The organism is Algoriphagus antarcticus, from assembly GCF_002150685.1.
Taxonomy (GTDB): domain Bacteria; phylum Bacteroidota; class Bacteroidia; order Cytophagales; family Cyclobacteriaceae; genus Algoriphagus; species Algoriphagus antarcticus.
In genome coordinates, this window is the sequence record NZ_MSSW01000040.1 from 1 (window position 1) to 57,671 (window position 57,671).

Here is a 57,671-nt window from a genome sequence, read left to right on the forward strand (position 1 = left end):
GGCAATTAAATCTGTCTCACTTAGAAACTGGGGATTAAAACTCAAGGAATTCAAATCCTTAGAGGAGATTGTCCGCCAGGCTAACAAGTCCGCCACATTTGTACTTCCCCATCTGGCCAGGTAAGTTCCTGAAGTATAGAGATCATTGTAGTCCATTTCCACCAAGCCTGTGGAACTCGTCACATCTACAGAATAGCCTGTGTTGGCCTTGAAAATATTGTTCTTGATCAGGTTGTTCGAGGATGCCGCACCGTTGTAATGTAATCCCACTCCTGTCCCAGTACTGTTGGTGCTGTTGTGATAGACACGTTGATTGGTGTTGTAGTAAAAGTAAAGCGCATAGCTCCCGCTGCTCTGAATGTAATTGTTGGCGATTAGGCCAGGTGTGGTACCCGAACCGTTGCTAAAAGTATATTCTAAGCCTGTAGATTTTGAGCCTGATATTCTATTGCCCACAACTCGAGTTTCACCATCAACATTGGTTAATTCCATTCCAACAGATCCACTGGAAGAAGCAGGAAGAATTACTATCGTGTTGTCTTCAACCTTAGAATCCAAAAATCGACTAAATGAAATCCCCCTGTAATAGGAATCTATTACCGTATTACCCGTAAATAAAAATCCAAATGCTCTTATTGAACTTGAATTAGTTCCTTGGAAGTAAATACCATAAGACCCTCCTAAAAAGGTGTTATCCAAAAATCTAATTTCCGGAGAGTTGACTGCTGTAAAAACAACATTCCCTCGTTCAGAACTTGTAGCATTAGCTATTGGCGATTCAAAAACACATCCCTGAAATAATAAATTATTCAGCGTTAACTGCCCCCGAACTGTACGTGCGTAGGTCGTACCTGAAGCCTTTATTTTTAAATTTTTGAAAATCAAATGTGAGGTTCCCTCAAGGGACACCACATAGTTTCCAGCAACGGTACTTGCCGCAAAGGATAATTGGACCAATTCAGGATTGGCGCTCTGAGATTGAAAAGTAATCGAATTTGTAGCGGAAGAACCGGTTATTGGCCCGATGAGAATTTGCTCATCGTATACTCCATCAAGGACGTTGAAAGTTACAGGCCCTGAAACTCCATTTGAGGTCAAAGATTCCACTGCCTCAGTAAAAGTCGCATAATTTCCTCCCAGACCGATCGTATAGGTTCCGGTGAGTTCCTGACTGTTGGCTTGATGGCCTCCAACCAGGAACTGAAAAAATATACCTGCTAGCACCGGAAGAAAAAATCCCCTTTTGAGTGTGTAAAAATTTCTCATCGTTTTGATTTTTTTGTTTTGAATGACCTTTCTTCATTTTCCCGACTTGGAAAGGAAGAGAGTCCCCGAAGCAAAAATCAAAAACACCAGCCCCTAACTATGTCAGCCTTGTATCAAAGAGTATCACATATGTAACATCTTCAAAAAAATATAGCCTGAAAGATCATTTCAGGCTTTTTGAGATGGAAATTTAATTTGGTAAACTTTTTTTTACTCTTTCACCGCAAACCACATTAAGTCTCCTGGTAGAGTTTCAAGTCTAGTCACTGACAATTTTAAAGGAAAGACTTTTCCTGCAGAGGAAGTAAACACTTCGTCAATTCCATATCGGATTATATTCCAGCCTGCCTGGAGTTCCAAGTCGATACAAGTACTTTCCTCAAAGACTTCTTCTCCAGCTCCGGTGTAAGTTTCCAATAGACATTCCCTTTTAACTGTTGCCGGGCCTTCCAAATAATAGAACTCCAAATAATACCCTGGACTGGCATTTACATCCCGATAGGTGAAAAGCCACCTTGCTATATCTGAACTGCTGACTGCATACAAAATCCCATTGGTAGGATTTCCCATTTCGTCCATGAGCGTTAATTCAGGAAGTCCTGAAACGACTATATCCCCGACTTTAGTTTCCACCTCTTCAAAAGGACAGGCAAAGGACTCTGATACTGTCTTAAAGCTAACTGTAAATCCTTTAGGCGCATTTCCTTGTGCTTCCTCTGCTATTCCCCGTGCTTTTTCACGAAAATTATCTTCGAGAATTATGGAGAAGTCCCCTTCTTCATTGACCTCACCCCATGTTTGGCTGATGGCTGAAAACCGATCAAATGATTCGATTTGTGAAGGTCCATCACTATAATTGGAGATTTTGCCACGAAGCTCTTGTTGGGCATTTGCCAATTGAATTTGAAATAACATAAACAAAAAAGAGCAGAAGAAAATGGATTTGGTTTTCATAGTTTTATGCAGATATATTTTTAAAATAATTGAAATATGAGACGAAAGATTTATGCTGTTTGATTAATAAATAATTCCTGGCTATCGTGATTAACTTCAATCAAGAGCATCTTTAATTCTTTGAGGATTTCAGGAAGAAAGAAGGACTATTTTGCAAAATGCTACTCAACTCATCTCCTTCCTTACTTCCCTTACAAAAGCCCACAACTCCTCCATTAGAATTTGGTGACCTTTGAAAATAAAATGAAATCTCCCTTCTGTGACATATTCGATCTCTACAAACTGATCAGAAAAGTTGAGTTTTTCCCACACTCGAACTCCCTCCCGCTCATAAATTCGAGAATACCCGGTTTCCGTTTGCTCTTCATAGTCTAAGGTTAATTTTTGAGATATCGACTTTAGCATCACCGCGCCGGTTGCTCCTGCCCCATCCAGCACCTCCATAGAAATCTGTCTGCCATCTTGCCCTTTTTCTTGGTAAGTAGCGATGGCTCCACTCATTTTCATTCCCTGCTTATGGCCGATTAGTATTTTCCGTTGTTCCATTTCGCCGACTTTTTCGGGAATCCACTTTTTGAGCTGTTCGTTGCTCATAGGTATTTGCATATCTAAAGCTTCAGCAGTATTCTCACGTGTATTAGCCGAAGAATCTGAAAAACCCGCATTAGCCGGATCCATTCTACTTACTGTACTTGCGTTTCTTCCTTTTCCACAGGAAAATAGTAAGAGGAAACAAATGAAAAAATGGCTGATATTTTTCATTGACTTGTCATATGGACAATTTTCTGGAAGAGTCTTCTTTAACTGAATCTCAATAAATCACCTGCGAAAAACTACACTCTTCTGAAAACCTAGAATGTAATTTTATTCCATCAAAGCTATTTCAATAAATGGGTAAGGAATCAATGCCATGTATCAATAAATAGCACTGAGGTAACTTTTGAAAAATAATTTACCAAAATCCTGCTAGCTCTTGAGGTAGAATACCACCTCGGTTCCACTGTCCTCAGCTTTCCCATGATGATCCAGAATTTCAAAATAGTAGTTGAATTTTTCGCTTTGATTAAAAAAATTGAGTCGGTCTGAGGAAAGCGAAATACCAATGGATTGTTTTTGGAGGGTTTGATTTACTTTCATTTTGGCTGACTCCGCTCTTCCGATTCCATTGTCACGGATAGAAACCACCACTCCCGCATCTGTTTTGAAGACACGAATCAAGATAGATTTCGCCCCTTTTTTCCCCATCAATCCATGCCAGACAGCATTCTCCAAAAATGGTTGAAAAACCAATGGTGGCACTTTGGTATCTCTGAGACTTATCCCTCGCTCTACATCAATAGTGAAATAAATTCCATCTTCAAACCTGATCGCCTCTAAGCTGAGATAAAGCTTGGCAATATCTAGCTCCTCACCCAGCGAAATCTTAAATTCCCTAGAACTTTCCAACACCATTCGAATGAGCTTAGCAAACCTATTCAGGTAAAGGACCGCGTTTTCCTTATCACTTTCTATCAGAAAAACTTTGATAGAATTCAGGGCATTGAAAATGAAATGCGGATTCATCTGACTGCGAAGTGACTGAAGATGAAGCAAGGTAATCTGCTTTTCATAGTCAGCGCTCAGTTTCGCAATGCGTTGCTCTTCTGCATCTGCTTCCAAAAATGAGATCTGACTTTCCTTAAGCTTCAATTCATTTTTGAGGTTATGATTTAACTCTTCACGGAGGTCTTCATTTTCTTGAAGTTTTGCTACCAACAAGGTCTGTATTTGAAATTTTTCTTCATAAACCTCACGCTGCTTGATTGCAAGTGCATAGGTGTACAGGTAGTTTTCGGCTAGAACTGCCAAATAGTAGATGTAATAGTATTTATTGGTAATCGAAACATCTTTTCCAAAAGTCAGAAAAGCAAAAATGAAGGAACTAATGCCAAGAATCAGGTATCCCACGAGAATAAAATATCGAACTTTCTCTCCTGATTTGATGGTGAGAAATATCCCATAAATCAAAAAAATCAAGGTACAAGGCATGAAAACAGTGATATAATACCCTCGCATCATGTCATATCCATCCCAATAATATCTTCCTAAAACCAAGACTACGAAAATAGAGCTGGTAACCAAGGCATAGTAGGTAAAGAAGTTAGTAAACCTTAGAAAATGCTTTCTGAAATTGAGAATCTCTATCAGGAAAAAGGAGAATATCAGGTAGCTGGCAAATTGAATAGGGAAATTCAAATGGATGAAGTAGTCAGAAAATTCAGTATAAACTGCTTCTGCAAAGACACCCTTAACGCGCTGAACCAGGTTGATCGCATTGATAAGAGCATATAAACTGTAAAAAAGATAGAACTTATCTCTGCTTTTGATAAAAAGCACAAAATGGTAGAGGGACAGGTAAAAAAGCACACTTGTCACTGCCCAGCCCAAGCCGTTAAAATTGCTGTTTTCGAGAACTTCGATTAAGGGATACTTTTCAAAAAAATCCATCATCCCTTATTTCAACGATTCAGTAAATCCCGCCTTTTTCAGCCTGGAGACAGGAAGTGAGATTCCATCAATGAGCTTTACTTTCCCAGTAGATTTCTCATAAGATTTAACCTTTTCGAGATTGACCAAAAAGGAATGATGTATCCTATAAAATCGGAACTTGGAAAACAGATTGACCAATAATTTTAATCTTTTAGAAACCAATAATTTCCCACCGTTTATGGTATGGATATAGGAATAACTTCCCTCGCTTTCGCAGTAAATCACCTCATCGGGATCAAGTAAGATCAATTGATCATCCAAATTGATTGCTATTTTTTCTTTTTCAAAAGCTGAATTAATGGAAGGTGAGTTGATCGATTGTTTGATTAAGTTTCCTTGGATTCTATCCAATAAACTTTCCAAATCGGAGCTATCGACCGGTTTGAGCAGGTAATCAAATGCTCTTTCTCGGATTGCTTGAATGGCATGTTCGGCATGGGCAGTTACAAAAATTACCTCAAAATTACGATTGGGAAAATGTTCCAAAAATTTGAATCCGTCTAAACCTGGCATCTGGATATCTAGAAAAATACAATCCGGCTGGAGGCTCTCCACTTCCTTCAGTGCTTTTTCTGCTTCAACAAATCTCCCAACCACTTCTACCGATTTTCCTGACTGTTTTAACTCCCACTCAAGAGAAATGATGGCTTTCGGTTCATCATCTATAATCACAACACGAATCATGAATTTCCCAAAATTTGATTTAACGAATAAGCTCTTTTTGCTACTAACACTACCTTAAAATATTGAATAGATTCCAAATTCTGATAGAAATCAAAATATTAGCCAAAAATAATTGCAGTTTTCAATCGAAAATTTTAAAAATCGAAGTTTTCACACTTCGGAAATTTTTACCAGATATGAAAAATAAGATACATGCATCAGGTTAAGCCTAATTTATAAGTTACTTGAAGAAAGAAAAAAACTTTTTACAATGTTCCTTTTAAATAGATTTTGTTTCATTCGATTTTCATTCGCCTTGGTAATCATTCTTTTTGCGAAGATGAATGCATTTTCTCAAGACAATCTTTCCTTTCGTCAACTTTCAGTCAATGACGGACTTTCCCAAAACAGTGCCGTTTCAGTAACTCAGGATCAGGATGGGTTCCTTTGGATAGCTACTCAGGAAGGACTGAATCGCTATGACGGACGCGATTTTGTAGTTTTTGACAAAAAATTTCTCGACATCACTGAGTCCTCTCGCCTTTTGCTTGGGAAAGTATTTGCCGACAGCAAAAATCGACTTTGGATCATCCCCGAGAGTTCAGTTCCTGAGCTATTTGATAGGGAAAAAGAAGTCTTTTTTCTGATCGAAGGAATAACTTCAGCCACTAGCATAATTGAAGACCGGCAAGGGGAAATCTGGTTTGGAACACTTTCAGGCCAGCTGTTTTTCTGGAATGAAGAAATTAAAAAGGCAGAAATGGCTTGGTCTGACCCAAACAAAGAAATTGTCAATCTCAGTATTTTTGACGAGGAAAACCTCATTTTGACTTTAAGCGATGAAGTGGTTTTATGGAATAAAAGCTCAGGGTTATCACGCCTGATATGGAAACCTGAATTAGGTACAGTTCTCGCCGTCACCATCCTAGATCCCAATGGAAGATTTTGGTTTGGAACGCTTAATCAGGGACTGTGGACGAGTTCAAATCTGGATGAGAAGGCAACTTCATTGGATGCCTATTTGATACAAGAAGATTCTGATCAGGATGCAATGATTTTGGATTTATTGATTGATTCCAAACAACGGCTTTGGGTAGCCACCTATGGAAAAGGAGTCAAACAGATTGACCTAGAAAATAAAACATTAAAGCGTTTTTCTTATACCAAACAGAACCCAAGGTCTATTCACTATAACGACATCCTTTCGGTTTTCGAAGATTATACTGGTACACTTTGGTTTGGTTCAGATGGCGCTGGATTAAGCTTTTACGATGCCTATTTAGAGAAATTCAATTTTTTCCATAATCAAGAAGTTCCCGAAAACATCAATATTGACGTGATCCGGTCCATATATGTGGATAAAAACGAAAATGTATGGCTGGGAACCTCTGGCAAAGGACTGACCCGTTACAATACTAAAACTAAAACTTGGAAAACTTTTATCCATGATCCAAACGACTCAAAAAGTCTGGGAAGCAACCGGGTGATGAGTCTCTTAGGGGATAAAAACGGAGAGCTCTGGGTTGGCTACCAAGATGAGGGCTTGAGCATTTTTAATCTTGACTCCGAGCAGTTTCAACATTTTAACACTGAAAGTACCGTAAAACAGCCTGGAGCTACTGTTTGGAAAATCTTTCAGGATAGTAACAAAAGATTTTGGCTATGTACCCGAAATGATGGTTTGATCTGGTTTGATCCTGAAAGGGGGACTATAAAACAATTTGTTTATGATCCATTAAGCAAGACCAGTATTCCTGACAACAATATTCGTACGATTCTGGAAGAACCCTCAGGTCGATTTTGGATCGGAACGGAAAATCACGGTATCGCCAAAATGGATTTGACTACTGAAAAATTTGAAACAAAAATCAATGAACCTGAAGATCCAAATTCGATCAGTAACAATAGCATCAAATCCCTGCATCTGGAAGACAACCAGCTTTGGATCGGAACGAACGGCGGAGGCCTAAATCGAATGGATCTAAGCACTGGTAAAATCAAAATCCTGAATGTTGAGACCGGACTTTCCAATAATGTCATCTATTCCATTTTGGATGATCAGCGCGGAAATCTATGGCTAAGCTCCAACAAAGGAATCACCAAAGTGGGTCTCAATGAAGATTTGGAAGGGCAATTTGAAATCACCAATTATTCCAATTACGATGGACTTGCCACTGAATTCAATACCGGTGCATATTTCAAAAAAAACGACGGAACACTCTATTTTGGAAGTTTAGAAGGCTTTTATTGGTTCAACCCAGAAGATATTTCCCTGAATGAAATGTCTCCAAAAGTTGCGATTACGCAACTTTCCGTCTTCGGTAAAAAAGTAAGATTTAGTCAAAATCTTGAGTTAAATCACAACCAAAACACACTCACTTTCAACATGGCGGGTTTGGTCTTCTCCTCTCCAGGGAAGAATCAATTTAAATACAAGCTCGAAAACCATGACAAAAATTGGATTTCGAACGGTTATAACTATCAGGCTCGCTACACCAACCTTGCTCCGGGAAAGTATCGGTTTTTGGTTAAAGCAAGTAATTATGATGGTATTTGGGCTGAAGAACCTGTGGCCATGGAATTTACCATTTTGACGCCTTGGTATTTTGGTCCCATCGCCAAAATAGTGTATCTGTTCCTTTTTGGGCTTGCAGTATTGTGGATTTACCAATACCTCAAGTGGAAATGGCATATTCAATTTTCCCTTAAAACAAAGGATCGGGAGACTCAAACTCTAAAGGAGATTGACGACTTCAAAACTCAGCTTTTCACTAATATCTCCCACGAGTTTCGGACTCCACTGACACTCATTTCAGGACCTATTGATCGTGTGATAAGTCAGTCCGACAATCCTGTTATAAAATCTCAACTGAATCTGGTGAAAATCAATTCTCAGCGATTGGTAACCCTTGTTGATCAACTTTTGGAAGTGACAAAGATCAAGGCAGGCAAAAGTCTGTTGACTATCCGAAAAGGAAATTTGGGATTGCTTCTCCAATCCATCGTTGCCAATTATTTCTATCAAGCATCAGAAAAAGGAGTAAGACTTGCAGCCAATATTCCGCTGATGACAGAACTTTGGTTTGATTCAGACAAAGTGGAAAAAATAGTAAAAAACCTGATTCAAAATGCCATTAAATACGCCAAAAGGGACTCGGAAATAAAGTTAGACTGCTTTATTTCTGAAGGAAACTTCCACTTGGATATCCGAAATGAAAGTCTGGAACAGTACAGCAAGGAGGATTTGGTTAGACTATTTCAAAAAATTGAAAAATCCAACGGAAGTAAAAAAGGATTTGGACTAGGCTTATCCCTGATCAAAGAAATGATACATCTCTATCATGGAGAAATTACGGTCAACTTCAAAGACTCCCGATGGTTTGACGTTTCGATTCTTTTGTCTGTCGATAAATATGCCTTTCATCCTGATGAAGTGATTGACGAGGAAAGCGAAGAATTTGATCTGCCTAGGTTGCCGGTAGTCGATATAGAAGTGCGGGAAAAACTCCCCCTAATCCTTATTGTGGAAGACAATATCAAAGTACGGCAATTCATCGTCAGAGAATTAAGCCCGTATTTTCAAACCTGTGAAGCTACCAATGGCAAGGAGGGGCTTTTTGTTGCATTGAAGAAAATTCCAGATTTGATCATTTCTGATGTCATGATGCCGGAAATGGACGGCTTTGAATTTTGCCACAAAGTAAAGAACGACGAATTATCCTCCCATATCCCAGTAATCTTGCTGACTGCAAAAGCTGATGAAGAAAGTCATTTGGAAGGCATTCAGGCTGGTGCTGACGACTTTATTCTTAAACCATTTAAAACTAATCAATTGATAGTAAGGATGGAAAAGTTGATCGAGCTCAGGGCTCAGTTGAGAATAAGATATTCCAACAGAAATTCTATTTCCCCAAAAGACATAGCTATAACATCGACAGACGAACGGTTCTTGGAAAAAATTCAGGAAATCGTCGACAATGACTTATGTGACAGTACTTTTACCGTGGAGGAATTCAGCAAAAAACTAGGAATGAGCAGGATGCAGCTGCATCGGAAATTGACCGCTTTGACAGGACTTTCGACGACTGCCTACATAAGAGACCAAAGGCTGAGAATGGCTCTACAACGGCTGGAAAAATCAGGAGAAAACATTTCTGAAATTGCATACGCCGTTGGATTCAGCTCTCCTTCCTATTTTATCAAAACGTTCAAAGAAACTTACGCTATGACCCCGGCAGAATACCAGGAAAACAAGTCAAAAAAATAAACCATGATGTGAGCATGGTTTACTTTATTTGTTTCCGGACTTAAATGCTTTAACGTTTTCCGTATAATTCAGAATAATACTCCTGATACGCACCAGAGGTGACATGGTCAAGCCATTCTTGATTATTGAGATACCAATCTATGGTTATCTCAATTCCTTCTTCAAATTGCAAACTTGGCTCCCAGCCTAGCTCTTGCTGGATCTTAGTAGCATCAATGGCGTACCGCAAATCATGTCCAGCACGATCTTTCACATAGGTGATAAGCTTCTCAGAAGTCCCTGCTTCTCTTCCCAATTTCCCATCCATTTTGGCACAGAGAAGCTTTACTATATCAATGTTTTTCCACTCGTTGAATCCGCCTATGTTATAGGTTTCTCCTTCTTTTCCATGGTGAAAAACCATGTCAATAGCTCTCGCATGATCTTTCACAAATAGCCAATCACGGACATTCTCCCCTTTCCCATAGACTGGCAGAGGCTTGTTGTTTTTGATATTGTGAATACAAAGCGGAATCAACTTCTCAGGGAAATGATTTGGTCCGTAATTATTGGAACAGTTAGAAACCACCGTTTTCATTTTGTAAGTATTGGCATAAGCCCGCACAAAATGGTCTGAAGAAGCTTTAGAAGCCGAATATGGAGATTGAGGATCGTAGGCTGTAGTTTCCAAAAAGAATCCACCATCATGCAAAGAGCCGTAAACTTCATCCGTAGAAACGTGATAAAACAAATGCTCAGAAAGATTCTCTTTCCAAAATTCCTTTGCAGCGTTTAGCAGGTTCACCGTACCAAAAACATTTGTTTTCACAAAAGACAATGGATCTGTGATCGATCTATCCACGTGAGATTCAGCTGCCAAGTGAATTAGGTCAGTGATGTTATGTTTTTCAAAAATGGCTGTCAGAGCATCTGCATCTTGAATATCTGCTTTCTCGAAGATATAATTCGAAGCTCCTTCTACTGCTTTCAAATTCTCCAGATTCCCAGCATAAGTCAGTGCGTCTAGATTGACAATGGTATATGCTGGATACTTTTCAACGAATAGTTGTATGACGTGGCTACCGATAAATCCGGCTCCGCCTGTGATCAGAATTGATTTATTCATGTGTTAATATTTTTCTTCAAAAGTCACATGGAATCTCGCATAACGCATAACATCCCTCAGTGTATCACCTGCGACATGCTCGATTTCATCTTATTTTTTGTAATAGTCTAGATACCAATCAGTGAAAGATTTAACCCCTTGGTCAATAGATGTTTCTGGTTTATAACCTGTATCCCGAACCAAATCAGTAACGTCAGCATGTGAAGCCGGCACGTCACCAGGCTGCATGGGAAGCATGTTCATTTTAGCTTCTTTTCCTAAGCCTTTTTCCACTGCATGAATATAATCCATCAATAAAACCGGAGCAGAGTTTCCAATATTATAAACTTTGTAAGGTGCATTCGAACTTCCGGGATCAGGGTTCTGCCCATCAAAATCAGCATTTGGACTAGCTGGCCTATCTGCCACTTTGATCACGCCCATTACTATATCATCTACGTAGGTGAAGTCCCGCTTCATATTCCCATAGTTGAACACCTGAATTGGTTCTCCTTTCAAGATGGCTTCTGTAAACAGAAACAATGCCATATCCGGTCTGCCCCATGGGCCATAAACCGTGAAGAATCTCAAACCAGTAGTCGGAATATTAAAAAGATGGCTGTAGGTATGCGCCATCAGCTCATTGGATTTCTTAGAAGCTGCGTACAAACTGATCGGATGATCTACAGAATCTGAAGTGGAAAATGGCATCTTCTCATTTGAACCATAAACTGAACTGGAAGAAGCATAGACCAAATGCTTGACAGGATGAAAACGGCAGGATTCCAGAATGTTCAGAAAGGCTACAATATTACTCTCTATATAAACTTCAGGGTTACTCAAGGAATAACGAACACCTGCTTGAGCTGCAAGATGAATGACTACATCAAATTTCTCCTGATCAAAAAGATCGAGCAGAGGCTCTTTCACAGAAAGATCCAATTGAATGAATCTATAACTTGGAATGCTGGCAGATTGGACGATTTGCCCCTTCTTTACCTGATCTCGCTGAATACCCATATGCGCTAAGCGGGCATATTTCAGATTGATATCGTAGTAATCGTTGATAATATCCAGTCCAACTACTTCATCTCCCCTTTCCAAAAGCTTCATTGCAACGTGAAATCCAATAAATCCAGCTGTTCCGGTAACCAGGTACTTCATAGAAGAAAATTCAAATTTTATTGATGGTCAAATATAAGCTATTCCGAGCTATCAGCCTTCTTCAAAGCGAGTTGGTACTGAGCAAAAATTTCATTCTGAATCTTAGTCCGCTCGTAATTTTCGCAAACTTCCAGAAATAAGTTATTTGCCAGCTCAGCCATTTTATCACGCTTCACAAAGGCAAATTCCATCGCTTCTTTTAATACCTCTACATTTTTGACTGGGAAAATCAATCCTGTTTTTTGCTGAGTAATCACATCTGTGTTCCCTATAATATCAGAGCAAATCACTGGTACTTCCATCGCTCCTGCTTCTAAAAGCACATTTGGAAAACCCTCTCGATGGGAAGGGTGTACAAGCACATCTGCCAATGCAAGATAGTGCGCTACATGGTCTGACCAATCTATCTGCACTATTCTAGGGTGATCAGTAATGATTTTAATAGTCTCGGGATCAAGTGGATTTAGATCTTGCTCGAAGCTTCCAAGTAATACTAACTTGGATTTACCCACAATTTTCGAACTCAGGAAAGCATCCACTAATTCCTGAATTCCTTTGTCCTTCACTAATCTACCGACAGACAATATGATAAAATCATCTTCACCGGGAAGAATTCTCATCGTAGCAGCTACAAGGTGATTTTCTTTCAAGACTCCGCGATTGAATTTCTCTAAGTCCACGCCATTTGAGGAGCCGTTTCCGATCACAGACAATTTCTCCGAAGGACAGAGATGGTTTTCAAGGACAAAATTCTTCAGTCCATTGGAATTTGGCCAAACCTGAGTAGCATAACTATAGGTCAGCTTCTCCATTTTTTCCAAAAGTCCTTTCTTTCCACCTTCGGCAGCCATAAAAGGAATGCCAGCCAGCGTGTGGATTCGCACTTTTACCCCAGCAAATTTTGCGGCAATCATCCCCAAAAGTCCTGCCTTTGGGGTGTGCGTATGCACAATATCAGGTTGCTCCTTTTTGATCAACTGGTACAACTGCCATAGACATTTAAGGTCTTGCAATGGTGTGATCTTACGGGTAAATGGAATGATTTCATGTCTAGCTCCTTCTGCCTTGATCACTTGAGGGAGTTCTCTACCATCAGCACTCACCATCAATACATCCCAGCCTTGCTCCTTCATAAACTTCGTTTGCCCCGCAAGCAATAATTTGAGGGAAATCGGGACTGTGGTGATTCGAATGAGTTTTGGCATCAAAAAGGGCTTCTGCATAAAAGGTCGAAGGTAATACTTTTGAATCTTTTAACTCTGCAAAAACGCAAATGGTATTCCAAAAATGGTTTAAAACGAGAATGCTAAGTTGTAGATAAGGAAGTGAATAAAAGAAATTGAATTCATTAGGTTTAAATTTCATTCTTTAATCCCCGTCTTCCAACTCGAAAATCTCTTCTAGGCCAACTCCAAAAACTTTCGAAATCTTCAGAGAAAGAACCGTAGAAGGCACATACTTCCCTGCTTCTATACTGTTGATTGTCTGTCTGGAGACGCTGACTTTTTCCGCCAAGTCTTGCTGCGTCATATTATGCCGTGCACGCTCGACTTTTATCGTGTTCTTCATAAGATCACAGACAAAGAACTTCGCTGGCGAAACATGATCCAACGGAACCGAACGATAAATAAAACTGGAATAGAAAACATATTAAACATCACGAACGAGAAATATTCCACACCGTAAAATAGGACCGCTCCAATTACATTCAATAGGAAATACCCATAGCAAGAAAATAGGATAGAATCGAGTCTAATTTTCTGAATGTATTCATCTTCAAGTTTTTCCTTTGAGAATGCTATAAAGAACAAACTGAGGAACAAGCTAACAAGTGCTACCTCATTCGTCAGGTTTTCATCAGTACTTTCGAAAAGTCCAGACTCTCTAACCCCATTGATCTGAAGCCACGAAAATTCAAATTCAATAAACATGGTCATAAAGGCCAAGGTAACTGCAGGAAGGAATAGCAACCATCCTATTTTTTGGAATCGATGAGGTAATAATATTTTGGTAAGCATAGTTATAGTGAGTTAGTTATCGTCTTTTGTAGCAACATACTTCTGATACTGAAATGCAGCGTAGATGTAGGCGTTTAGTAAAAAGACAACCAGATAGGCCGTGAATATCTCTGAAGTAATGGTATCAAATCGCACATAGTTAATCAACATCAAAGCTCCCAAACCCCAAATCAGCCAGTATGAACCAGTCTGGAATGCCTGAAGTCTAAACGATTTAATCATTTCATCTTCATATTTCTCTCTAGATAGATTCAACAAGGCAAATCCAATAGCCCAAAACCCATAGATTATCTGGGCGACATCATCCGGATCAATATCCATCCTGACCACAGCCATGCCAATGACCAGGAGTACTGGAAGTGGAAAAAACACAAAAGCTACCTTCTTCCATCCAGGAGAAAGTAGCGGTACGGTTAAAATTGATTTCTCTTTCATAAGACAAGTTATTTTTACCAAATGTAAAACAAACTTTACATTAAGTCAAAATATTTTGTCTATTATTTTTATTGCCACTTTTGAATTAAGTCATTGGACATTCATGAAATTTTATGAATTCACACAAAAACAGCCTATTTGTTTACCTTTAAGCAACAAATCCAATCAATAATTATATTTTCTATGATTTCGAAAGTAAAAATAGCCATCATCGGTTGTGGCAATCTTGGAGCATCGATCGCTAATGGGCTGTTAAAACGGGGTGATTTTGATCCAAAGAATCTCACACTTACCAAAAGACATGTGGAAGGCCTAGGTGATTTTGCTGCATTAGGTGTGAATATCCAAAGTGATAATGTCTCAGCTGCAGCAAATGCTGATATCATTATCCTTGGTGTAAAACCCTATAACATCTCTCCCATTCTCAAAGAAATCAAAGCTTCACTCAACCCAAAAAACCAAATTATCATTTCGCTGGCAACTGGAATTACGCTTGCAGAAATGTATGAAGTAATCGATCCGACCAGTATCACTTTCCGTGCAATGCCAAATATCGCAGCGGATATTCAAGAATCTGTGACCTGCGTATGTTCTCAAAATGCCGATTCAGATCAAATCAAGCTTGTATCCGAATTATTTGACGGTATCGGATTTACTATTCCAATTGACGAAAGTCTGATGGAAGCAGCTACTGTTTTGGGTGCGTGCGGAATTGCCTATGTGCTGAGGTTTATGCGGGCGATGATCCAAGGCGGAATACAAATCGGTTTTGATTCAGTCACTGCCAGTAAGATTGTAAACCAAACAGTGAAGGGAGCTGCTGAATTGATGATTCAGAAAAATATGCATCCAGAGGCTGCAATCGACAAAGTGACAACTCCAAAAGGCTGCACCATAGTAGGCTTGAATGAAATGGAGCACCAGGGCTTCAGTTCTGCAATGGTTAGAGGTGTCATTGCCAGCTACGAGAAAATAGCTAAAAATTGAATTAGTAATGAATTAGTAATTTTCGAGGAATATTAAATCTAATTCGGGAAAAATTAATATTTATTTCTTTAGGAATAACTTTAAGGTTGTTTTTCTTTTGAATCTTTTCAGTAGTTTTGTTGTGGGTGATAAACAACTTTTACTATTCCTTTTTCAATGACTCGATTTTTAAAGGAAGGACTGTTTGGTACTTTTTCCTCCTTCCTTTCATATTTTCTCCCACACGAATTAAAAAAGCCTTCTGAAAAAATTCAGAAGGCTTTTTTAATTCGTGAATGTGAAACTGTTTAGTCAAAAATTTCTTCCAGCTTAGCTCTTAAGCTAGGGCCTCTTAGATCTTTTCCGATTATTTTACCTTCGGGATCGATCAAATAGGTGGCTGGAATAGCATCAATCTGATAAAGCTCAGCCGCTGCAGAATTGAAATATTGTAAGTCAGAAACCTGAGTCCATTCCAACCCATCTTCAGCGATAGCATCCACCCAGTCTTCTTTGGTACGGTCTAGAGACACTCCAAATACTTCAAAGCCTTTCTCCTTATATTCATTGTATAGTTTTACTACGTTGGGATTTTCCTCACGACAAGGCTTACACCAAGCCGCCCAAAAATCTATCATAACATATTTACCACGCAAATCAGAAAGCTTTACAGTTTCACCAGCTGGATTAGGAAGTTCTATTTCAGGAGCTATTTGACCCATAGAAAGCGCTCTCATCTCGTCCAATTGCTGCTTCAATTGCACAATAGACTTGGTCTCAGGATACTTTTCATCAAGCTTGGCAACCAGACTATCCATAAACTGGAATTCGTTCTTTGGATTTAATAAGCCAATAGCTGCCAGGGAAGCAAAACTATCTCCCATGCTGTTGATCACGTTCTTCACCTCAGAGGATTGGTTGCTTTCCAATGCCATAGCATCAGCCTGAATCTGCTTGATGGTTTCGGTATCATTTTCGCTCATTGCCTTATAATAAGCCTCATTGAGAGAATTCACCTTTGCCTGGTAAGCCTCCATCAATTTTTCGATTTTGACCATCTCCTGTGAGTCTTTGGAGCCTTCAATAACTAGACTTGCAGGATTCGAAAAATCATAGTCAACCATTACATCTTCATGGAAAAGAGCTAGCCTCACAGACTTTTGCCCGTAAAGATTCAATTCGTAGAAAGTAGGTATATCCACAGCTACTTCGTAACTAAACTTCCCTTTGCTATCCAACTGAAGTGTATCCAAAACTACTGGACGACTATCAGTGAATTGGGACAGTATAATTGCTCCAGCAGGTGCATTATCTATAGTCCCGGAGATTTCTACCTTTCCATCATTTGTTTGCTTTTCCTCGCAGGAGAAAAAGGATAAAAGGACAACTAATACGATTGCGTTCATTCGATTCAACATGGATTTAATTCTCTAATAATTCTGTCAATAATTTAGTAGCTACTTTAGGGTCGGCTTTACCTTGGGATTTTTTCATCACTTGCCCCATAAACAAACCCATCAAGCCTTTTTTGCCTGATCTATATTCTTTCACTTTCCCGGCATTTGCCGCCAAAACTTCCTCTACTATTGGCCTTAGCGAAGACTCATCACTTTCTTGAATCAAGTTCAGTCGATGAGCTATTTCCATCGGACTTTCTGTTGCACTCTTCAGCATCTCAGGATAGAGATTTTGAGAAGCAGCTGTATAACTCACTTTACCCTCGTCCACCAAAGCTATCAGAGTAGCTAAAGATTCATGGCTGATCGGGAAGTCATCGACGTGAAGTGACAACTCGTTCAAGCTTGATTTCACAGGACCCATCACCCAGTTAGACGCCGCTTTATAGTTTTTGGTTTTGCTACAAAGCTCATTGAACCACAAAGCCACTTCCTTCGATTCTGTCAAGAAGCTTGCATCGTAATCCGGTAAGCCATACACGTCTACAAACTTTTTGTGAAGTTCTCTAGGTAAAACAGGCATGGTTGCTTTCACAGCATTCAGCCACTCGTCAGAAATCACCACAGGGCTCAAGTCTGGTTCTGGGAAATACCGGTAATCGTTCAGATCTTCTTTTGTACGCATACTGGCAGTTAATCCTGTGTTCGCATCAAAAGTTCTTGTTTCGGAAATAACTTCTTCACCAGCTTCGATCAAACCAATCAAACGCTCATGTTCATGCTCGATCGCACGAAATACATTTCGGAATGAGTTCATGTTTTTGACTTCAACCTTTTTGCCTAATTCCGTTGCACCTTTCAACATTACAGATACATTGGCATCACATCGAAGAGATCCTTCTTCCATATTGCCATCGCACACATCAAGGTATTTAACCAATTTTTTCACCTCAGTAAGAAAAGCATATGCTTCTTCTGGGCTCTTCAAATCAGGCTCAGTTACGATTTCGATCAACGGAGTACCTGCTCGGTTGAAATCAACCAATGTATCCGCCTCTCCTGCCAGGTGAATGGATTTACCAGCATCCTCTTCCATGTGCACTCGATTCAGGATCACTTCCTTTTTGGTGCCGTCAGGAAGTTGAATCGGTACTGTGCCTCCTACACAAATCGGTCCTTTATCCTGCGTGAGCTGATAGCCCTTTGGTAGATCTGGGTAAAAGTAATTTTTCCTAGCGAAGACATTATATCGTGTAATCTCAGAATTACAGGCTAATCCCATCTTGATGGCAAATGCTATAGCTTTCCTGTTTACCTTCGGCAAAGTACCTGGATGGCCAAGCGTAATCACTGAAATCTGCGTATTGGGTGATTTGCCATACTCATTGGCATCCGCTGCAAACATTTTACTCTCAGTCAAAAGCTGCGCATGCACCTCTAGTCCGATAATCAACTGGTATTTATTCCTTAATTCTTCGCTTAGCATTAGCGCGTATTTACTGTTTTTTTAAAGGTATAACTCTCTGGCTTTAGCCACTACATTTTCTAGTCCAGCTAGGTCTTTTCCTCCTGCAGTGGCAAAAAACGGTTGTCCTCCGCCTCCACCTTGTATTTCCTTAGCCAAATCCCTTACGATTTGACCAGCATTTAGATTCTTGCTCGTGATCAACTCCTCGTCTATGATTACTGCGATCTGTGGCTTGTCATCAATTTTGGCTGCCAAAATCACAAAAGCATTCGCCGTTTCATTTTTCAACTCATACGCAAGCTTTTTCAGTGAATCGGCATTTGGCAATTCTACCTGAGCGATCAGGGTATTGATACCGTCACCAGACACAAACTGCTTGAGCAACTCCACTTTCACTCCTGAAGCTTTCTCCAGATGTAAGACTTCAAGTTCTTTCTTCAAGTCATTTCTTTCCTGAAGTAATGATTCGATAGACTTCTTTAAATCTTTTGGATGCTTAAGCAATTCCTGAATCTCCTTCACCAAATCTTCCTTTTCACGGTAATATTTCTCAGCTGCCTCAGCAGTAATCGCTTCAATTCTTCGTACTCCAGAAGCGCTCGATGCCTCTGAAATAATCTTAAATAAACCGATTTTACTCGTTTGAGGAACGTGAGTTCCTCCACAAAGTTCTACAGAGAAGCTCTTGTCAAATGTGATTACCCGAACAAAGTCACCATATTTCTCACCAAAAAGAGCTGTTGCCCCTTGATTTTTAGCTTCTTCAATGGGTACATTTCTCTGCTCAGATAACGTGATATTCTCGCGGATTTTTGAATTGACGATATCCTCTACTTCGGAGATTTCCTCATTAGATAATTTGCTGAAATGCGAAAAATCAAAGCGAAGCAAGTTCTGATTTACCAACGAACCACGCTGCTGTATGTGATCGCCAAGCACTTCTTTCAATGCCGATTGAAGCAAGTGTGTAGCAGTGTGATTATTTTCAGTCAAAAAACGCTTATCCGCATCTACTTCAGCACCAAATGTCAATTCTGGGTTCTTGGGTAGATTTTCCACGAAATGAACAATCAGATCATTCTCTTTTTTTGTGTCGATTACCTTAACTTTTTCAGTCTCGGATATCAACCATCCTGTATCTCCAACCTGTCCACCACTTTCCGCATAGAAAGGAGTTTTGTCTAATACCAATTGATATTTGTCACCTTTCTTATCAGATATGACCCGATACTTGATGATCTGACAATGTGCTTTAAGAAAATCGTATCCTACAAACTCAACTCCATTGTCCTCATTTACAATCACCCAATCTCCTGTTTCAGATTCAGAAGCAGCACGGGAACGTGTCTTCTGAGCTTCCATTTCTTCTGCAAAACCTTTTTCATCCAATGAAAGTCCACTTTCACGGGCAATCAAAGAAGTCAGATCAAGTGGGAATCCGAAGGTGTCATATAGTTCAAAAGCAGTTTTTCCAGAAATAACATTATCATTATTGGCCTTCAATTCTGCTTTAATCTGATCGAGTATTTTAAGACCATTGTCCAGCGTGCGAAGGAAAGATGCTTCTTCCTCATAAATCACTTTTGCGATAAACTCCTGCTGCTGTCTGACATCTGGGAAAACATCTCCAAAATTATCAGCAATCAATGAGGTCAACTCATATAAAAATGGCTCATGGAAACCCAAAAAAGTATATCCATAACGAACAGCTCTTCTCAGGATTCTACGAATCACATAACCAGCCTTGTTATTGGAAGGCAATTGGCCATCAGCAATAGTAAAAGAAATCGCTCGAATGTGATCTACAATCACCCGAAACGCGATATCTGTTGCCAAATCTTCACCGTAAACCTTACCGGATTTCTTTGCCAAAGCAACCAAGAATGGGGTAAACAAATCTGTGTCGTAATTGGAAGATTTGTGCTGAATGGCTCTCACCAATCGCTCAAATCCCATCCCAGTATCGACGTGAGTCGATGGAAGAGCTTTCAATGATCCATCTGAAATCCTGTTGAACTGCATAAATACCAGATTCCAAATCTCGATCACTTGTTCGTGGTCATTATTTACCAAGTCTTTACCGGCTACCAGAGCACGGTCAGCATCTGACCTCAGGTCAATATGAATTTCTGAACAAGGACCGCAAGGCCCCACATCACCCATCTCCCAAAAGTTATCTTTTTTGGAACCCAAAATAATGCGATCTTCTGGCACAATGGCTTTCCAAAGATCATAAGCTTCCTGATCCAAGCCTAAGTTATCTCCCTCGTCACCTTGGAATACAGATACGTACAATCTATCCTTTTCCAAGCCATAAACCTCAGTCAACAATTCCCAAGCCCACTCGATCGCTTCTTTTTTGAAATAATCTCCAAAGGACCAGTTGCCCAGCATCTCAAACATCGTATGATGGTAGGTATCCACTCCCACTTCTTCGAGATCATTATGCTTACCGCTTACACGAAGGCATTTCTGTGAATTGGCGACTCGGGAATATTTGGCGATTTCATTACCTAGAAATGCGTCTTTGAATTGATTCATTCCCGCATTGGTAAACATCAGGGTTGGGTCATTTTTGACCACAATCGGTGATGAGGGAACGTAATGATGCTGCTTGGATTGGAAAAACTCAATAAAGGTGCTCCGTATTTTCTTTGCTTCCATGAAGGTTTTGAGGCAATTAAGAATGCTATTTAGGCCGATTCCAGCCGTATATATTGGGGGACAAAATTAATAGAATTGACGGTGATACCTGCATGGCTGTAAGAATTTCTATCGGTTGATAAACTCCCGCAAGGGCGCAAAGACGCCTTTAATGAAAACATTTCTCGCAACGGCGCGGCGGCGCAACTTTTTTTTACTTTGAGTTTTTCGAAACCTAGAAAGCTTTACACGGACAAGATTAATGAAGGATTGGTTCTCTCATAACGGCGCAAAGGCGCAATTTTCACTACTTTACAACTCAAAGATACTTGGCTTTATAAATCAGCTCAACTCTGCGGGAATGCCGTAAATCGTATTTCTTACATGGTAAATCTTTCTTACTTTCAATAAAATTTTTAATAACTCAATAATCACTCATGAGCTACCTCGATCAAATAACCTCCCCTACGCTACTTCTAGACGAAAAAATCTGCCGAGCCAATATCAAACGTATGGCTGATAAGGCTGCCCGACACGACATGAAACTGGTTCCCCACTTCAAAACTGCTCAATCGCACCAAATCGGTGACTGGGCAAAAGAATATAACATCACTGAAGTGACAGTCTCTTCCATCAAAATGGCAGAATATCTTTCGGGTCAAGGTTGGGTAAATATCCACATCGCATTTCCTTTCAATCCCCTTGAAATCCCCAAACTCAATAAAATTGCTGCAAAACAATCAATATCTGTGCAGTTGATCAATGCAGAAACTACTCAAATGCTAGCGGATCAATTAGAGAGTTCAGTTGGTTTTTTTATTGAAATCGACGCGGGCTACGGCCGAACTGGAGTGGAAGTAACTGATTTCGGTTTGATTGAGGAGATCATGCTGATTGCCAAAAAGTCGGATAAGCTGAAGTTCAAAGGCTTTTACCTACATCCTGGACACACATATTACATGCCTGATATCCCTGCTATTTACGAGCAGTCCAGAAATGCACTGGGAATGCTCAAAAACAAATACAGCACCGAGTTTCCAAATTTAGTGTCCAGAATCGGTGATACACCCGGATGTGCAGTGATGGAGGATTTTGAGGATATAGACGAAATGGGTCCTGGTAATTTTGTGTTCTATGACCTGATGCAAGCTGAATTGGGTGGATGTGAGAAAAGAGACATCGCAGTTTGCCTTGCAGTTCCTGTAGTAGATATCAAAAAGAACCGCAAAGAAATCCTAGTCCACGGCGGTGGAGTTCATCTTGCCAAGGATGTTTTGGTAGGAGAAAATGGGTTGAAGAACTTTGGCGAAGTCGTTTATCTAAATGAAAATGGCTGGACGATTCCTGAAAAAAAATCCTTCTTGAAAAGCATTTCCCAAGAGCATGGAATTATCAAGGCTTCGGACGAATTGTTGGCCAAAGTAAAAGTTGGAGATCTTTTGGGAATACTTCCTGTTCATTCTTGCATGACGGCAGATGCTATGGGGGAATACATTACGCTGGATGGTAAGAAAGTTGATCATGCGGAAGGAGCCCGAGTATAAAAAATAATCCATTGGATCAATTTAGTCCGGAGCCAGCATGCGGGGCGGAAATAGTAAAATTTGCAAGATTTGCAAGAAGTAAGTAGTGAAAAGTAAAAGGGTAAACAGTACAAACTATCTACTACACATTATATTTAGAATTTTAAAAACCAATCAAATCCATAGCCAAATCTCTAGGTTTATTTTCAACTACTAGCTATACCCATGTTCAAAGACGTCAACATTTTAAAAACCGAAGTGCTATCCGATAATTGGTACACACTTCGGAAAATCACTTTTGAATACAAAAAGAAAAACGGTGAGGTCATCACCCAAACCCGAGAAGCATACGACCGGGGAAATGGTGCGACCATTCTTTTGTATAACCAGGAAAAGAAAACTGTCATTCTTACGCGTCAGTTTAGACTGCCCACCTACACGAATGGCAATCAATCAGGCATGATGATCGAAGCCTGCGCAGGCCTTTTGGATAAGGACAATGCCGAGGATTGCATTCGCAGAGAAACTGAAGAAGAAACTGGCTACGTGGTCAAGGATGTAAAAAAAATCTTTGAAGCCTATATGTCTCCAGGTTCAGTCACGGAAATTCTCTATTTCTTTATTGCGGCCTATTCCAAAGATATGAAAGTAAGCGAAGGTGGTGGCGTAGATCATGAGGAGGAAAACATAGAAGTACTGGAAATGCTTTTTGATGATGCGCTAGAGATGGTGAACAATGGCGAGATCAAAGATGCCAAAACGATTATGTTGCTTCAATATTTGAGGTTGCAGGGAATTCTTTAAAATCTAGCTCATTGCTGATTTTAAAAGTCACAAATCTTATCTTACACTACGGAAACGATCATAATAACAGTAATTGAGAAGATTCATGGAAAAGTATAATCTCTCCTCCAGCAATTTGACAAAGAAGATCCGTAGGTATTTACAAAAGATAATGATTTCGCTTTTTCTGGCTCAGAATTGAAAGTTGAGTATCAAAAATTACACTCAGGGAAAGTAAAAACTTATTCTTTAGAAGGAGCGGACGAGATTTTAGAAGAAACTATCAAACGCTATGAAAATTGAGTTTCAACTATATTAAAGTCAAATCACCCTAGCCTCCTTAAAGGTGGAATAGCACAATTTAAACATCAACTATTTTTCCCAAGTAAGAACCTTAATATCAACGCTAATGCCAGCCGAACTCGAAATCACCCACTACTTTACAAATTCAAAAAAGGAAGTTTACGATGCTTTTACCACGTCCGAAAGCCTCCAAAAATGGTGGGGTCCAGTGGGACACGAAATGCAAGTAAAAACCTTCGAATTTCATCCAGAAGGAATTTTTCACTTTGTGCTTAGAGATAAGGAAAACAATGCAATGTGGGCAAAATGGGTATTTAAAGAAATCAAAGAATCCTCCAAACTTCAATTTATCAATTGCTTTTCCAATGAAGCCGGCGAAACTGTCAAAGCTCCTGAAGTACCATTTGGTGCGGACTGGCCTATGGAAATGATTGTAGATCTGGAATTTTACGTAGAGGAAGGCAAAGCCAGAATAGATATGGTTTCCTTTCCTCACAATGCCTCTGATACTTCAAAGAAAGTGTTCGCTGATAATATTGGAAATATGGAACAGGGATTTGGTGGAACTTTTGACCAGTTGGAGAAATATCTTTCGAAGTAGTTTCTAATGTCAAGATTCACTCATCAAAACGCCCAATGATCTAAAATCTAGTATCTATGAAACCTGTCTTAAGAAAGATCAGCTGGTGGATAGTTGGAATTCTTGGTACCCTCATTGGCTTGTATCCTGTTCTGTATTTTTTTGTAGACAGAAATTTCGGCTTACTCCAATCCAAATCTGCAGACCTACTCATTTCCAATCTCTGGAATGCTGGATTTTACACCCACATTATCCTTGGGGGATTCGCACTGCTGATTGGCTGGGTTCAATTCCCCAAGGCCTTTCGGGATAGAAACAGAAAGCTTCATAAGAGAATCGGAATGGCATACGTCACAGCTGCATTCTTCAGTAGTCTGGCAGGGATTTATATTGGACTCTATGCTACAGGTGGAACGGTCAGTATAATTGGATTTATATCTTTGGGAATTATCTGGTTACTCACCTCCATGATGGGATGGTTTACTGCCAAAAAGCATAATTACGACGCACATGAGGACTGGATGATCTTTAGCTATGCGGCTTGTTTTGCAGCGGTGACGCTCAGAATCTGGCTTCCTATCTTAATCATTATTCATCAAGGCGACTTTGAACCTGCTTATCGAATCGTCGCTTGGCTTTGCTGGGTTCCAAATATGTTGGTGGCATATTGGATTGTGAGAAGAAGGAAGGATGAAAGGAATTTAAAATTTAAAATGGAGAATAATACTACGGTAAATGATACTTACTTAAAATGAACCCAATGATCGAAATTCTCCTAAAAAATAAAAAGTCCTTTAAAGCTCAACGTGTGAGTGAACTGACGGTTTCAGAACTTGACTTTCATGTCATGCAGTTTATGGATTATACCAATTCTGAGTTGAGCTGGCTGGAGGAGAATTATGGGCTGGATTTCACCATAATGAAGCATTTTGAGGATATAGAAATCAGTTCACACTTTTTGGAAAATGAAAATCAAGCAGCATTTCACTTCTCCATCCCGTATTACAACACTGAGAGAACGATGGTTGAAGAGCCCTTGTTCATTATAATCACCGAAGTGGGGCTTTTCCTTTTTACCAGTTTAAATCTTGATGCGTATTTCAATGAGAAGTATCCAGCCAAAATAAATTCCTTGCAGCGGATCCCAGATTTGCAGGGTATTTTCAAATTTCAGTTTGAGTTTGTCTCTGACTATTTCGCAGATATCACGGAAAGCCTGAGTAGAAAAGTCAAACTGCTCGCTAACGACATTCTGATAGAAAAGGAATTTTCCAGCAATGTCATGGATATCATCACACGATATAATTTCAACAACTTACTTATCAAAGAATCACTGCTTGAGACAACACGGGTTTTGAGATTATATATCAAGAGTAACTGGGAACAAAAAGCGGAGTTAAAGGAAAGTATAAGAACTGAGCTGAATGACCTGACCGTAATTTCCGATTACATCGAGTTCAATTTTGACCGTTTAGACGATTTAAGAGAGAACGTTTCGAATAAGATTGACTTGGAACAAAATCACATTTTTAAGATGCTCACGGTAGTTACCGTCTGTATTTCTCTTCCTACACTCATTGCCGGCGTTTATGGGATGAACTTTGAAACGATGCCGGAACTTAAATTCGCTTTTGGATATCCGATCGTATTGATTGCTATGATTTGCTCGGCAATCTTGCCCTTCATTTACTTCAAGAGAAAAAAGTGGCTGTAGTTTAAAAAACCTTTCAATTATCGCAGATCTTCGCTGACAAACTTGCTAATACACGTAGGTCTTTTCAAGATCAGCCTTCATACGGGTCACAATATTTGGGGAAATCCTAGAGAAACCAGGCGGTATCCAAATAAACTATATAATTGAGACCTCTGCGAAAATCTTTGTGTCCATTGCGGTTAAAATAATTCACCCAAAAAAAGCCCTGATTCGGAAATCAGGGCTTGTGGTAATAGTTGGCTTAATCCTTACAAGAACAATGTTTTTCTTCTTCCTTTTACATCTTTTACTTCCATGTAGATATCTGTAGCTTTCAAACCGTTGAATGAAAAGTTCTTGATGAATCCTTCGGCTTGGTTGATTTTCTCTTCATAAATAAGCTTGCCGCTTTCTGAAGAATAAACTTTCACATCTACTCCTGGCTCAAGCAAGCCCACAACTGCCAGTCTCACGGTATTGTCATCCAATACTTTACCATAAGCCATCAAAGGCAAATCATTTGAAGAAATAGGTTGCTCTTTAGTTTCTACAGTGTAGACAATTTCTTCATTATTGGTTACAATTTTCACTTGATACTCACCCGCTGGTAAATTTTTCAAGTCATAAGGAACCAGCAAATTCTCATCTTTCACGCGTACGTTTCTGCTATTAAGGCTTTTTCCATCTGCATCCAAAATAGAAATTTTAGCGTTGCCAAGACCTTCGTTGAGCGTGACACTGATTTTTTTGTAGTTTGAATTGACAGAGGAAAGTGCTCTCAGATCTTCACTTGCGTTTGCTACCAATGAGCTAAAAGATAATGCGCTTGCTAATGCTACTGTGAATAAGGTTTTCATAATATTTGGTTTAGTATTGTGCTTTCCCTAATGCTAAGCGCATACCAATCCAAAAACAATCTTTGCTGGAAGACTGATAATTTTTCACTTCTTTAAATTTTTAAGAAGAATTCAGAATTAAATTTTGAAAGGATCACGATTTTTTAACAAAACCTGTACAATAAGTGATCACATCCCCGACCGAGTGCATTGCTATCGTACACTTTTTAGGTATTTCAATGTTTATGATGTCGCGCCAAACATTGCCTGTTAAGGGAAATTAATTTTGAAAAAATTTAAAAACCGTGAAGTTGATTTTTATCCCAATTAATCTCCTGTACGCTTCCGAACACACTTCGTTCGATAGTATTCAACTAACCGATCAATTTTTGTAAAATCACCATAACATCCTTTGATTTTCTGAACTTAAGCTGAATAATGAAGAACAAACCTTCATTCATCATATATTCTAATCGCAAAACAATACAGAGAGTTGACTGATCCTTCTTTGGAAATCCCCAAGTTTTTATTGTAATTTTCAATAGGACACAATAGAAGATTTGGAAAATCAAATACCTACTAGTAATCCTACTAGTAAATCCTGAAAAAAAACTGGAGCGTGCTTATGACTCCGTATGCTCCTCAGGATTTCGAATAACCTTAAACCAATCATTATGAACCTTACTAATCTAAAAGCCTGGACTCTGGCTTTACTATTACTTGATACTGGCACAATCGCTCTGGCTCAGGAGAGGAGTGCCATGCAGGCTCCAAAAGTGGTCTCTCCGGAAATCGCTTCTGACAACTCAGTCACTTTTCGTGTATTATCCACTGACGCAAATGCTGTCACTGTAAACGGTAGCTGGATGGCAAATGGAGAAAGCCTTCCATTAAAAAAAGATGAACGGGGCGTTTGGTCTGTATCAACAGCTCCACTGGCATCATCCATGTACCACTACAATTTCCTTGTCGACGGGGTAGCAGCCATTGACCCTACCAATCCTCATGCACTTCGGGATGGAGTTCGCTATGCCAGCATGCTTATCATTCCGGGAGAGGGAGCAGAACTATTTGAATTGAATGAGACTCCTCATGGATCAATTTCCAAAGTTTGGTACCAGTCGCCCTCCTTGGATATATACAGAAGAATGTATGTGTAAACCCCTCCAGGATATGATTCCAGCAATGAGAACTATCCAGTATTGTATTTACTTCATGGAGCAGGAGGAGATGAAGATGCTTGGTCATCTCTAGGCCGTGCAAATTATATCTTGGATAATTTGATAGCCGAAGGCAAAGCAAAACCAATGCTTGTCGTCATGACCAATGGAAATGCTTGGCAAACTAGCACGCTAAGAAATGTTTCAGAAGTGGGACAAATGACGAGAGAAAGTCGAGCGCAGTTCCAAGGCAAGTTCGAAAAAAGTCTCGTAGAAGATGTGGTGCCTTATATTGAGAAGAATTACCGTGTAAAAGATGCCAAAGAAAGTCGAGCACTTGCAGGACTATCAATGGGCGGCGCACATACGATCACGGCTTCTATTGAATATCCTGGAACATTTGGCTATATCGGAGTTTTCAGCAGCGGGATTTTCGATGCCAACGCCGATAGGATTGAGCTGGAGAAAAAATTCACAGCTTTGAAAGAAAGCGGAGTAACTACCTATTGGGTTGGCTGCGGTAAAGATGATTTTCTGATGGAAGCAAACAAAAGACTGTTGTCCGTGTTAAACAAAGCAGGTTTTGAACACGAGTATCACGAAAGTGAAGGTGGACATACATGGGCGAACTGGAGGGATTATCTCGCAATTTTTACACCGCAGCTTTTCAAATAAATCAAATGTCAACCATATAATTGAAGCGTAGTCAAAAGCTGCGCTTCTTTTTTTGAATGCCTAATATATACAGTCCGCAAAGTAGTTCGGCAATCCTGTCCTGCGCTATTCGCCTCACTAAATAAGGTTATCGAGGAGAAACCAATCATTAATTTATTCTTCCAGGAAAAGGAGCTGAAATCTGCAAATATCCCATTCTGCTTGGACTAGGTACTTATATAATGATCGCGATTTAAAAAAGGCCAAAGACCTCCATTTTCGTATAGCAGATGATTATTTTTGTTTATAGATAGACTGCACACGTGTGAAAACCCTTTTCGCCTTACTACGTTTTCCAAATCATGAAAATCTTGCTCTTGGTTATTATCGGTCTTTCCCTTTCTGTGGGTATTTCCATAGGTCAAGATTTGACATTGAAGCTTAACCCAGTCGGAAAATCTGCCCAAGAAAAAAATTACCTATTCGATAAAGTCATAGATTCCCGTGTGCAACAATCTATTGGACAGGTCTATGATTCCCAGCGAAATAAACACCCTGCTAACTTCGGAGGAAAATTAGCTCAACAAGCCCTGGCCTTTTACAATGCCAGAATAATTACCACCCAAAATCCTTCTTATAAGCTTCAGGTGAAAGTTTACAATCTGGACCTCAAGGAAGCTTATCAACCTGATCTCAGAGGATATAAAGGTGAGATCCAACTGAGCCTCGGTTTCTTTCTACTTGGAGAAAATGAGGCAGTTCATTTAGTTGACTTCAATAGCAAGGCTAAATATGGAAGACCTGCAAACCAAATGAATAATGTAGAAACCTCAATACAAAGATTATTTGAAAATAGCTGGGAATATTTCGATGCTTGGCTTAGCACTCAATATCAAAGCAACAGATCACTGGCGAAGAAAGTCCGTCTGAATATTCTCGACCCAAAAAGACCAAGCAGTAAAGACACCGTATTTTATGATCGTGAAAGACCTTTGACTTGGGATGATTTTACCGACTCCCCCAATCGAATAAGTTCATACAATGCTACAATTTTCAGTAGTCTATCCATCGAAGGAAATGCATCAATTGAAGCTGGAGAAATCGTGCAAACCATTGAAGTAAAAGTATATATGCTTCCTGGCCAATCTTGGGTTAAAGATGCTGATGACTATGCTAATAATCATGAGCAGCGGCATTTTGACCTTACCAGAATTGCCGCTAATCGGATGATCGAAAGACTCAATAGTATGGAATTAGAACCAAATCTATTCGAGGCAAAGCTCAACGATGTCTATCTGGATGCTTACAGGGAGATGAATCTGTTGCAGGAAGTATACGATAGCCAAACCAAAAATGGAATAAATAAGGAGAAACAGTCTAACTGGAACAAAGCTATCAGCAAGGCTTTAAGCGGTGATATGGATAGTCTGGAGAAACTCTTAGATCAATAAATCATCCTGATTAGGTGTGATAAGTCCCAGTTTACAGGCTCAGAAGTACCCATTGGCACGAGTCTTCATACTTGTGATTTGGCTTACTTACAGTTTTCAAACTGCTCTTGTAAAATTCTCCAACAGTTATTGAGCAGTCTGAACACTTCACTGAATGGAGACCAAGTCTGAAGAACTTGAACTAACTAAGAGCTGCGACCTTTGCGAAACCTTCGTATTCTTTTGGTTAAAAAAGACTTTCAAAATAACACCTCTCAATTTGCATTTTCTCCATCGAACCCTATCTTTGCCAACGATAATGGAAAACAGCAATAGAAATATTGATTTTTTAGCAACAGCACATCAAGGCAACTTGATGCATCATTTCCATCATTCCTCCTGAGGAATATTTTTACACACCCGGTGAAGCCGATGATAGGGATTCCGCTTTTCGCCAACATTTACTATATCATTTTATTTCTTAGCGTAACTTGCCAACATGGAAAAAATAATCCGTATTGCCGTGCAGAAAAGCGGCAGACTATCTGACGACTCTCTCAGCCTCATCAAAGAATGTGGCATCAAGTTTTATAATGGAACGGGCAAACTCAAGTCCACTTCCACCAATTTCCCAATTGAATTCCTATTTCTCCGCGATGACGATATCCCTGGCTATGTAGCCGATGGAGTCGCTGATCTTGGGATTGTCGGTCTAAATGAAGTCGTAGAGAAAGACAAGAATGTCACTACTATGAAGGCTCTTGGTTTTTCCAAATGCAGACTTTCTCTAGCGATAGCAAAAGGTCAGGAATATAATGGAGTGGAGTTTTTCGAAGGAAAAAACATCGCCACCTCCTACCCTAAAATTCTTGGTGATTATCTCAAAAGCCAAAATATCAATGCCGATATCCACGAAATCTCTGGTTCCGTAGAGATCGCACCAAGCATTGGTCTGGCAGAAGGAATCTGTGATATCGTAAGCTCTGGCTCTACCTTGATGATGAATGGCTTGAAGGAAGTAGAAGAAATCTTCAAATCCGAAGCTGTTTTGATCGCCCATAATAATCTGCCCGATTGGAAAAAGGAAATTGCAGAAAAGCTTCTCTTTAGAATCAATGCCGTTCAGAAAGGGAAAAGCAGCAAGTACGTCTTGCTCAATGCGCCAAATCATTCCATTGAGAAAATCACCAGCTTGATTCCCGGAATGCGTAGCCCTACTATTCTGCCACTTGCTCAAGAAGGTTGGTCATCCGTTCACTCAGTACTGAACGAGGATCAATTCTGGGAAAATATCGAGGAACTCAGAGCTGCCGGAGCAGAAGGCATCTTGGTCGTTCCTATAGAAAAGATGATTCTTTAATCCTGCATAATTATTTGCACAACTCAAGACCAGAAATCAAATGAAATCGAGCTTGACTAAACCGTTACACAGAGGGATGATTATTTTCCATGCGAGATACAATGTGTCCTATCGAAATCAAATTACATACACATGAAAGTCCTGGACAATCCTAGTAAGGAAACTTGGAAAAAGCAGTTGGCTCGGCCAACATTTAAAACCAAGCAGATAAATAAGATCGTTAAGCCAATCCTGCGGAAAGTGAAAAGAAACGGCGACAAAGCCCTTTTCAAATTCGCAATGGAATACGATCACGTTGAATTGGAGTCACTTTTTCCATCGGAAGTAGAAATCCAATCAGCAGCAGCTGCTATTTCTCCAGCCTTGAAAGAAGCTATTAATGTTGCCAAGGCAAATATTGAGCGCTTCCACATGGCTCAGGCCACTCCTGAGTTGGTAGATGAAGTAATGCCAGGAGTGGTTTGCAGTAGGAAAAGCATCCCAATCCAAAAGGTTGGCTTATACATTCCTGGAGGTACGGCTCCGCTTTTCAGCACCGTATTAATGCTTGGAATTCCCGCTGTATTGGCTGGATGCAAAGAAATTGTGCTTTGCTCTCCTCCAAATAAAGAAGGGAAAATCCACCCGGCCATTCTTTATACTGCTGGATTGGTAGGCATCACCAAAATCGTAAAAGCCGGCGGAGCACAGGCTATTGCTGCTATGACTTTTGGAACTGAGAGCGTACCAAAAGTGGATAAGATCTTTGGCCCTGGAAACCAATTTGTGACAGCAGCAAAGCAGATCGCTACTAAATACGGAGTGGCCATTGACATGCCCGCAGGTCCTTCCGAAGTGTTGGTTTATGCGGATGATTCTGCCAATCCAGCTTTTGTAGCGGCAGATTTACTTTCTCAGGCAGAGCATGGCGTGGATAGCCAAGTCATTTTGGTGACAGACACAGAGAAATTTGCGCAGCGTGTAATCAAAGAGATCGATGAGCAGCTAGAAAAACTTCCACGAAAAGACATTGCGAAAAAAGCTCTTGCCAATTCAATAGCTGTACTAATGGACAGCGCTGAGGAAGCTATGGAATTGATTAACTTCTATGCACCTGAGCATCTGATCATCAGCGTGGTGGAAGAAGAGGCAGCTGTGAGTGCCGTTTACAATGCAGGATCGGTCTTCATAGGCAACTTCACGCCAGAATCAGCGGGTGACTATGCCTCAGGCACCAATCACACTTTGCCAACCTATGGCTACGCAAGAAATTACAGCGGTGTGTCGCTTGACAGCTTTGTGAAGAAAATAACCTATCAAAAAATCAGTCCTGAGGGATTGAAAAACTTAGGTCCGACCATAGAAATCATGGCAGAAAACGAACTGCTGGATGCACACAAAAATGCCGTTTCAATCAGACTCAAACATCTCAAAAAACAGAAGAAATGAAGTTTGACCTAACCCCATTACTTAGACCTCACATCGCAAACCTACAGCCATACACATCCGCCCGAGATGAATACACCGGCAAGGAAGGCATATTTCTGGATGCAAATGAAAATCCCTACGGTTCTGTTACCGATGAGGATCACAATCGCTATCCTGACCCCTATCAGCTTGATTTGAAGCAGGAAATTGCGAAGATCAAAGAAGTGAAATCCTCTCAAATATTCTTGGGAAATGGTTCTGATGAAGCAATTGACTTGCTTTTCAGAGCATTTTGCAATCCTGGAAAAGACAACGTGATCCTCCTGCCGCCTACCTATGGAATGTATGAGGTAAGCGCCGGCATCAATGATGTAGAAACCAGAAAAATTCCTTTGACTGCCGATTTCCAACTTCAGCCAGATCTGATTTTAAATGCGGTAGATGAAAACACAAAGATCATATTTGTCTGCTCGCCAAATAACCCAAGCGGAAATAAGGTAAATCGTGAGGATATTCTAAAACTGCTTCGGGAATTCAATGGCCTGGTGGTCGTGGATGAAGCATATATTGATTTTAGTGATGAGCCAAGCTTTACCACTCTTTTGAGTGAATATGGTAATCTTCTGGTCATGCAGACATTTTCAAAAGCTTGGGGACTTGCTTCTCTTAGACTTGGGATGGCTTTTGCCAGCAAGAAAATGATTAAGATTCTGAACCGAATCAAACCTCCTTATAATATTTCTGGACTGACTCAACAGACTGTTTTGGCAGCGATCAGGAATGTAGATAAAGTAAATGTGATGATCGCGGACATTCTCCAGGAACGTGAATACTTAAAGAAGGAAATGAGTCAGCTTGATTTTGTCGAGAAAATCCATCCTTCTCATGCGAATTTCCTTCTAGTGAAAATCCCAAATGCAGGCCATGTGTACGACGACCTGATCGAAGAAAAGATCATTGTGAGAAACAGATCCAAAGTTCAGCTTTGTGAAGAATGCCTTAGAATCTCTGTAGGAACTAGAGCTGAAAATGATGCATTTATTCAAGCCTTGAAAAAAATCTACACAGAAAGCTTTAACCAATAGTCCATGAAAAAGAGAGTACTTTTTATAGATCGAGATGGCACAATCATCAAAGAACCACCAACTGACTTTCAGGTAGATAGCTTAGAGAAGTTAGAGTTTTTGCCGAAGGCTATTTCCAATCTTAGAAAAATCGCCGAGGAGACTGATTTTGAGTTGGTGATGGTGACAAATCAGGATGGTTTGGGTACGGATTCTTTTCCCGAAAGCACCTTCTGGCCCGCACAATTCAAAATGCTCAAAACGCTGGAGCAGGAGAATATTTTCTTCAAGGAAATCCATGTGGATAAAACATTTGAAAGCGAAAATGCTCCTACCAGAAAACCAGAAACAGGTCTTCTTACAGCTTACTTTTCAGAAGAATATGACTTGGCAAATTCTTTTGTAATCGGAGATCGATTGACAGACGTGAAGCTTGCTGAGAATTTAGGAGCAAAAGCTATCTTTATTGGAGAACCTACTGAAAGTGCAGCATTGAGCACCAGAGATTGGGATGAGATTTACGTGTTTTTGAAAATGCCTCCCCGATCAGCAGAAGTAAGCCGTAAGACTTCAGAGACAGACATTTATATTAAGCTAAATCTGGACGGAAACGGGCATTGCGACATCAAAACAGGTTTGCATTTCTTCGACCACATGCTGGAGCAACTCGGCAAACATGGAAGTACGGATCTAGAAATCAAAGTAAATGGTGACTTGCACATAGACGAGCACCATACGATTGAGGATACAGCACTGGCTCTTGGAGAGGCTTATTTGAAGGCTTTGGGAGATAAAAAAGGCATCTATCGCTATGGTTTTCTTTTGCCTATGGATGATGTGTTGGCGCAGGTTGCGATAGATTTTGGTGGAAGACCTTGGATCGTCTGGGAGGCTGAATTCAAGCGGGAGAAAGTTGGTGATATGCCAACCGAGATGTTCTATCATTTCTTTAAGTCCTTCTCAGATACCGCTAAGTGTAACCTGAATATCAAAGCCGAAGGCGATAATGAGCATCATAAAATCGAAGCAATGTTCAAAGCATTGGCAAGAGCTATAAAAATGGCTGTAATGCGTGATCCAAGAAACATTAATCAGCTTCCAAGTACCAAAGGAGTGCTTTAAGGCTCAGCAGATTAGGATCATTCTATACTTGAACATGGATTTATAAAAGGATTAGGAAAATTTCATAAGAAATATTTTTCCTAATCCTTATTTTTTTGTTCATTTAGTAATGAAACGACTTTTACGTATCCTGACTATACTTTTATTAGTATATACAAGTAGCTCTTGCTCAAGTAGCCTTCAAAACATAGAGCAGCTTTTCAATAACAATAAATACGATGATGCTATTGAAAACCTGAATCAATACCTCTTTTTCCACGTGACCGACGTGAAAGCGCTACATATGCGGGCGAGATGCTATGAAGAGATTGGAGAACTACAGAAATCAAAAGCCGATTACGAACGTATTATCTCCATAGACAATCAATATGCTCAGGCTTATGCAGGATTGGGAAAGTTATTGTTCGAAAAAAAGGACTACGATAATGCAGAATTGAGCCTTCTTCGTGCGGCAACACTTGATGCAACTGATTTCGACATCATTTATCTTCTAGGTCGCACTATGCTTATGACTGAGAAATTCCAAAAGGCAGAAGAATTCCTGAGACTAGCTAGTCAATTAAATCCTGACCATCCCAAAGTTTACTTTTATACAGGCATGGCTCTCGCGTATCAAGGAGATGCATTGGGATGTGCTGCTTCATTCAATTCCTATGTCAAACGTGAACCAGACAACATTGTAGGGCGATATAACCGTGGATTTGCCTTAATGAATGCTGGATATTTAGAATGGGCCATGGAGGATTTTGATGCTGTACTAAAGAAAAACCCAAACCATATTGAAGCAATGGCGCACAAAGGAATTTGTATGACTGCCATGGGGGATTCTGAAGGATGTCAATTTATTCAAACCGCTGCCAACAAGGGTAGTGAATACGCTAAAGCACAACTGGAAATCTGTGGTGCTTAAGCCATACGGGTGGCGATTGCCTTCTTATAATTGGACAATGCTCCACTTGAAATATCAAGAAATAAGTAAGGTTCAATCATTTCCAATTCCATAAGATAGAATTGACCATCACACGCTACACCATCTACCCGTGCATAAAGTGTGTCTGCACCAAACTTATCCATCAAATTTTGACAGGAGTCAAGCATTTTCATTGAGGGTTGGATGTGTTTTATCGTTCCACCAAAGTAGTGCTGAACTCTAAAATCGTGATTTGCCGGGGTCTTGAGTACAGCATGGGAGAATTTGCCATTGAAAAAAATAAGAGAGTATTCGCCTACATCTTGCACTTCTTTGACAAAAGGCTGAACTAGATAGGCCTCGTCATCCACCAATGCTTGCACCTGAGACTCATAGTTGCCCCATTCCTTTTTATCAATTTTCAAGGTGTTTTTGGCACCTCCGCTTACTAATGGTTTAATCACTAGTACATCGGAAGAGATTTTAGCAAAAATATCTGAGGAGGAAACTTTCAATCCTTTTTTCAAAATATGTCCAGAAATAACTGGAAAACCCTTTGCCTCTATTTCTAATAAATATCGCTTGGATGAATTCCACTCTAGCGTATCCAAGCTATTTAGAACTGGAATTCCCAGTTTTCGCATTTCCCCTATCCAAACCTTAAACTCTTCATAATAGTCAAAATAGTCCCAGGTGGATTTGATAAGTAAACAGCTAAAGCTTGACCAATCTACCGCTGGGTCAGACCAGGCTACGATTTGATGTGAAATACTCAGCTCTTCCAGAATAGTAGAAAGTATTAGATTTTCATCAGTGGTATTTGTGTCGTAGGCTCCGGTAGAAAAGTAACTTACGACAGCGATATGTTGATTCATGCTTTTTTTTTTTTGCAAAGCTATACTTTAACCAAAATTTACATAGACCGTTCTTCTAAAATCGGTCTTTAAGGTTACTTTTGGCTTTTGATCAAAATATGAACCATCGAAAACTCGTCCTAATCCCTACTTTCAATGAGAAAGAAAACATCGTGGAGATGATCCATGCTGTGATGAATCTCTCAGGAGGGTTTGAGCTTTTGGTGATTGACGATGGAAGTCCAGATGGCACAGGAAATCTCGTAAAAAGCCAGCAAATAGCCTTTCCTGAGCGACTTCATTTGATAGAGCGAGTGGGCAAATTAGGCTTGGGAACAGCTTACATTACTGGCTTCAAATGGGCTTTGGCGAAAGATTATGACTTCATCTTCGAAATGGATGCAGATTTTTCCCACAATCCGAATGACCTTATCCGTCTTTATGAAGTTTGCGCTGATAGGAGTTTTGACTTGGCTATCGGTTCCCGTTACATTACTGGAGTAAATGTGGTGAACTGGCCGATGGGGAGGGTTTTGATGTCTTACTTCGCCAGCGTGTATGTAAAATTCATCACTGGTTTGCCTGTAAAAGACGCCACAGCTGGATTCAAATGTTACCACAAATCAGTACTTGCCGGGATCAAACTTGATGAGGTTCGATTTGTAGGTTATGCTTTTCAGATAGAGATGAAATTCACCACTTGGAAGCTGGGATTTAAGCTGGTGGAAGTACCGATTATCTTCACAGACCGAACCAAAGGGACTTCAAAAATGAGTCCCGGGATTTTTAAAGAAGCGGGGTTTGGGGTGATTTTAATGAAAATCAAAAGTATTTTCAATCCTTATCAGCCTAATCAAAACGGATTGACCGAATAGGATCTACCCTGGAAATCACCATGACAGGTATCCACAAAACAGCTGCCGTCAGCACAGTGATTCCTATATTTATCAGGATAAACGCAGGCCAGTTCCAATCAATCGGCACATAACTCATGTAATAACTCGCTGCATCAAGAGGAATCAGTTTGAATTGATCTTGCAAAAAGCCGATTCCCAGGCCTAGCGCATTTCCTATTACCATTCCACGCAGAAGAATATTGATTCCATTCCAGAAGAAGATTCTCCGGATTTGTTGATTCGTAGAACCAAGTGCTTTAAGCAAACCGATCATTTGAGTGCGCTCCATGATCAAAATAAAGAGTATCGCTCCCATATTGAAGATCGCCACAAAACCGATCAATCCTATGAATACATAGACATTATTATCCAAAAGCTTCAGCCAATCGAAGATCTCCAAGAACTTATCCTGGCTACTGATCAACTTCAGGTCATAATCCATAAGCTCCTCTATTTTTGGAGTATATGAATCTATTTTGTTAAAGTCATCTACAAAGATCTCCATTCCACCGATTTGATCTTTGGACCAATCATTCAGATTCCTGATAGTCTGTAATTCTCCTATGATGATCTTTTCGTCAAAGTTTTCCAGGTAGGTTTGAAATATCCCTACCACTTCCACTCTTCGGTATCTTGGTGGATCTTGCACAAAATAAAGCGTGATTTTATCGCCAACCTTAAGCAAAAGCTTATTTGCTATCAACTGGCTAAGCATGACTTCATTGCTAGTTCCTTCATCAGGAATCCGCAGCATTCTGCCATCAATCACATACTTGAGGAAGCCCAACGTGTCAAAATCCTGCCCCACACCTTTCATCAGCACCCCTTCCACTTCTTCATCGCCTTTGATTAATGCAGCTTTATGAGCAAAGGCCTGCACTTTTGTAATAAAAGGCAGAAGTTGGTGTGCTTGGTTAAATTGGGAGTTCAGAGAAAAGGGAGCCTCTTCAAAGGCATTGCTCATGGTGAAGCGTTGCACCTGATAATGTCCGGTAAAACCGTAAACTTTCTCCGAAACAGTACTCTGAAAACCACCCAAAACCATAAAGGAAACGAGCGACACGGCCAAGCCCAAGGCGAGACTTCCTACTGCGATTTTGTGTATGGTGGCCGAAAATCCCCCAGCTTTCTTAAAACTGATTCTTTTGGCGATGAAATAGGAAAGGTTCAAAGGACTGCTTTAATTTGTTCGATTAGACCGCAAAATAGCATGAAGCAAACGAAACTTTCGCCCTTTATTTACTTTTTGAGCATAGCGCTCTTAATTCTCGTCAATTCACTCACCACCTTGGGCAGACAAAGCACTTCTCTGCCGGGTGCGGAGCGCCCGGAACTCTATCTGGATCAACTTCAGGGAAAGAAAATTGGGATAGTTGCGAACCAAACCAGCATTTTGACTCAGAGTAATAACATGCATGTCGTAGATTTTCTATTGGAAAAAGGCATACAGGTGAAGAAAGTGTTTGTGCCAGAGCACGGATTTCGTGGCCAAGCTGATGCTGGCGAAAAAGTGGATAACACCGTTGACTCCAAAACAGGTTTGCCTATAATTTCACTTTATGGGAATAACAAGAAACCGAACCCAGAACAAATTAAGGATCTGGATATCTTGATTTTTGACTTACAGGACGTGGGAGTTCGTTTTTACACCTATATCAGCACCATGCATTACCTGATGGAGGCTGCGGCTGAGAATGGCAAGAAGGTGATCATTTTTGATAGACCAAATCCCAATGGAAATTACATCGCTGGACCAGTCCTTCAAAAAGGATTTGAAAGCTTCGTAGGAATGCATCCTATTCCGGTAGTTCACGGACTTACTGTAGGCGAGCTAGCGCAAATGATCAATGGGGAAAAATGGCTAAAAGGCGGATTGAAAGTAGATTTGGAAGTAATTCCTGTAGGAAATTGGGATCATCAGAAAGCCTACAATTTACCTGTAAAACCTTCTCCAAATCTACCGAATGATTTATCCATCAAGCTCTATCCCAGTACATGCTTTTTTGAAGGAACCATCGTTTCGTTGGGCCGTGGCACTCAATTTCCTTTCCAGGTTTATGGCTACCCAGATCCAAAATTTGGCGATTTCACCTTCACTCCGGTCAGCATAGATGGTATGTCGAAGAATCCCCCGCTTCAGGATAAAAAATGCTATGGAGTGGATTTGAGAGGTGAGTCCATGACGCATGAGTTTACTTTAGAATATCTCTTGGACGCCTACCGAAAATCTGGCAAGGGCCAAGCTTTCTTCACTAACTACTTCAATACGCTTGCGGGTACGGATCAACTGAAAAAGATGATCATGGATGGAAAAACGGAAGCTGAAATCACAGCAAGTTGGGAAGCTGATCTGGACAAATACAAAGTGCTTCGTATGCAATACTTAATCTATAATTGAGACTTAAGCTGAGTGCGAAAATCTCTTATCTCTATTCTCAACTCTCATTTTATCCTTACCATGAACAAGAATCTTAGAATCATTTATATGGGCACACCGGAGTTTGCGGTGGCTGGGCTGGAATTATTAGTGGAAAATGGCTGGAATATCGTGGCTGTGATCACTGCTCCTGATAAACCAAAAGGACGTGGACAGAAATTAATTCCTTCTCCCGTGAAGGAAGCTGCCCTTAAATTGGATTTGAACATACTCCAGCCTACCAACCTCAAATCGCCGGAATTTCAAGAGGAACTCCGAGCTCTGAAGGCTGATTTGCAGATTGTAGTTGCTTTCCGAATGCTTCCCGAGTCAGTTTGGGATATGCCTCCTTTGGGCACTTTCAATCTCCATGCTTCACTTTTACCGAATTATCGAGGCGCCGCACCCATCAACTGGGCCATCATCAATGGAGAAAAAGAAACAGGTGTGACTACTTTTTTCCTAAGACATGAAATCGATACTGGAAGTATTATCTATCAGGAAAAGGTGGAAATACTTAATGAGGATGATCTAGGAACTGTCTATGAGAAATTGATGAATACTGGCTCAAAGCTGGTTCTCAAGACTGTAGAAGATATAGCCCAAGACAAAGTTCAAGCATTTTCTCAGGATGAATCCAAAGCGATTCATCATGCGCCTAAGATCTTCAAAGAGACTTGCGAAATCGACTGGAGTAAATCAGCAGAATCAATTCACAATCTAGTTCGAGGTCTTTCTCCTTACCCAGCTGCATGGACTACATTTGATGATAAAATCTGCAAAATTTACAAGACGAATTTCCTCCCAAATCAGAAGACTAGCAAAGCTATCGGGGAGCTAGATACTGATAATAAAAGCTACATAAAATTGCAGACTGGAGAGGGAGTTTTGGAGATTTTAGAGCTTCAGCTTGAAGGTAAAAAGCGAATGAAAGTAGACGATTTGCTAAGAGGGTTTAAATTCTCATGATTTTTCATCATGGAAAAAAGTGAGAAATATTTCATTTTTAACCTGATTTTAAGGAACTTGAGTTTATAGAAACACACATTTTTAACCACGGAACTCATGAAAAATCTCCTTAGTCATTTTATCATTTTGGTTTTTATCTTCACTTTATCTTTTTCGGCAGAAGCTCAATTCATCAAAAAAATTCAGAACGCTGCCAATAGAGGAGTCGAGAAAGCCATACAGCAAAAAGTAGAAAAGGAAGCAAACAAAATGACTGAGAGGCAGCTAGAAAAGTTGTTTTCAGATATGTACGGTGATAGCTCTGATAGCACTTCCTATGGAAGGCTAGACATGGGCAAAGTTTTAGCAGGCATGGGCGAACCTGTTGATACCGAGGATGAATATGATTTTTTTGGACATATAGTTTTTGAGATGACGAGTACTGATGAAAAAGGAAAATCTGCTGATCCCGTTCTAATGAAATCGTTCCTATCCAAATCTGCCGACTACACTGGAATGGAAATAGTAGACCCCAAAAATGCTGAAGCTATGACCACGATGGTTTTTGACCTTAAGAATCAAGCCTCTATTGTCTTTCTTGATAATAAAGGCAACAAGTCCAGTTTCGCTTTCAAAATGGATCTAGACGATGTGGATGAACTAATAGAAGACCAAGCAGAAACTAATTTGAATGACATTACCTTAGAAAAAACCGGAAGAACAAAAGACATCTTGGGATACGATTGCGAGGAATATCACGTGAGAAGTGAAGACGGTGAAGGGTACTATTGGGTTACCGAAGAGCCAATCGGAGGATATTCATCATTCTGGAGCAGTAATAGTCCGATGATGACCTCAAAAGCTCAGGAAAAATACGCAGAGTATTTAAAAAATATGCCAAAAGGTAATTTCATGGAAATGACATACACTTCTGAGGAATCTGGTACTGTTGATATGAAGGTGACAAAAATAGAGGAGTCGGCCCCCAAGTCATTAACCATGGCTGAATATCCTAACATTATGAATTCGACCGCACATAAGTAATTCTGTTCCATTTTATTTTTTCCAATGTCCAGGCCTGTTATCTTCATGCCAAGAAGCATTTTGCATGAAGATATCACTAATAGCCGCTTTGGCTGACAACAATGTAATCGGTCGGGAGAATGACCTGGTTTGGAGATTACCCGATGATTTCAAACGATTTAAGAGAATTACATCTGACAATTATATTTTGATGGGGCGAAAGACATTTGAATCTTTGGGAAAGCCCCTTCCTAACCGAACGCATATTGTAATCACCAGAAATAAAGAATACCAAGTTCCTGAGGGACACTACGTGTTTGAAAGTGTGGAAGAGGCATTTGCTTTCTGCCAGAATAAGGGCGTAAATCAACTATACGTGATAGGAGGAGGTGAGATATACCGCCAAACGCTGTTTTTGGCAGATGAGCTAATCCTCACTGAAGTGAAAGCTTCACCTGAAGGAGATACTTATTTTCCTGAATTCAATAAAGAAAATTGGAAGGTTACCTTAAGCGAACATCATCCCGCAGATGAGCGTCATCAATACGCTTTTACTTACGTCAATTACGAAAGAATCCACAAGCAGCATGTCTAAAAAAGTAATTTGGATCACTGGGGCCTCATCAGGAATCGGTGAAGCTTCTGCTTATAAATTTGTGAAGGAAGGGTTTCAGGTCATACTTTCGGCTAGGAATCTAGAAGCTCTGGAAAAAGTCAAATCCTCTAGTGCTAATCCACAAAATTGTAAAGTTCTCCCACTCGATCTGATAAACCAGGCTTCTTTCGAAGAAAAAACAAAACAAGCAATTGCCGCCTTCGGACATATTGATATAATGCTTCACAATGGTGGAATCAGTCAGCGATCTCTGATTCGAGAGACTCCGATTGAGGTGGATCGCAAGCTGATGGAAGTGAATTTCTTTGGGACGGTGGCACTTACTAAGGCACTTCTCCCCCATTTCATCGCTAGAAAATCAGGGCAATTTGGTGTGATTTCATCGTTGGTCGGGAAATTTGGTTCTCCTTATCGATCAAGCTATGCCGCTGCCAAACACGCGCTTCACGGCTTTTTTGAATCCCTGAGATTAGAGCATTTCGAGGATAATATAGCTGTGACGATGATTTGTCCTGGTTTTATCAAAACTGATGTGTCCAAAAATGCTTTGACAGCTGATGGCACCCCACTCAATGAAATGGACAAAGCTCAGGAAAATGGAATGAGTGCGGAAGATTGCGCAAAGGACATTTTCAACGCCCTCAAACACAAAAAGGAAGAAGTTTATATCGGAGGAAAAGAAACCTTAGGGATTTATTTAAAACGATTTGTCCCAACAATTTTCACACAGATACTTCGTAAATCAGAAGTAAGATAACCACATGAAATCGAGCATTACTGAAGCGTCACACAGAGGGATGAATATCAGCTTTGCGAGATTCTCCCGAAACACGTTCGGGACAGGCTATCTGACCATAAAAAATCAGAAATAAACAGATGAAAGTAGTCAGAGCAGAGATAATTGCCATAGGAGATGAGTTGCTCTATGGACAAATAGTCGATACCAACAGTCATTGGATCAGCCAAGAACTCGACCTAATGGGTGTGAAAGTAGTACGGAAGACCACCGTTGGCGATGATAGAAAGGATATTCTTGCTGCTTTCGCCTCGGCGGAAGCTAGAGCAGACATTATTTTGATCACTGGTGGACTTGGCCCTACACGGGACGACCTTACCAAGCCGCTGATGGCAGAATACTTTGACTGTCCTATCGTCGAAAATCCCGCTGCCGTAGAAGCTGTCACTGAATTTTTCAAAAAGCGGGGAAGAGAAATGACCCCACTTAACATACTTCAAGGTCACCTTCCTTCATGCTGCACTTATGTACCAAATAAGGTGGGTACAGCTCCGGGAATGTGGTTTGAGCGGAACGGAACTTACTGGATGTCTATGCCTGGAGTGCCGCATGAGATGAAAAAGCTAATGACGGACTTTGTCTTGCCAAAGCTCCCAACTCTTTTTCCTCTTCCTATCATCGTTCATCGAATGGTCAAAACGGTTGGTATAGGTGAAAGCTGGCTGGCAGATTTGATCAGAGAATGGGAAAATGCACTTCCTTCAACGATTCGATTGGCATATTTACCATCTTTAGGCCACGTCAAACTTCGACTTACAGGTTTTGGAACTGATAAAACTGAAATCGAAAATGACATCCAAAAGCAAATTGATCTGGTTTTGCCGAGTATAGAAAAATACGTGTATGGCTATGATTCGGAGTCTTTGGAAACAGCCATCGGCAAGCTTTTGTCTGTAAATAAGAAAACAGTGGCTTTAGCCGAAAGCTGTTCTGGGGGTTACATTTCTCATCTGATTACCAGTATTTCGGGCAGTAGTTCGTATTTTCAAGGGGCAGTAATACCCTATCATAACCAGTACAAAGAAGAAATTCTTCATGTGAAAAATGAAACTTTGAAATCATTTGGAGCTGTAAGTGAAGAAACAGTGAAGGAAATGGCAACTGGCGTTCTCGAATTATTCAAATCAGATTTCGGTTTGGCAAGTAGCGGAGTAGCCGGCCCAAAAGGAGGAACTGAAGAAAAACCTGTGGGCACAGTTTGGATAGCTTGTGCTGGAGAAGGCTTTATCGAAACAAAGAAGCTTCAGCTGACTCAGGATAGAATACTTAATATTCAACTGACGGGAGTCGCAGTTTTGAATTTACTTCGAATTTGTATTTTAGAGAAATAACAAATAAAATTTCTATTGAAAGGTTTGGGATAGAGTTTTTTAAAATTTAATTTTAAAACTTGTATATAAACCCAATAAATTATTAAATCATAACCATGGCAATTGTAGAAATGCTGATGCCCAAAATGGGCGAGAGTATCATAGAAGGTACAGTGCTGACCTGGCTGAAAAATGTGGGTGACACGATCGAACAGGATGAGTCGGTGCTAGAGGTAGCTACGGATAAGGTAGACACAGAAGTCCCTTCCACACATGCGGGTATATTGAAGCAAATTCTTGCAAAAGAAGGTGACGTAATAGCGGTGGGCGCTCCTATCGCAATTATAGAAACTGCAGGTGAAGAAAATAGCTCTGCCGCTAAAGAACCAAAAGTAGATACCAAGAAAGAGGACCTAGTCTCTTCAGCACCAGCAAATACAGATGCAATTTTGAATTCAGCAGAGATTTCCGAATCAAGTAATTCTGGAAATGACAGATTCTATTCTCCCTTAGTGCAAAGCATGGCAAAGGAAGAAGGAATAACCAAAGCTGAGCTTGACAAAGTTTCTGGAACTGGCAAAGATTCCAGAGTAACGAAGCAGGATATGCTCAATTACATAGCTTCAAGAACTGCTGCTGCCAAACCATTAAGTCCAATTTCTTCAGTTTCTGCCCCAAAAATACCTGTAAGTATTTCTGGCGAAGATGAGATCATAGAAATGGATCGTATGCGTAAAATGATTGCTCAGCGCATGATAGAGTCGAAAAGAATTTCGGCTCATGTTACTTCGTTCGTAGAAGCAGATATGACTAATATCGTCTTGTGGAGAGAGCGTCATAAGCATGATTACAAAGTCAAGTATGGTGAATCCATCACCTACACTCCATTCTTTATTGAAGCTGTTGCAAAAGCCATTCGGGATTTCCCAATGATCAATATCTCTGTGGATGGAGATAGAATCATTAGAAAAAAGGATATCAATGTTGGGATGGCAGTAGCATTGCCTAGCGGAAATCTGATAGTTCCCATTATCCGAAATGCGGATCAGTTAAATTTGGTTGGGATCTCTAAGAAAGTGAATGAACTGGCTAATCTCGCCAGAAACAACAAATTAACTCCAGATCATTTGGCAGGTGGCACCTACACCGTTTCTAATGTAGGTTCATTTGGAAATGTAATGGGAACGCCTATCATTCCTCAGCCTCAGGTAGCGATAATGGCTGTGGGAGCTATTGTAAAAAAACCAGCGGTGATAGAAACTCCTACAGGTGATGTGATCGCAATAAGACACAAAATGTTCCTATCTCACTCCTATGACCACAGAGTCGTTGATGGTTCACTTGGTGGAAAATTTGTCAAGCGAGTTTCAGATTATCTGGAAGCATTTGACATCAATACTCCTATTTAAATTTAAAGCCGGTTTCACAACCGGCTTTTTTGTTTAAGAATTAACCGCATTAGTAATCCTATCACTTTTTACCTCACCCATTCCACGCCTAGAATTCTATTTTCTTCGCGTAGTGAAGCTCAAATCTTAAAAGCTCACTCATGTCATTTCACTGGAACTCCTCTTCAATGAATATTCCTTTATCTTTTCGGCCAGTGCCACTAATCGAATTGGCTTAGTGAGATAATCATCCATGCCAGCATCAACTGCTTTTTTCTGATCTTCTTCAAAGACATTGGCGGACAAACCAACAATGAAAATCTTCTCCTTTCCTTCTAACTTCCTGATTTCCTTTGCAGCTTCCAGTCCATTTAGGACGGGCATTTGGACATCCATCAGGATAATATCAAACTCCTTCTGCTGGACCATATCCAATGCTTCTTGCCCATTTTTGGCTACTTCAAAATCATAGCCCAACTGCTCAAGAATCAAAGTCATCAGCTGAAGGTTTAGGTCATTATCCTCTGCCAAAATAATTCTCATAGGGTATTCCCTTGCCATTCCATTCCAATTCCTCCGCTTGGGCATTTCACTAATGGGATTTTCTGAGAAAATTATGGGGGCCTTTTTCAATATAACTGAAAAGGCGAAAAGAGCTCCCTTGCCTTGCTCACTGCTAATGGACAATTCTCCCCCCATCAATTCAACAATCTTCTTAGCAATAGCTAAACCCAATCCAGAACCTTGATAACTTCTGGAACTTGAACTTTCTACTTGATAAAAAGGATCCGTGAGTCTTGGTATTTCCTCTGCCGGAATACCAATTCCACTATCCTTGACGCTGCACTTTAGGTAATTAATTTCTCCAGAAATGTTTTCAATTTCAAGGTTCACCTTCACCGTACCACCCTTCGGAGTAAACTTCACTGCGTTACCCACAAGATTCAGAATCACTTGATTGATTTTTTCCACATCACCTTCCATCAGCTCTTTGGTCTCTGGTTCGTAGATGGTAGTCAAAATCACTCCTTTTTTCTGGGCTAAGCCATAAAAAATATTCACCTGCTTTTCCAACTCATCAGCAGGGCAAAAGACCGTAGAGTTGATTTCAATTTTACCCGCTTCGATTTTCGAATAATCAAGGATGTCCTTGATGATATTCAATAATGAATTGCCTGAGTTTTTGATGATATCAAGGTATTGAAGCTGCTCAGCATCAAGCGTAGTTTGATCCAACAAGTCAATAATCCCCAGAAGGCCATTCATGGGTGTTCTTATCTCATGACTCATATTGGCTAGGAATTCAGACTTGGCTCTGCTTGCCTGATCAGCAGCATTCATGGCTTCCACAAGGCCTTTTTCCCAGATACGTTGACTGGTGATGTCTTTGGAAATGGACATCATCCGCTTAGTATCCAATGGGAAAAAACGCACCTCAAAGTATTGATTATCTTCACCATCCCTGAGTTTTAAATCGACCGTCTGGATTTGCTCTGTTTTTCTCGCCAGATTAAAAGCAAATTGCGTTTGTTCCCGTTGTTCAATCGGAACCAAATCAAAAAGAGAGACTCCTATTGCTGCGTCAGATCTTGATTTCAGAAATTTTTGATCCTTAACATGAGCCTCCAGAACTATTCCATTATTATCATAAGTAAATATGATATCGGGTATATTATCGATCAGATTTTGAAGGCGTTTTCCACTTTCTATCAATTCCTGATTAATTTGAAATTGAGCAGTGATATCTGTACAAATACCAAGTCCTCCATTAAATCTTCCCACCTCATCGAAGACTAATTTTTCGAAAATTCTAAGTCTGACTTTTAAGCCATCAGGTTTTTCGAAATCATATTCCAAATCTATGAAAGACTTATACTGACTTAGCGCTTCTTTCACCAAACTCTTTACATTCAAGGCATCCATATGCCCTTCTTCACCTCTAAATGCCTCTAAAAACTCTGATTTGGGATGACCCAATATTTCCTCCACTTCATCACTGACTCTAGTAATTTCTCCTTTGAAATTATGGAAAAAGACAAAACCCCGAAGTTCCTTTAACAGGATGTTTTGCTGGTCGAATAACTCTGAAATTTCCTCTGCACTTTCTTCAAGTAGCTTTTGCGACTCCAATCTATTCTTTAATGAAAGCGTAAAGAATATCACAGTTCCTATGAGCAAAAAAACGAAGCCTGAGAATAATAACAGATAGGTACTGTAAATCCCGCTGGTGACTGACTCTGATTCAATCATAAATAAGAGCGCTGCATTTTCATAAAAATCCCCAAAGTCAAATGGGTATTGCACCAGAACTCCAGACCCAGAAGTTGGTCCTTTCTTCCAATCAATTTCATAAAGCCCTATTACTCCAATAGCAACATCACTTTGGATTTGCTGAAAAGAAAGGTCATCAATTTCTATTATGGACCTTCCCTGCTGTCCTTGATCTAAATTCCTTAACTCCTCACCTAACATCAGAAGCTTAGTGCCCTCCTTATGCAGGTAATAATGAGTAACAAAATCCTTAGAAAACTTGACAGGATTTAAAGAAAAATAAATTTCAAAACCTAATTCATTACCATTTGAAAAATATTCAAAATCACGGCTACCATTTGTAGGAATTCCCTCGTGAGCTCCATTCCGAATGAAATCATTTCTTTCAGTCCTAGTCAAATAAATAACGGAATCCTGCAGATTTATCCAGACTGTGTCAATAAGCCCTGGATAGTTGTTAAAAACCTCTTTTACTACTTTTGTCAAATCACCCCCAAAGTCATCCTCATCCAAATCCTCATCTTCCAGATAATCTATCACCCCCTCAGCATTGACTTCAAATCGATCTATAGCGATCTCAATCTCTGTGGCCGCAAGCTCCGTTTGCTTCCTTAAAAACCGCTTTCTAGAATTGGTTTCCGCATCAGTTATAGTTATAAAAAAACTAACTCCCAACATGACCACCAAGATCACCAACCCGCTCCCGCTAATAATCGTTAGCCAAAAATCTCTGCGATTTCCAATCCTTTTTTTCATTAGGATCTTATTTCAATTTCTATCAAATACCAATCAAGAAGACTAAAAGGAACTGCATAAGCCGCTCCTGGGCTAAATTCATCTTCAAAAAAATAGTGATTTTCCCTATCTAAAATAAAAGACTGCGCCATCTTGCGAACCTCACTATTCTTACTATTGAATAGATTAAAGTCTGAAATACGAAAGTTATCTGCATGAATCGTTTCTCTATATACATGATTTAACAAAGGCGGAAAACTCAATGCTTCTATCGCAGCAGCATTTCCCCCTACGATATCCCCTTTACTATTGACTATTAAAAAATCACCTTTCTTCTTTGCCAAATAGCGATTAATCAGCTCATCCACTGTGATATCTATTCCTAATACAGCATACAATTCTCCCTCCTCAAAAACTGGATGAACCAATGAAAGAATCCATCCTCTGCCTGCTGGATCTACATAAACTTCGGATATCCACACCGGACCTCTTTCGGGATTATGCACTAAATCTCCTTCGTAAAAGAAATTGAAGCGCGTCAAATCCAGATTCGGTTCCATTAGGGCTTTGGCATCATAGGCTGGAAAAACACGGGACACCTGATCGACAGTATTGTAATAAATCTGTGCGAGCATATCGTATTTTTCATAAGTTTGAACGAAAAGAGAATCCATGCTGTGGGTGATCAATACATTCTCCATGGATTTCTCAAAATCAGTGGTACTATCAAAAATAACCACCGAACTCAGCTTCTCGAAATCCTGAGGAGTATTCGTAGAAAAGCCCCCCTCAAAACTATACTTATTTATTTCTGCCTGCCTCAATAAACTATCTCTATTTGCCAAAAGGAACTCGAAGTGATCCTTCATGGAAATTATCTCCTTGTTAAGTTGAGCAAGCTCAGATTCAATCTCTACTATGATTGACCGATCAATGACTAAACTGTGATTACTTCCGGTTTTAGTAGAAGGTTCACAGGAACATAAAAAGATGAGTATCGGAAAAATTCTAAGGATAGTTGACTTCATGGAGTTTGTGCTAATTGGGAAATTATAAATTTTCCACTTCAGCACGAAATGATTGTCCCATTTCTTTAAATCGTAATTTCACTTTTTCGAAAAACTCTCCTTCCCAAAAAATCTTCAAATCGGCTTCATCGAGCACATCCATTTCTGAAAGTTTGAACGTCTGCTCCATTGGACCCAATTCAAATTTGATGATATATTTATTGTTCCAGGAGAACACACTGATACGAATTTCTTCCTGAATGAATTCTTGCACAACTCTCATTGCTTCGTTTTTACTTCTGATGAAAATGAAATAGTAGCCTTCAAAGAAGATGCTACTGAGCAATATTTCTCCACAGATAACGCAACAACCTTGGCAAACTCTTCCTCATTGGCATCTGGAGAAATCAAGATGAACTTCATATGGATATCTGTATAAAATGCCGGTACGCCCTCGCTTCTATCTCCCACTACTTCTACGATGAAGTCTGTGATCGTTTTACGCTTCTTTTTCATCATCAAGACAGCATCTACAGATGCACAGGATCCCAGTGCAGAAAGCAGCATATCCATAGGAGATTGCGCTTTTTTTTCTTCAGGATCATACATATCGATCTGAACTATGTTGCCTTGAGCATTTACCGCTTCGTACTCGTGATCCGCCTTCATGCGAACCGTTACATTTCTTTTTGCCATTTTACCGCTGATTAAAGTCCTTGAATCTTATTTTTCAAATTCTATTTTTATGTATATCCGCATGGTTTTCAAAAGCCAAACTTCGACACCTCGGTTTCGCTCGATTCCCGAGCAAAATTACCATTAAGTTGAGCAGAGACCGAATAGCAGATTAGTACAAGGCACTAATAAACCAAAAACTTGAAAACTCCGGTGATCACCATCATCTGTCTTACAAGTCACGTCCTGTTTTCTGTCTTCTAAAGAAACCCTCTGTGCTTTCTTCGTAATCTCTTTGTGGCTGAATAACTATGCTCTTCAAATCACATATTTCGGCGATACTGTCCACCTACTTCGTAAAGTGCATGAGTAATCTGACCCAGAGAACAATACTTTGCTGCCTCCATTAGCTCTTCGAAAATATTCTCATTATTAACTGACACTTTTCTAAGCGCCTGCAGATGTTCGTTTACCAATTCAGGATTCGCAGCATGAAGTGTTTGTAACGTTTTAATTTGCGCCTCTTTTTCTTCCTTCTCTGCGCGAATTACCTCGCCTGGAGTGACCGTAGGAGATCCATCTGAAGAAAGAAAAGTATTCACACCGATAATTGGATATTCACCCGAGTGCTTAAGCATTTCATAGGTCATACTTTCATCCTGAATTTTGCCACGCTGATACATAGTCTCCATCGCGCCAAGCACTCCGCCACGCTCAGTGATTCTATCAAACTCCACATATACAGCTTCCTCTACTAAATCTGTCAATTCCTCTATAATAAAGGAACCTTGAATAGGGTTTTCATTCTTAGTAAGTCCCAATTCCTTATTGATAATCAACTGAATAGCCATTGCTCTACGGACTGATGCTTCAGTAGGAGTTGTGATAGCTTCATCGTATGCATTTGTGTGTAGCGAGTTGCAATTATCATAAATCGCATACAATGCCTGAAGCGTAGTTCGGATATCATTGAAATCAATTTCCTGCGCATGAAGCGAGCGGCCTGAGGTCTGAATATGATATTTCAGCATCTGAGAACGCTCATTTGCACCGTACTTCAGTTTCATGGCTTTTGCCCAAACCCTACGGGCAACTCTCCCTATTACTGCATATTCAGGATCGATTCCGTTGGAGAAAAAGAAGGAAAGATTTGGTGCAAATTGATTGATGTCCATACCACGGCTCACGTAGTATTCCACGTAAGTAAAGCCATTGGAAAGTGTCAACGCTAACTGAGTAATCGGATTGGCTCCTGCTTCTGCGATATGATATCCAGAGATAGACACCGAATAAAAATTACGGATACCCTTCTCGATGAAGTATTGCTGTACATCTCCCATGAGTCTCAGAGAAAATTCCGTAGAGAAAATACAGGTATTTTGTGCCTGATCTTCCTTCAGAATATCTGCTTGGACTGTTCCTCTGACTTTGGCGATAGTATCAGCTTTTATTTTCTGATAAACTTCAGCTGGCAATACCTGATCGCCCGTCACTCCCAATAACATCAAACCTAAGCCACTATTTCCCACTGGAACTTTCGCATTGTAAGTTGGTCGAGGAAGATTTTTATTTTTATAAATCCCATCGATTTTCTGATCAATCTCTTTTTCTAAGCCATTCTCTTTGATGTAAACTTCGCATTGTTGGTCGATCGCGGCATTCATGAAAAATGCTGTCATCGTGGCTGCTGGACCGTTTATAGTCATTGACACTGACGTCATTGGATCTACTAAATTAAAGCCCGAATAGAGCTTTTTCGCGTCATCCAAACAGCAGACATTGACACCCGAATTACCGATTTTTCCATAAATATCAGGTCGATAATCAGGATCTTCTCCGTAAAGCGTCACTGAATCAAAAGCCGTGGAAAGTCGCTTCGCATCCATATCCTTGGAAACATAATGGAAGCGCTTATTGGTACGTTCTGGCCCGCCTTCGCCTGCAAACATTCGGGTAGGATCTTCTCCTTCACGCTTAAATGGAAAAACTCCGGCTGTATAAGGGAATTTGCCGGGCACATTTTCCCTTAAACCCCATTTCAAAATATCTCCCCAAGCCTCATACTTAGGCAAGGAAATTTTAGGTATTCTAGTTTCCGAAAGTGAAGTAGAGAAGGTCTTAATCTTGATCTCCTTATCTCGTACCTTGAAAACATAAAAATCCTCGGAATACTTAGCTGATTCAGAAGACCAATCCTCTAGCCACTTTTTGTTTTTAGGATCAAAATCAAGTTCTACCTGCGCATACACTTCTTGAAGTTCTTTGATCAATCTATCCCTGTCCTCTACTTTCGTGTTTTCTACCGCTTCGATAGACTTCGTAATACTATAAAGCTGCTGCGCAATTTCTCGCTGCTCTTCTACCCAGACATCATAGTTTCTGTTGATTTCAGAGATCTCAGAGAGATAGCGGGTTCTAGCTGGAGGAATGATGTAGATTTTCTCCGAGCTACCGGCAGTCAACTCAAAACTGCTGTCCAGCTCTGGATGCTTCACAGCAATCTTGGAAATCAACGTGCGATAAAGCTCGTTCATTCCTGGATCATTGAATTGGGAGGCAATGGTGCCGAACACTGGAATATCTTCGTCCTTAGCTTCCCATAGATTGTGATTACGCTTAAACTGCTTTTTCACATCGCGAATTGCATCCAAAGCGCCTCTCTTATCAAACTTGTTCAATGCGATCACATCTGCGAAGTCTAACATGTCGATCTTTTCCAATTGGGATGCTGCACCATATTCGGGCGTCATCACATAGAGTGAAAGGTCTGAATGCTCGATAATCTCCGTATCGGACTGACCGATCCCAGAAGTCTCCAAAATCACCATATCGTATCCGGCAGCTTTAACCGTATCCACCGCATCCTGCACATAGCGTGAAAGTGCAAGGTTGGACTGACGAGTCGCAAGAGAACGCATATAAACGTGCGGATGATGGATGGCATTCATTCGAATTCGATCTCCTAGTAAAGCTCCACCAGTTTTTCGCTTAGATGGATCAACTGATATAATAGCCAGCGTTTTATCATCAAAGTCTGTTATGAATCTACGAACCAACTCATCCACCAGAGAAGACTTTCCTGCACCACCGGTACCAGTGATTCCCAGAACCGGAGTTTTACACTCCTTGCTTAGTTTTCTTACTTTTGCCAGAAGTGCTGAAGAGTTTTCAGGGAAGTTTTCGAAAGCAGAAATAGCTCTAGCCACATGCTCTTTATTATCCACACCCAGCACAAATCCTTCTGGCAATTCATCTCCAATGGCAAAATCACATTGACTTACCAAGTCATTAATCATACCCTGCAATCCCATGGATCGCCCATCGTCGGGAGCGTAAATTCTTGTGATCCCATACTCTTGCAATTCACGAATCTCCTCAGGAAGAATCGTTCCTCCACCTCCACCAAAAATTTTCACGTGTGCGGCTCCTTTTTCACGAAGCAAATCATACATGTATTTGAAAAACTCTACGTGCCCACCTTGGTAAGAAGTGATCGCAATTGCCTGCACGTCCTCTTGGATAGCACAATCCACGATCTCCTGAACGGATCGATTATGACCTAAATGGATCACTTCACAGCCAGTGGACTGAATGATGCGACGCATGATATTAATGGCTGCATCGTGCCCGTCAAACAAGGATGCTGCAGTAACAATTCTAATGTGATTTTTGGGTTTGTAGCTCTCAGGAATGATAGTCATGGAGTTGTATTAGCTAAATTTAGTTTTCTGTTTTATGGCCAAATGGATTTATAATTTTCCAGCTGCCCAGAACACAAATATAGTAATTATAAAGGCGCTCCACTTTCGCTATTACATGAAAAACAAAATATAATTTGGCTTTTTAACAAAGGGATTCTGACTCTTAGCCCCCTTTCACAAGAATTTTTCCGAACTTTAACGTTCTGATTAAAATCTCCTTTAATCAAAATTATCTCCGATATGATTAATTATGTCACGCCAGAAGTAGCTGTTTCTTCTATCCAGAGCCATCAAAGAGTTTTCATCCATGGCAGTGCTGCTACACCGACTACCCTACTTTATGCTTTGGCAGCTAGAAAAGACGAACTCAAAGATGTGGAAATAGTCGCCATCACAACCTTAGGTGACATGCCGCTGGTATCAGATGAGTGTAAGGACAGCTTTTATATGAATTCTCTCTTTGTGTCTCAGAATGTAAGAGCAGCGGTCAACTCAGAACATGGAGGCTATGTTCCAATTTTTCTCAGTGAAATTGGTCACTTGTTCAGAAAGAATATCTTGTCAATTGATGTGGCCATAGTGCAGGTTTCTGAGCCAGATATGCATGGGTTTTGTTCATTGGGGACTTCTGTAGACGTGGCCAAACCTGCAGTGGAAACTTCCCGGACTATCATAGCTCAAGTCAATAAGCAAATGCCGAGAACACATGGAGATGGACAAATCCATATTTCAAAGTTTCATGCTGCAATTCATGTGAATGAGCCTCTTCCAGAAGTAGACTACAGTGAAAAGATAACTGATATAGAACGTCAAATAGGTAACCATTGCGCTTCTCTCATTGAAGATCGATCCACGCTTCAAATGGGTATTGGAGCTATTCCGGATGCAGTACTCGACTCCCTGAAGCATCATAAGGACCTGGGTATTCATACCGAGATGTTCTCAAATGGTATCTTGGGGCTTCTCAGATCTGGAGCGATCACCAATAAATACAAGAAAAAACATCCAGGGAAAATTGTATCCGCTTTCGTCACAGGCACCAAGGAATTATATGACACCATAGATGACAATCCTGAGTTCTCTTTCCATGAAGCTGCTTATGTCAATGACACTGCGGTCATTCGTAAGAATCCCAAAGTAATCTCTATCAATAGCTGTGTTGAAATGGATTTGACCGGGCAAGTTTGTGCAGATTCTATTGGAAGCTACCAATACTCAGGTGTGGGTGGACAAATGGACTTTATGCGTGGCGCTTCACTTTCAGAAGGAGGCAAGCCAATTATGGCCATGACCTCCTCTACTCGAAAAGGAACTTCCAAAATAGTCCCTTTCCTGAAAGAAGGCGCTGGAGTAGTCACCACGAGAGCACACATGCAATACGTAGTCACCGAATACGGAATGGTCAATCTTTATGGAAAAAACCTGCGTCAGCGCGCTTATGAGCTGATGCGAATCGCTCATCCCGACCATAGGGAAACACTTGAAAAAGCCATTGTAGAGAGATTTGGCAGTTTTATCTATCCATTTAGATAAAAAGATTATAGGTAACGATGCAAGCAGTCAACATCTGTCTAGTAAACTGGTTAGAAGACTGAAGTGACTTTAAATACAGAGTTAGACTAATCTTAACCAAGTTTGTCTTTTGTACAAGGATAAAAACCGCAAATACATATCAGATAAAATCCAGGCAAATTGATACTTTGAGTTTTGATTTATTCTGCTTCTCTATAGATTAGCAAATAATTATTAACCCAAAAGATCTAATGTCCTCTAAACGGTACGCTTTTTTCCTCTCAATCACAGCCGCTTTGGGCGGCTTTTTATTTGGATTCGATACTGCAGTAATATCGGGAGCTGAGCGAGCTATCCAGGATGTCTGGAAATTAAATGACCTCATGCATGGTCTTGCTATCGCAATGGCACTTTACGGTACCGTATTCGGAGCATTATTCGGAGGAATTCCCGCAGATAAATTTGGTAGGAAAAAAAGTTTACTCTGGATTGGAGCACTGTATCTGATCTCAGCTATAGGTTCAGGAATGGCTCCAGATGAGTATTCATTTATGTTTTTTAGATTTATCGGGGGATTAGGAGTGGGCGCTTCTTCTGTGGTTGCACCCATGTATATCTCAGAAATCGCACCTGCCAAAAACAGAGGCTTACTCGTAGCGCTTTATCAATTCAATATCGTCTTCGGTATTCTGATGGCCTATTTATCAAACTATCTGATTGGCACAGCTGGTATAGCAAACGACTGGCGCTGGATGCTTGGAATGGAAGCAGTTCCTGCTTTGATTTATACCGTGATGATTTTCAGAATACCGGAAAGCCCCCGCTGGCTTATTGCTAAGTTCAACGACCAATTCACAGCGAGAGAAATTCTCACCAGAACTGATCCAGAGGGAGTAGATGAAGCTATTCGATTGGCAATTATTGAAGAACAAACCATCAAGCAAAAAGGTAGCTTCGCAGCTTTGTTCAGTAAAGCTTTTTTGTCTACAACCATGTTGGCCATTTTCATTGCTTTTTTCAACCAAGTATCTGGTATCAATGCAATAATCTATTTTGCTCCAAGAATCTTTGAAATGGCAGGCATATCAACGGAATCAGCGCTTTTCTCCACCATTGGAATAGGCGTGGTGAATCTGCTTGCGACATTCGTAGGATTGTATCTGATAGATAGAATTGGTAGAAAAAAATTAATGTACATAGGATCAGTTGGATACATCATTTCTCTTTCTCTCATGGCTTACAATTTCCTTGTGGGAGGAATCGATAATTTCTGGCTTCCGATATTTGTCTTTGCATTTATAGCATCTCATGCGGTGGGTCAGGGAGCCGTGATTTGGGTATTTATTTCTGAGGTGTTTCCTAATGAACTCCGTGCTTATGGACAATCCATCGGCAGTTTTACACATTGGATTTTAGCTGCTTTAATTGCTAACGTCTTCCCTTATTTTGCCAATCAATTTGGACCAGGATACATCTTTGCGTTCTTCGCTTTGATGATGGTCTGGCAGTTACTTTGGGTGAAATATAAGATGCCAGAAACCAAGGGCCGATCATTAGAAGAAATTCAACAAGACCTACATAACACCAATGCCGCATAACGTAGTCATATTCGGAGAGATGCTTTGGGATTGCATGCCTTCTGGCGCTGTGCCGGGCGGAGCACCTATGAACGTCACACTTAATCTCCACCAACTGGGATTGAATTCCAGACTGATTTCTGCAATAGGAAATGACAAAGATGGCCAGAAGCTCATCGAATTTTTACAGACATTTGACCTTCCGGTGGACTTGGTTCAGATTAATCAGGAGCATGAAACATCAACAGTTTTGGTGAATGACGATGA

The 57,671-nt window shown here is 40.3% G+C and carries 47 protein-coding genes and 1 pseudogene (1 of these 48 running past the window's edge); 26 read left to right on the forward strand and 22 right to left on the reverse strand.

Annotation, left to right across the window (positions count from 1 at the left end; translation table 11 throughout):
• The 5 genes from BVH04_RS13385 to BVH04_RS13405 form a co-directional block, all read right to left on the reverse strand.
• A partial coding sequence (locus BVH04_RS13385; protein WP_140160587.1) for a right-handed parallel beta-helix repeat-containing protein occupies positions 1–1,266 on the reverse strand: 1,266 nt, incomplete at its 3' end.
• A 210-nt stretch (positions 1,267–1,476) separates the two neighbouring features.
• Positions 1,477–2,220 carry a hypothetical protein gene (locus tag BVH04_RS13390; protein WP_086541981.1) on the reverse strand — a complete coding sequence of 248 codons (744 nt, stop codon included), beginning with the start codon at positions 2,218–2,220 and terminating at the stop codon, positions 1,477–1,479.
• Between the two features lie 165 nt (positions 2,221–2,385).
• Positions 2,386–2,982, reverse strand: a complete 597-nt coding sequence (locus tag BVH04_RS13395; protein ID WP_086541982.1) for a hypothetical protein — start codon at positions 2,980–2,982, stop codon at positions 2,386–2,388.
• A gap of 204 nt (positions 2,983–3,186) precedes the next feature.
• Complete coding sequence (locus BVH04_RS13400) at positions 3,187–4,710, reverse strand: histidine kinase (RefSeq protein WP_086541983.1); 1,524 nt, start codon at positions 4,708–4,710, stop codon at positions 3,187–3,189.
• A 3-nt stretch (positions 4,711–4,713) separates the two neighbouring features.
• Complete coding sequence (locus BVH04_RS13405) at positions 4,714–5,433, reverse strand: LytR/AlgR family response regulator transcription factor (protein WP_086541984.1); 720 nt, start codon at positions 5,431–5,433, stop codon at positions 4,714–4,716.
• Between the two features lie 250 nt (positions 5,434–5,683).
• Between BVH04_RS13405 and BVH04_RS13410 the strand changes: the two genes are divergently transcribed.
• Positions 5,684–9,679 (forward strand): hybrid sensor histidine kinase/response regulator transcription factor, encoded by a 3,996-nt coding sequence (locus tag BVH04_RS13410; protein WP_086541985.1) that lies wholly within the window; start codon positions 5,684–5,686, stop codon positions 9,677–9,679.
• Between the two features lie 49 nt (positions 9,680–9,728).
• Here the strand turns inward: BVH04_RS13410 and rfbB are convergent, their stop codons facing one another.
• From rfbB to BVH04_RS13440, 6 genes are all read right to left on the reverse strand, one after another.
• The gene (rfbB, locus tag BVH04_RS13415) at positions 9,729–10,784 is read right to left on the reverse strand and encodes a dTDP-glucose 4,6-dehydratase (RefSeq protein ID WP_086541986.1); all 1,056 of its coding nucleotides are present in this window, start codon (positions 10,782–10,784) and stop codon (positions 9,729–9,731) included.
• 90 nt (positions 10,785–10,874) lie between these two features.
• Positions 10,875–11,927, reverse strand: a complete 1,053-nt coding sequence (locus BVH04_RS13420) for an NAD-dependent epimerase (protein WP_086541987.1) — start codon at positions 11,925–11,927, stop codon at positions 10,875–10,877.
• A gap of 38 nt (positions 11,928–11,965) precedes the next feature.
• Positions 11,966–13,132, reverse strand: a complete 1,167-nt coding sequence (locus tag BVH04_RS13425; RefSeq protein ID WP_086541988.1) for a glycosyltransferase family 4 protein — start codon at positions 13,130–13,132, stop codon at positions 11,966–11,968.
• Positions 13,133–13,295: 163 nt separating this feature from the next.
• Positions 13,296–13,496 (reverse strand): helix-turn-helix transcriptional regulator, encoded by a 201-nt coding sequence (locus tag BVH04_RS13430; RefSeq protein WP_086541989.1) that lies wholly within the window; start codon positions 13,494–13,496, stop codon positions 13,296–13,298.
• Complete coding sequence (locus tag BVH04_RS13435; RefSeq protein WP_140160588.1) at positions 13,493–13,945, reverse strand: hypothetical protein; 453 nt, start codon at positions 13,943–13,945, stop codon at positions 13,493–13,495. The genes BVH04_RS13430 and BVH04_RS13435 overlap by 4 nt, the downstream gene beginning before the upstream one ends.
• A 12-nt stretch (positions 13,946–13,957) precedes the next feature.
• Positions 13,958–14,380 carry a hypothetical protein gene (locus BVH04_RS13440; RefSeq protein ID WP_086541991.1) on the reverse strand — a complete coding sequence of 141 codons (423 nt, stop codon included), beginning with the start codon at positions 14,378–14,380 and terminating at the stop codon, positions 13,958–13,960.
• A gap of 183 nt (positions 14,381–14,563) precedes the next feature.
• Between BVH04_RS13440 and proC the strand changes: the two genes are divergently transcribed.
• Complete coding sequence (gene proC, locus BVH04_RS13445) at positions 14,564–15,367, forward strand: pyrroline-5-carboxylate reductase (protein ID WP_086541992.1); 804 nt, start codon at positions 14,564–14,566, stop codon at positions 15,365–15,367.
• Positions 15,368–15,654: 287 nt separating this feature from the next.
• On the opposite strand, the gene BVH04_RS13450 is transcribed toward proC, so the two are convergent.
• Genes BVH04_RS13450 through alaS form a run of 3 tightly spaced genes read right to left on the reverse strand, consistent with a single transcriptional unit; the run spans position 15,655 to position 20,875 of the window.
• On the reverse strand, positions 15,655–16,752 hold the full coding sequence (locus BVH04_RS13450) for a TlpA disulfide reductase family protein (RefSeq protein WP_240510925.1): 1,098 nt from the start codon (positions 16,750–16,752) through the stop codon (positions 15,655–15,657).
• A gap of 16 nt (positions 16,753–16,768) precedes the next feature.
• Positions 16,769–18,229, reverse strand: coding sequence for an Asp-tRNA(Asn)/Glu-tRNA(Gln) amidotransferase subunit GatB (gene gatB, locus BVH04_RS13455; RefSeq protein WP_086541994.1), 1,461 nt, complete (start codon positions 18,227–18,229; stop codon positions 16,769–16,771).
• A 21-nt stretch (positions 18,230–18,250) separates the two neighbouring features.
• Positions 18,251–20,875 carry an alanine--tRNA ligase gene (gene alaS, locus BVH04_RS13460; RefSeq protein WP_086541995.1) on the reverse strand — a complete coding sequence of 875 codons (2,625 nt, stop codon included), beginning with the start codon at positions 20,873–20,875 and terminating at the stop codon, positions 18,251–18,253.
• Positions 20,876–21,291: 416 nt separating this feature from the next.
• Here alaS and BVH04_RS13465 point away from each other — a divergent pair, with 416 nt between their 5' ends.
• The 5 genes from BVH04_RS13465 to BVH04_RS13485 all read left to right on the forward strand — a co-directional run bounded on the left by BVH04_RS13465 (position 21,292) and on the right by BVH04_RS13485 (position 25,757).
• A complete protein-coding gene (locus BVH04_RS13465; RefSeq protein WP_086541996.1) occupies positions 21,292–22,398 on the forward strand; it encodes an alanine racemase in 1,107 nt (368 codons plus the stop codon).
• Between the two features lie 204 nt (positions 22,399–22,602).
• The gene (gene nudK / locus BVH04_RS13470; RefSeq protein ID WP_086541997.1) at positions 22,603–23,181 is read left to right on the forward strand and encodes a GDP-mannose pyrophosphatase NudK; all 579 of its coding nucleotides are present in this window, start codon (positions 22,603–22,605) and stop codon (positions 23,179–23,181) included.
• A 388-nt stretch (positions 23,182–23,569) separates the two neighbouring features.
• Positions 23,570–24,064 carry an SRPBCC family protein gene (locus tag BVH04_RS13475; RefSeq protein WP_086541998.1) on the forward strand — a complete coding sequence of 165 codons (495 nt, stop codon included), beginning with the start codon at positions 23,570–23,572 and terminating at the stop codon, positions 24,062–24,064.
• Positions 24,065–24,120: 56 nt separating this feature from the next.
• Entirely contained in the window at positions 24,121–24,798 is a 678-nt protein-coding gene (locus BVH04_RS13480) for a DUF2306 domain-containing protein (RefSeq protein WP_086541999.1), read from the forward strand.
• Positions 24,799–24,803: 5 nt separating this feature from the next.
• Positions 24,804–25,757 carry a magnesium transporter CorA family protein gene (locus BVH04_RS13485; protein ID WP_086542081.1) on the forward strand — a complete coding sequence of 318 codons (954 nt, stop codon included), beginning with the start codon at positions 24,804–24,806 and terminating at the stop codon, positions 25,755–25,757.
• A gap of 248 nt (positions 25,758–26,005) precedes the next feature.
• On the opposite strand, the gene BVH04_RS13490 is transcribed toward BVH04_RS13485, so the two are convergent.
• Positions 26,006–26,593, reverse strand: coding sequence for a copper resistance CopC family protein (locus BVH04_RS13490; protein ID WP_086542000.1), 588 nt, complete (start codon positions 26,591–26,593; stop codon positions 26,006–26,008).
• 653 nt (positions 26,594–27,246) lie between these two features.
• Here BVH04_RS13490 and BVH04_RS26135 point away from each other — a divergent pair.
• The 8 genes and pseudogenes from BVH04_RS26135 to BVH04_RS13525 all read left to right on the forward strand — a co-directional run bounded on the left by BVH04_RS26135 (position 27,247) and on the right by BVH04_RS13525 (position 35,679).
• Positions 27,247–27,732, forward strand: coding sequence for a hypothetical protein (locus BVH04_RS26135; protein WP_240510926.1), 486 nt, complete (start codon positions 27,247–27,249; stop codon positions 27,730–27,732).
• A gap of 15 nt (positions 27,733–27,747) precedes the next feature.
• Positions 27,748–28,407, forward strand: a pseudogene (locus BVH04_RS26140) (alpha/beta hydrolase); the annotation flags it as partial.
• A gap of 341 nt (positions 28,408–28,748) precedes the next feature.
• Entirely contained in the window at positions 28,749–29,837 is a 1,089-nt protein-coding gene (locus BVH04_RS13500; protein WP_086542001.1) for a hypothetical protein, read from the forward strand.
• Positions 29,838–30,315: 478 nt separating this feature from the next.
• The gene (gene hisG, locus BVH04_RS13505) at positions 30,316–31,176 is read left to right on the forward strand and encodes an ATP phosphoribosyltransferase (RefSeq protein WP_086542002.1); all 861 of its coding nucleotides are present in this window, start codon (positions 30,316–30,318) and stop codon (positions 31,174–31,176) included.
• A gap of 132 nt (positions 31,177–31,308) precedes the next feature.
• Positions 31,309–32,604 (forward strand): histidinol dehydrogenase, encoded by a 1,296-nt coding sequence (gene hisD / locus BVH04_RS13510; protein WP_086542003.1) that lies wholly within the window; start codon positions 31,309–31,311, stop codon positions 32,602–32,604.
• Entirely contained in the window at positions 32,601–33,668 is a 1,068-nt protein-coding gene (hisC, locus tag BVH04_RS13515) for a histidinol-phosphate transaminase (RefSeq protein ID WP_086542004.1), read from the forward strand. Before hisD ends, hisC begins: the two co-directional genes overlap by 4 nt.
• Positions 33,669–33,671: 3 nt before the next feature.
• Positions 33,672–34,769, forward strand: coding sequence for a bifunctional histidinol-phosphatase/imidazoleglycerol-phosphate dehydratase HisB (hisB, locus tag BVH04_RS13520; RefSeq protein ID WP_086542005.1), 1,098 nt, complete (start codon positions 33,672–33,674; stop codon positions 34,767–34,769).
• A 109-nt stretch (positions 34,770–34,878) separates the two neighbouring features.
• Positions 34,879–35,679 (forward strand): tetratricopeptide repeat protein, encoded by an 801-nt coding sequence (locus BVH04_RS13525; protein ID WP_086542006.1) that lies wholly within the window; start codon positions 34,879–34,881, stop codon positions 35,677–35,679.
• Here BVH04_RS13525 and BVH04_RS13530 read toward each other — a convergent pair.
• Entirely contained in the window at positions 35,676–36,554 is an 879-nt protein-coding gene (locus BVH04_RS13530) for an ATP-grasp domain-containing protein (protein WP_086542007.1), read from the reverse strand. The two genes, BVH04_RS13525 and BVH04_RS13530, sit on opposite strands and share 4 nt — an antisense overlap.
• Positions 36,555–36,652: 98 nt before the next feature.
• Here BVH04_RS13530 and BVH04_RS13535 point away from each other — a divergent pair, with 98 nt between their 5' ends.
• Positions 36,653–37,408 carry a polyprenol monophosphomannose synthase gene (locus BVH04_RS13535; RefSeq protein ID WP_086542008.1) on the forward strand — a complete coding sequence of 252 codons (756 nt, stop codon included), beginning with the start codon at positions 36,653–36,655 and terminating at the stop codon, positions 37,406–37,408.
• Here BVH04_RS13535 and BVH04_RS13540 read toward each other — a convergent pair.
• The gene (locus BVH04_RS13540; protein WP_086542009.1) at positions 37,383–38,600 is read right to left on the reverse strand and encodes an ABC transporter permease; all 1,218 of its coding nucleotides are present in this window, start codon (positions 38,598–38,600) and stop codon (positions 37,383–37,385) included. The two genes, BVH04_RS13535 and BVH04_RS13540, sit on opposite strands and share 26 nt — an antisense overlap.
• 39 nt (positions 38,601–38,639) lie before the next feature.
• Here BVH04_RS13540 and BVH04_RS13545 point away from each other — a divergent pair, with 39 nt between their 5' ends.
• From BVH04_RS13545 to BVH04_RS13575, 7 genes are all read left to right on the forward strand, one after another.
• Entirely contained in the window at positions 38,640–39,827 is a 1,188-nt protein-coding gene (locus BVH04_RS13545) for an exo-beta-N-acetylmuramidase NamZ family protein (RefSeq protein ID WP_086542010.1), read from the forward strand.
• A 60-nt stretch (positions 39,828–39,887) separates the two neighbouring features.
• Complete coding sequence (gene fmt / locus BVH04_RS13550) at positions 39,888–40,814, forward strand: methionyl-tRNA formyltransferase (protein WP_086542011.1); 927 nt, start codon at positions 39,888–39,890, stop codon at positions 40,812–40,814.
• A gap of 96 nt (positions 40,815–40,910) precedes the next feature.
• A complete protein-coding gene (locus tag BVH04_RS13555; RefSeq protein WP_086542012.1) occupies positions 40,911–41,837 on the forward strand; it encodes a DUF4412 domain-containing protein in 927 nt (308 codons plus the stop codon).
• Positions 41,838–41,901: 64 nt separating this feature from the next.
• Complete coding sequence (locus BVH04_RS13560) at positions 41,902–42,411, forward strand: dihydrofolate reductase (protein ID WP_086542013.1); 510 nt, start codon at positions 41,902–41,904, stop codon at positions 42,409–42,411.
• Positions 42,404–43,189, forward strand: coding sequence for an SDR family oxidoreductase (locus BVH04_RS13565; protein WP_086542014.1), 786 nt, complete (start codon positions 42,404–42,406; stop codon positions 43,187–43,189). The genes BVH04_RS13560 and BVH04_RS13565 overlap by 8 nt, the downstream gene beginning before the upstream one ends.
• Before the next feature lie 119 nt (positions 43,190–43,308).
• Complete coding sequence (locus tag BVH04_RS13570) at positions 43,309–44,559, forward strand: competence/damage-inducible protein A (protein ID WP_086542015.1); 1,251 nt, start codon at positions 43,309–43,311, stop codon at positions 44,557–44,559.
• 95 nt (positions 44,560–44,654) lie between these two features.
• The gene (locus tag BVH04_RS13575) at positions 44,655–45,947 is read left to right on the forward strand and encodes a dihydrolipoamide acetyltransferase family protein (RefSeq protein ID WP_086542016.1); all 1,293 of its coding nucleotides are present in this window, start codon (positions 44,655–44,657) and stop codon (positions 45,945–45,947) included.
• 138 nt (positions 45,948–46,085) lie between these two features.
• Here the strand turns inward: BVH04_RS13575 and BVH04_RS13580 are convergent, their stop codons facing one another.
• The 5 genes from BVH04_RS13580 to BVH04_RS13600 form a co-directional block, all read right to left on the reverse strand.
• Positions 46,086–48,953 carry a PAS domain-containing hybrid sensor histidine kinase/response regulator gene (locus BVH04_RS13580; RefSeq protein ID WP_086542017.1) on the reverse strand — a complete coding sequence of 956 codons (2,868 nt, stop codon included), beginning with the start codon at positions 48,951–48,953 and terminating at the stop codon, positions 46,086–46,088.
• Positions 48,953–49,960, reverse strand: a complete 1,008-nt coding sequence (locus tag BVH04_RS13585) for a hypothetical protein (protein WP_086542018.1) — start codon at positions 49,958–49,960, stop codon at positions 48,953–48,955. The genes BVH04_RS13580 and BVH04_RS13585 overlap by 1 nt, the downstream gene beginning before the upstream one ends.
• A 22-nt stretch (positions 49,961–49,982) precedes the next feature.
• A complete protein-coding gene (locus BVH04_RS13590; protein ID WP_086542019.1) occupies positions 49,983–50,222 on the reverse strand; it encodes a hypothetical protein in 240 nt (79 codons plus the stop codon).
• Positions 50,219–50,635 carry an OsmC family protein gene (locus BVH04_RS13595; RefSeq protein WP_086542020.1) on the reverse strand — a complete coding sequence of 139 codons (417 nt, stop codon included), beginning with the start codon at positions 50,633–50,635 and terminating at the stop codon, positions 50,219–50,221. Before BVH04_RS13595 ends, BVH04_RS13590 begins: the two co-directional genes overlap by 4 nt.
• Positions 50,636–50,937: 302 nt before the next feature.
• Positions 50,938–54,315, reverse strand: coding sequence for a methylmalonyl-CoA mutase family protein (locus tag BVH04_RS13600; RefSeq protein ID WP_086542021.1), 3,378 nt, complete (start codon positions 54,313–54,315; stop codon positions 50,938–50,940).
• A gap of 240 nt (positions 54,316–54,555) precedes the next feature.
• Between BVH04_RS13600 and BVH04_RS13605 the strand changes: the two genes are divergently transcribed.
• The 3 genes from BVH04_RS13605 to BVH04_RS13615 form a co-directional block, all read left to right on the forward strand.
• Positions 54,556–55,848 carry an acetyl-CoA hydrolase/transferase family protein gene (locus BVH04_RS13605; RefSeq protein ID WP_086542022.1) on the forward strand — a complete coding sequence of 431 codons (1,293 nt, stop codon included), beginning with the start codon at positions 54,556–54,558 and terminating at the stop codon, positions 55,846–55,848.
• A 230-nt stretch (positions 55,849–56,078) separates the two neighbouring features.
• Positions 56,079–57,425 (forward strand): sugar porter family MFS transporter, encoded by a 1,347-nt coding sequence (locus BVH04_RS13610; protein ID WP_086542023.1) that lies wholly within the window; start codon positions 56,079–56,081, stop codon positions 57,423–57,425.
• On the forward strand, positions 57,415–57,671 hold the start of the coding sequence (locus tag BVH04_RS13615) for a PfkB family carbohydrate kinase (RefSeq protein ID WP_086542024.1). Its footprint extends 619 nt past the window's final position; only the first 257 of its 876 coding nucleotides appear in the window; the start codon lies at positions 57,415–57,417; the stop codon falls past the right edge of the window. Before BVH04_RS13610 ends, BVH04_RS13615 begins: the two co-directional genes overlap by 11 nt.

What these genes read in the sequence shown, in the direction of transcription:
- BVH04_RS26135 (WP_240510926.1), top strand. Translation starts at nt 27,247, where the DNA reads ATGAACCTTACTAATCTAAAAGCCTGGACTCTGGCTTTACTATTACTT.
- BVH04_RS13475 (WP_086541998.1), top strand. Translation starts at nt 23,570, where the DNA reads ATGCCAGCCGAACTCGAAATCACCCACTACTTTACAAATTCAAAAAAG.
- BVH04_RS13555 (WP_086542012.1), top strand. Translation starts at nt 40,911, where the DNA reads ATGAAAAATCTCCTTAGTCATTTTATCATTTTGGTTTTTATCTTCACT.
- proC (WP_086541992.1), top strand. Translation starts at nt 14,564, where the DNA reads ATGATTTCGAAAGTAAAAATAGCCATCATCGGTTGTGGCAATCTTGGA.
- fmt (WP_086542011.1), top strand. Translation starts at nt 39,888, where the DNA reads ATGAACAAGAATCTTAGAATCATTTATATGGGCACACCGGAGTTTGCG.
- BVH04_RS13585 (WP_086542018.1), bottom strand. Translation starts at nt 49,960, where the DNA reads ATGAAGTCAACTATCCTTAGAATTTTTCCGATACTCATCTTTTTATGT.
- BVH04_RS13570 (WP_086542015.1), top strand. Translation starts at nt 43,309, where the DNA reads ATGAAAGTAGTCAGAGCAGAGATAATTGCCATAGGAGATGAGTTGCTC.
- nudK (WP_086541997.1), top strand. Translation starts at nt 22,603, where the DNA reads ATGTTCAAAGACGTCAACATTTTAAAAACCGAAGTGCTATCCGATAAT.
- BVH04_RS13435 (WP_140160588.1), bottom strand. Translation starts at nt 13,945, where the DNA reads ATGCTTACCAAAATATTATTACCTCATCGATTCCAAAAAATAGGATGG.
- rfbB (WP_086541986.1), bottom strand. Translation starts at nt 10,784, where the DNA reads ATGAATAAATCAATTCTGATCACAGGCGGAGCCGGATTTATCGGTAGC.
- BVH04_RS13410 (WP_086541985.1), top strand. Translation starts at nt 5,684, where the DNA reads ATGTTCCTTTTAAATAGATTTTGTTTCATTCGATTTTCATTCGCCTTG.
- BVH04_RS13440 (WP_086541991.1), bottom strand. Translation starts at nt 14,380, where the DNA reads ATGAAAGAGAAATCAATTTTAACCGTACCGCTACTTTCTCCTGGATGG.
- BVH04_RS13405 (WP_086541984.1), bottom strand. Translation starts at nt 5,433, where the DNA reads ATGATTCGTGTTGTGATTATAGATGATGAACCGAAAGCCATCATTTCT.
- BVH04_RS13390 (WP_086541981.1), bottom strand. Translation starts at nt 2,220, where the DNA reads ATGAAAACCAAATCCATTTTCTTCTGCTCTTTTTTGTTTATGTTATTT.
- BVH04_RS13605 (WP_086542022.1), top strand. Translation starts at nt 54,556, where the DNA reads ATGATTAATTATGTCACGCCAGAAGTAGCTGTTTCTTCTATCCAGAGC.
- BVH04_RS13600 (WP_086542021.1), bottom strand. Translation starts at nt 54,315, where the DNA reads ATGACTATCATTCCTGAGAGCTACAAACCCAAAAATCACATTAGAATT.
- BVH04_RS13580 (WP_086542017.1), bottom strand. Translation starts at nt 48,953, where the DNA reads ATGAAAAAAAGGATTGGAAATCGCAGAGATTTTTGGCTAACGATTATT.
- BVH04_RS13420 (WP_086541987.1), bottom strand. Translation starts at nt 11,927, where the DNA reads ATGAAGTACCTGGTTACCGGAACAGCTGGATTTATTGGATTTCACGTT.
- BVH04_RS13500 (WP_086542001.1), top strand. Translation starts at nt 28,749, where the DNA reads ATGAAAATCTTGCTCTTGGTTATTATCGGTCTTTCCCTTTCTGTGGGT.
- hisG (WP_086542002.1), top strand. Translation starts at nt 30,316, where the DNA reads ATGGAAAAAATAATCCGTATTGCCGTGCAGAAAAGCGGCAGACTATCT.
- BVH04_RS13590 (WP_086542019.1), bottom strand. Translation starts at nt 50,222, where the DNA reads ATGAGAGTTGTGCAAGAATTCATTCAGGAAGAAATTCGTATCAGTGTG.
- hisB (WP_086542005.1), top strand. Translation starts at nt 33,672, where the DNA reads ATGAAAAAGAGAGTACTTTTTATAGATCGAGATGGCACAATCATCAAA.
- BVH04_RS13450 (WP_240510925.1), bottom strand. Translation starts at nt 16,752, where the DNA reads ATGAACGCAATCGTATTAGTTGTCCTTTTATCCTTTTTCTCCTGCGAG.
- BVH04_RS13480 (WP_086541999.1), top strand. Translation starts at nt 24,121, where the DNA reads ATGAAACCTGTCTTAAGAAAGATCAGCTGGTGGATAGTTGGAATTCTT.
- alaS (WP_086541995.1), bottom strand. Translation starts at nt 20,875, where the DNA reads ATGGAAGCAAAGAAAATACGGAGCACCTTTATTGAGTTTTTCCAATCC.
- gatB (WP_086541994.1), bottom strand. Translation starts at nt 18,229, where the DNA reads ATGCTAAGCGAAGAATTAAGGAATAAATACCAGTTGATTATCGGACTA.
- BVH04_RS13395 (WP_086541982.1), bottom strand. Translation starts at nt 2,982, where the DNA reads ATGAAAAATATCAGCCATTTTTTCATTTGTTTCCTCTTACTATTTTCC.
- BVH04_RS13525 (WP_086542006.1), top strand. Translation starts at nt 34,879, where the DNA reads ATGAAACGACTTTTACGTATCCTGACTATACTTTTATTAGTATATACA.
- BVH04_RS13545 (WP_086542010.1), top strand. Translation starts at nt 38,640, where the DNA reads ATGAAGCAAACGAAACTTTCGCCCTTTATTTACTTTTTGAGCATAGCG.
- BVH04_RS13490 (WP_086542000.1), bottom strand. Translation starts at nt 26,593, where the DNA reads ATGAAAACCTTATTCACAGTAGCATTAGCAAGCGCATTATCTTTTAGC.
- hisC (WP_086542004.1), top strand. Translation starts at nt 32,601, where the DNA reads ATGAAGTTTGACCTAACCCCATTACTTAGACCTCACATCGCAAACCTA.
- BVH04_RS13485 (WP_086542081.1), top strand. Translation starts at nt 24,804, where the DNA reads ATGATCGAAATTCTCCTAAAAAATAAAAAGTCCTTTAAAGCTCAACGT.
- BVH04_RS13430 (WP_086541989.1), bottom strand. Translation starts at nt 13,496, where the DNA reads ATGAAGAACACGATAAAAGTCGAGCGTGCACGGCATAATATGACGCAG.
- BVH04_RS13465 (WP_086541996.1), top strand. Translation starts at nt 21,292, where the DNA reads ATGAGCTACCTCGATCAAATAACCTCCCCTACGCTACTTCTAGACGAA.
- BVH04_RS13530 (WP_086542007.1), bottom strand. Translation starts at nt 36,554, where the DNA reads ATGAATCAACATATCGCTGTCGTAAGTTACTTTTCTACCGGAGCCTAC.
- BVH04_RS13575 (WP_086542016.1), top strand. Translation starts at nt 44,655, where the DNA reads ATGGCAATTGTAGAAATGCTGATGCCCAAAATGGGCGAGAGTATCATA.
- BVH04_RS13560 (WP_086542013.1), top strand. Translation starts at nt 41,902, where the DNA reads ATGAAGATATCACTAATAGCCGCTTTGGCTGACAACAATGTAATCGGT.
- BVH04_RS13595 (WP_086542020.1), bottom strand. Translation starts at nt 50,635, where the DNA reads ATGGCAAAAAGAAATGTAACGGTTCGCATGAAGGCGGATCACGAGTAC.
- BVH04_RS13425 (WP_086541988.1), bottom strand. Translation starts at nt 13,132, where the DNA reads ATGCCAAAACTCATTCGAATCACCACAGTCCCGATTTCCCTCAAATTA.
- BVH04_RS13610 (WP_086542023.1), top strand. Translation starts at nt 56,079, where the DNA reads ATGTCCTCTAAACGGTACGCTTTTTTCCTCTCAATCACAGCCGCTTTG.
- BVH04_RS13565 (WP_086542014.1), top strand. Translation starts at nt 42,404, where the DNA reads ATGTCTAAAAAAGTAATTTGGATCACTGGGGCCTCATCAGGAATCGGT.
- BVH04_RS13400 (WP_086541983.1), bottom strand. Translation starts at nt 4,710, where the DNA reads ATGATGGATTTTTTTGAAAAGTATCCCTTAATCGAAGTTCTCGAAAAC.
- hisD (WP_086542003.1), top strand. Translation starts at nt 31,309, where the DNA reads ATGAAAGTCCTGGACAATCCTAGTAAGGAAACTTGGAAAAAGCAGTTG.
- BVH04_RS13535 (WP_086542008.1), top strand. Translation starts at nt 36,653, where the DNA reads ATGAACCATCGAAAACTCGTCCTAATCCCTACTTTCAATGAGAAAGAA.